Annotated in this window: 65 protein-coding genes, 1 pseudogene and 2 riboswitches (1 of these 68 cut by a window edge); of the genes and pseudogenes, 10 read left to right on the top strand and 56 right to left on the bottom strand. The window is 49.4% G+C overall.

The features are described from left to right. The 4 genes from ptsG to N179_RS14140 all read right to left on the bottom strand — a co-directional run. On the bottom strand, window positions 1-1,463 hold the 5' portion of the coding sequence (gene ptsG / locus N179_RS14155) for a glucose-specific PTS transporter subunit IIBC (protein WP_029342409.1). Its footprint begins 61 nt before the window's first position; only the first 1,463 of its 1,524 coding nucleotides appear in the window; its start codon is at window positions 1,461-1,463; its stop codon lies beyond the left edge, outside the window. Window positions 1,464-1,680: 217 nt separating this feature from the next. Continuing rightward, window positions 1,681-2,538, bottom strand: coding sequence for a glucose PTS transporter transcription antiterminator GlcT (gene glcT / locus N179_RS14150; RefSeq protein ID WP_023469132.1), 858 nt, complete (start codon window positions 2,536-2,538; stop codon window positions 1,681-1,683). A gap of 101 nt (window positions 2,539-2,639) precedes the next feature. Continuing rightward, window positions 2,640-2,957, bottom strand: a complete 318-nt coding sequence (locus N179_RS14145) for a YuiB family protein (protein WP_023469133.1) — start codon at window positions 2,955-2,957, stop codon at window positions 2,640-2,642. A gap of 81 nt (window positions 2,958-3,038) precedes the next feature. Then, window positions 3,039-4,250, bottom strand: a complete 1,212-nt coding sequence (locus N179_RS14140) for an NAD(P)/FAD-dependent oxidoreductase (protein WP_023469134.1) — start codon at window positions 4,248-4,250, stop codon at window positions 3,039-3,041. Between the two features lie 243 nt (window positions 4,251-4,493). Here N179_RS14140 and N179_RS14135 point away from each other — a divergent pair, with 243 nt between their 5' ends. Beyond that, a complete protein-coding gene (locus N179_RS14135) occupies window positions 4,494-5,492 on the top strand; it encodes an NAD(P)/FAD-dependent oxidoreductase (protein ID WP_023469135.1) in 999 nt (332 codons plus the stop codon). 242 nt (window positions 5,493-5,734) lie between these two features. On the opposite strand, the gene N179_RS14130 is transcribed toward N179_RS14135, so the two are convergent. From N179_RS14130 to N179_RS14115, 4 genes are all read right to left on the bottom strand, one after another. Then, complete coding sequence (locus N179_RS14130) at window positions 5,735-6,226, bottom strand: GNAT family N-acetyltransferase (protein WP_035396395.1); 492 nt, start codon at window positions 6,224-6,226, stop codon at window positions 5,735-5,737. Next, entirely contained in the window at window positions 6,223-6,726 is a 504-nt protein-coding gene (locus N179_RS14125) for a GNAT family N-acetyltransferase (protein ID WP_075643068.1), read from the bottom strand. Before N179_RS14125 ends, N179_RS14130 begins: the two co-directional genes overlap by 4 nt. Continuing rightward, the gene (locus tag N179_RS14120) at window positions 6,723-7,589 is read right to left on the bottom strand and encodes an NAD-dependent epimerase/dehydratase family protein (protein ID WP_035396393.1); all 867 of its coding nucleotides are present in this window, start codon (window positions 7,587-7,589) and stop codon (window positions 6,723-6,725) included. The genes N179_RS14125 and N179_RS14120 overlap by 4 nt, the downstream gene beginning before the upstream one ends. Window positions 7,590-7,706: 117 nt before the next feature. Further along, complete coding sequence (locus N179_RS14115; protein WP_029342414.1) at window positions 7,707-8,057, bottom strand: HesB/IscA family protein; 351 nt, start codon at window positions 8,055-8,057, stop codon at window positions 7,707-7,709. A gap of 111 nt (window positions 8,058-8,168) precedes the next feature. Next, a riboswitch (FMN riboswitch) is annotated at window positions 8,169-8,310 on the top strand. A 155-nt stretch (window positions 8,311-8,465) separates the two neighbouring features. On the opposite strand from N179_RS14115, the gene N179_RS14110 reads away from it, so the two are divergent. Continuing rightward, complete coding sequence (locus N179_RS14110) at window positions 8,466-9,032, top strand: ECF transporter S component (RefSeq protein ID WP_029342415.1); 567 nt, start codon at window positions 8,466-8,468, stop codon at window positions 9,030-9,032. Between the two features lie 76 nt (window positions 9,033-9,108). On the opposite strand, the gene N179_RS14105 is transcribed toward N179_RS14110, so the two are convergent. After that, window positions 9,109-9,342 carry a YuzB family protein gene (locus N179_RS14105; protein ID WP_023469141.1) on the bottom strand — a complete coding sequence of 78 codons (234 nt, stop codon included), beginning with the start codon at window positions 9,340-9,342 and terminating at the stop codon, window positions 9,109-9,111. A gap of 92 nt (window positions 9,343-9,434) precedes the next feature. Between N179_RS14105 and N179_RS14100 the strand changes: the two genes are divergently transcribed. After that, complete coding sequence (locus tag N179_RS14100) at window positions 9,435-10,487, top strand: NAD(P)/FAD-dependent oxidoreductase (RefSeq protein WP_055968842.1); 1,053 nt, start codon at window positions 9,435-9,437, stop codon at window positions 10,485-10,487. Between the two features lie 41 nt (window positions 10,488-10,528). Here N179_RS14100 and N179_RS14095 read toward each other — a convergent pair whose 3' ends face one another. Then, window positions 10,529-10,825, bottom strand: a complete 297-nt coding sequence (locus tag N179_RS14095) for a DUF1462 family protein (protein ID WP_023469143.1) — start codon at window positions 10,823-10,825, stop codon at window positions 10,529-10,531. A gap of 109 nt (window positions 10,826-10,934) precedes the next feature. On the opposite strand from N179_RS14095, the gene N179_RS14090 reads away from it, so the two are divergent. Continuing rightward, a complete protein-coding gene (locus N179_RS14090; protein WP_012371190.1) occupies window positions 10,935-11,162 on the top strand; it encodes a NifU family protein in 228 nt (75 codons plus the stop codon). 42 nt (window positions 11,163-11,204) lie between these two features. On the opposite strand, the gene N179_RS14085 is transcribed toward N179_RS14090, so the two are convergent. Further along, on the bottom strand, window positions 11,205-11,969 hold the full coding sequence (locus N179_RS14085) for a TIGR01457 family HAD-type hydrolase (protein WP_023469144.1): 765 nt from the start codon (window positions 11,967-11,969) through the stop codon (window positions 11,205-11,207). A 6-nt stretch (window positions 11,970-11,975) separates the two neighbouring features. Beyond that, window positions 11,976-12,419 carry a DUF86 domain-containing protein gene (locus N179_RS14080; protein WP_023469145.1) on the bottom strand — a complete coding sequence of 148 codons (444 nt, stop codon included), beginning with the start codon at window positions 12,417-12,419 and terminating at the stop codon, window positions 11,976-11,978. Window positions 12,420-12,570: 151 nt separating this feature from the next. On the opposite strand from N179_RS14080, the gene glpX reads away from it, so the two are divergent. Together glpX and N179_RS14070 are read left to right on the top strand one after the other, a co-directional pair. After that, the gene (gene glpX / locus N179_RS14075) at window positions 12,571-13,551 is read left to right on the top strand and encodes a class II fructose-bisphosphatase (protein WP_029342420.1); all 981 of its coding nucleotides are present in this window, start codon (window positions 12,571-12,573) and stop codon (window positions 13,549-13,551) included. Window positions 13,552-13,586: 35 nt separating this feature from the next. Then, window positions 13,587-13,862 carry a DUF3055 domain-containing protein gene (locus N179_RS14070; protein ID WP_075643067.1) on the top strand — a complete coding sequence of 92 codons (276 nt, stop codon included), beginning with the start codon at window positions 13,587-13,589 and terminating at the stop codon, window positions 13,860-13,862. A 33-nt stretch (window positions 13,863-13,895) separates the two neighbouring features. Here N179_RS14070 and N179_RS14065 read toward each other — a convergent pair whose 3' ends face one another. The 26 genes from N179_RS14065 to N179_RS13940 form a co-directional block, all read right to left on the bottom strand. Beyond that, window positions 13,896-14,342 (bottom strand): general stress protein, encoded by a 447-nt coding sequence (locus N179_RS14065; RefSeq protein ID WP_023469148.1) that lies wholly within the window; start codon window positions 14,340-14,342, stop codon window positions 13,896-13,898. Between the two features lie 85 nt (window positions 14,343-14,427). Beyond that, window positions 14,428-14,805 carry a YutD family protein gene (locus tag N179_RS14060; RefSeq protein WP_023469149.1) on the bottom strand — a complete coding sequence of 126 codons (378 nt, stop codon included), beginning with the start codon at window positions 14,803-14,805 and terminating at the stop codon, window positions 14,428-14,430. 94 nt (window positions 14,806-14,899) lie between these two features. Next, complete coding sequence (gene lipA, locus N179_RS14055) at window positions 14,900-15,799, bottom strand: lipoyl synthase (protein WP_023469150.1); 900 nt, start codon at window positions 15,797-15,799, stop codon at window positions 14,900-14,902. Between the two features lie 62 nt (window positions 15,800-15,861). Next, entirely contained in the window at window positions 15,862-17,163 is a 1,302-nt protein-coding gene (locus N179_RS14050; RefSeq protein WP_035396386.1) for a bifunctional metallophosphatase/5'-nucleotidase, read from the bottom strand. A gap of 21 nt (window positions 17,164-17,184) precedes the next feature. Further along, window positions 17,185-18,027: a DUF72 domain-containing protein gene (locus N179_RS14045; RefSeq protein WP_023469152.1), complete on the bottom strand. Its 843-nt coding sequence runs from the start codon at window positions 18,025-18,027 to the stop codon at window positions 17,185-17,187. A 77-nt stretch (window positions 18,028-18,104) separates the two neighbouring features. Next, window positions 18,105-18,659, bottom strand: a complete 555-nt coding sequence (locus N179_RS14040; RefSeq protein ID WP_023469153.1) for a dihydrofolate reductase family protein — start codon at window positions 18,657-18,659, stop codon at window positions 18,105-18,107. 84 nt (window positions 18,660-18,743) lie between these two features. Beyond that, window positions 18,744-20,141, bottom strand: coding sequence for a Fe-S cluster assembly protein SufB (gene sufB, locus N179_RS14035; protein WP_023469154.1), 1,398 nt, complete (start codon window positions 20,139-20,141; stop codon window positions 18,744-18,746). 36 nt (window positions 20,142-20,177) lie between these two features. Then, window positions 20,178-20,612: a Fe-S cluster assembly sulfur transfer protein SufU gene (gene sufU, locus N179_RS14030; protein WP_023469155.1), complete on the bottom strand. Its 435-nt coding sequence runs from the start codon at window positions 20,610-20,612 to the stop codon at window positions 20,178-20,180. Then, window positions 20,602-21,825 carry a cysteine desulfurase gene (locus N179_RS14025; protein WP_055968849.1) on the bottom strand — a complete coding sequence of 408 codons (1,224 nt, stop codon included), beginning with the start codon at window positions 21,823-21,825 and terminating at the stop codon, window positions 20,602-20,604. The genes sufU and N179_RS14025 overlap by 11 nt, the downstream gene beginning before the upstream one ends. Window position 21,826: 1 nt before the next feature. Further along, window positions 21,827-23,104: a Fe-S cluster assembly protein SufD gene (sufD, locus tag N179_RS14020; RefSeq protein ID WP_023469157.1), complete on the bottom strand. Its 1,278-nt coding sequence runs from the start codon at window positions 23,102-23,104 to the stop codon at window positions 21,827-21,829. Window positions 23,105-23,122: 18 nt separating this feature from the next. Continuing rightward, window positions 23,123-23,908: a Fe-S cluster assembly ATPase SufC gene (gene sufC, locus N179_RS14015; protein ID WP_023469158.1), complete on the bottom strand. Its 786-nt coding sequence runs from the start codon at window positions 23,906-23,908 to the stop codon at window positions 23,123-23,125. A gap of 133 nt (window positions 23,909-24,041) precedes the next feature. Further along, window positions 24,042-25,292, bottom strand: coding sequence for an MDR family MFS transporter (locus tag N179_RS14010; protein WP_075643066.1), 1,251 nt, complete (start codon window positions 25,290-25,292; stop codon window positions 24,042-24,044). 79 nt (window positions 25,293-25,371) lie between these two features. Next, window positions 25,372-26,205, bottom strand: coding sequence for a MetQ/NlpA family ABC transporter substrate-binding protein (locus N179_RS14005; protein WP_023469160.1), 834 nt, complete (start codon window positions 26,203-26,205; stop codon window positions 25,372-25,374). 32 nt (window positions 26,206-26,237) lie between these two features. Then, entirely contained in the window at window positions 26,238-26,903 is a 666-nt protein-coding gene (locus tag N179_RS14000) for a methionine ABC transporter permease (protein WP_023469161.1), read from the bottom strand. Then, a complete protein-coding gene (locus tag N179_RS13995) occupies window positions 26,900-27,922 on the bottom strand; it encodes a methionine ABC transporter ATP-binding protein (protein ID WP_023469162.1) in 1,023 nt (340 codons plus the stop codon). Before N179_RS13995 ends, N179_RS14000 begins: the two co-directional genes overlap by 4 nt. A 78-nt stretch (window positions 27,923-28,000) precedes the next feature. Then, a riboswitch (SAM riboswitch) is annotated at window positions 28,001-28,105 on the bottom strand. A 57-nt stretch (window positions 28,106-28,162) separates the two neighbouring features. Then, on the bottom strand, window positions 28,163-29,329 hold the full coding sequence (locus N179_RS13990) for a bifunctional cystathionine gamma-lyase/homocysteine desulfhydrase (RefSeq protein ID WP_023469163.1): 1,167 nt from the start codon (window positions 29,327-29,329) through the stop codon (window positions 28,163-28,165). After that, complete coding sequence (locus N179_RS13985; protein ID WP_023469164.1) at window positions 29,322-30,245, bottom strand: PLP-dependent cysteine synthase family protein; 924 nt, start codon at window positions 30,243-30,245, stop codon at window positions 29,322-29,324. Before N179_RS13985 ends, N179_RS13990 begins: the two co-directional genes overlap by 8 nt. Continuing rightward, window positions 30,242-30,706: an S-ribosylhomocysteine lyase gene (locus N179_RS13980; RefSeq protein ID WP_023469165.1), complete on the bottom strand. Its 465-nt coding sequence runs from the start codon at window positions 30,704-30,706 to the stop codon at window positions 30,242-30,244. The genes N179_RS13985 and N179_RS13980 overlap by 4 nt, the downstream gene beginning before the upstream one ends. Window positions 30,707-30,709: 3 nt before the next feature. Then, a complete protein-coding gene (locus N179_RS13975) occupies window positions 30,710-31,348 on the bottom strand; it encodes a class I SAM-dependent methyltransferase (protein WP_075643065.1) in 639 nt (212 codons plus the stop codon). 538 nt (window positions 31,349-31,886) lie between these two features. Beyond that, window positions 31,887-32,168 carry a thioredoxin family protein gene (locus N179_RS13970; RefSeq protein ID WP_023469167.1) on the bottom strand — a complete coding sequence of 94 codons (282 nt, stop codon included), beginning with the start codon at window positions 32,166-32,168 and terminating at the stop codon, window positions 31,887-31,889. Between the two features lie 98 nt (window positions 32,169-32,266). Next, a complete protein-coding gene (gene gcvH / locus N179_RS13965) occupies window positions 32,267-32,650 on the bottom strand; it encodes a glycine cleavage system protein GcvH (RefSeq protein WP_050678664.1) in 384 nt (127 codons plus the stop codon). 64 nt (window positions 32,651-32,714) lie between these two features. After that, window positions 32,715-33,077 (bottom strand): arsenate reductase family protein, encoded by a 363-nt coding sequence (locus tag N179_RS13960; RefSeq protein ID WP_023469169.1) that lies wholly within the window; start codon window positions 33,075-33,077, stop codon window positions 32,715-32,717. Between the two features lie 34 nt (window positions 33,078-33,111). Beyond that, window positions 33,112-33,564 carry a DinB family protein gene (locus tag N179_RS13955; RefSeq protein WP_023469170.1) on the bottom strand — a complete coding sequence of 151 codons (453 nt, stop codon included), beginning with the start codon at window positions 33,562-33,564 and terminating at the stop codon, window positions 33,112-33,114. 75 nt (window positions 33,565-33,639) lie between these two features. After that, a complete protein-coding gene (locus tag N179_RS13950) occupies window positions 33,640-35,424 on the bottom strand; it encodes an acyl-CoA dehydrogenase family protein (RefSeq protein ID WP_023469171.1) in 1,785 nt (594 codons plus the stop codon). Beyond that, on the bottom strand, window positions 35,421-36,611 hold the full coding sequence (locus tag N179_RS13945) for an acetyl-CoA C-acetyltransferase (protein WP_075643064.1): 1,191 nt from the start codon (window positions 36,609-36,611) through the stop codon (window positions 35,421-35,423). Before N179_RS13945 ends, N179_RS13950 begins: the two co-directional genes overlap by 4 nt. A gap of 17 nt (window positions 36,612-36,628) precedes the next feature. Then, window positions 36,629-39,046 carry a 3-hydroxyacyl-CoA dehydrogenase/enoyl-CoA hydratase family protein gene (locus N179_RS13940; protein WP_055968858.1) on the bottom strand — a complete coding sequence of 806 codons (2,418 nt, stop codon included), beginning with the start codon at window positions 39,044-39,046 and terminating at the stop codon, window positions 36,629-36,631. 183 nt (window positions 39,047-39,229) lie between these two features. On the opposite strand from N179_RS13940, the gene N179_RS13935 reads away from it, so the two are divergent. Together N179_RS13935 and N179_RS13930 are read left to right on the top strand one after the other, a co-directional pair. Continuing rightward, window positions 39,230-39,877: a class I SAM-dependent methyltransferase gene (locus N179_RS13935; RefSeq protein ID WP_055968860.1), complete on the top strand. Its 648-nt coding sequence runs from the start codon at window positions 39,230-39,232 to the stop codon at window positions 39,875-39,877. Between the two features lie 2 nt (window positions 39,878-39,879). Further along, window positions 39,880-40,140 carry a hypothetical protein gene (locus tag N179_RS13930; protein ID WP_055968862.1) on the top strand — a complete coding sequence of 87 codons (261 nt, stop codon included), beginning with the start codon at window positions 39,880-39,882 and terminating at the stop codon, window positions 40,138-40,140. Between the two features lie 418 nt (window positions 40,141-40,558). Here N179_RS13930 and N179_RS13925 read toward each other — a convergent pair whose 3' ends face one another. The 13 genes and pseudogenes from N179_RS13925 to N179_RS13860 form a co-directional block, all read right to left on the bottom strand. Further along, window positions 40,559-41,377 carry a DUF2785 domain-containing protein gene (locus N179_RS13925; protein ID WP_058264683.1) on the bottom strand — a complete coding sequence of 273 codons (819 nt, stop codon included), beginning with the start codon at window positions 41,375-41,377 and terminating at the stop codon, window positions 40,559-40,561. Between the two features lie 59 nt (window positions 41,378-41,436). Next, on the bottom strand, window positions 41,437-42,354 hold the full coding sequence (locus N179_RS13920) for a proline dehydrogenase family protein (RefSeq protein ID WP_023469178.1): 918 nt from the start codon (window positions 42,352-42,354) through the stop codon (window positions 41,437-41,439). Window positions 42,355-42,438: 84 nt separating this feature from the next. After that, on the bottom strand, window positions 42,439-43,113 hold the full coding sequence (locus tag N179_RS13915; protein WP_075643063.1) for a TVP38/TMEM64 family protein: 675 nt from the start codon (window positions 43,111-43,113) through the stop codon (window positions 42,439-42,441). After that, window positions 43,110-43,769: a PAQR family membrane homeostasis protein TrhA gene (trhA, locus tag N179_RS13910; protein ID WP_075643075.1), complete on the bottom strand. Its 660-nt coding sequence runs from the start codon at window positions 43,767-43,769 to the stop codon at window positions 43,110-43,112. Before trhA ends, N179_RS13915 begins: the two co-directional genes overlap by 4 nt. Before the next feature lie 218 nt (window positions 43,770-43,987). Next, window positions 43,988-44,603, bottom strand: a pseudogene (gene hisIE / locus N179_RS17175) (bifunctional phosphoribosyl-AMP cyclohydrolase/phosphoribosyl-ATP diphosphatase HisIE). Beyond that, the gene (gene hisF, locus N179_RS13895; RefSeq protein WP_075643062.1) at window positions 44,600-45,349 is read right to left on the bottom strand and encodes an imidazole glycerol phosphate synthase subunit HisF; all 750 of its coding nucleotides are present in this window, start codon (window positions 45,347-45,349) and stop codon (window positions 44,600-44,602) included. The pseudogene hisIE and the gene hisF overlap by 4 nt, the downstream one beginning before the upstream one ends. Further along, window positions 45,343-46,047, bottom strand: coding sequence for a 1-(5-phosphoribosyl)-5-[(5-phosphoribosylamino)methylideneamino]imidazole-4-carboxamide isomerase (hisA, locus tag N179_RS13890; protein WP_075643061.1), 705 nt, complete (start codon window positions 46,045-46,047; stop codon window positions 45,343-45,345). The genes hisF and hisA overlap by 7 nt, the downstream gene beginning before the upstream one ends. After that, window positions 46,020-46,607: an imidazole glycerol phosphate synthase subunit HisH gene (gene hisH, locus N179_RS13885; protein ID WP_029342451.1), complete on the bottom strand. Its 588-nt coding sequence runs from the start codon at window positions 46,605-46,607 to the stop codon at window positions 46,020-46,022. The genes hisA and hisH overlap by 28 nt, the downstream gene beginning before the upstream one ends. Then, window positions 46,604-47,185 (bottom strand): imidazoleglycerol-phosphate dehydratase HisB, encoded by a 582-nt coding sequence (gene hisB, locus N179_RS13880; protein WP_035396348.1) that lies wholly within the window; start codon window positions 47,183-47,185, stop codon window positions 46,604-46,606. Before hisB ends, hisH begins: the two co-directional genes overlap by 4 nt. Then, window positions 47,158-48,129, bottom strand: a complete 972-nt coding sequence (locus tag N179_RS13875) for a pyridoxal phosphate-dependent aminotransferase (RefSeq protein ID WP_075643060.1) — start codon at window positions 48,127-48,129, stop codon at window positions 47,158-47,160. The genes hisB and N179_RS13875 overlap by 28 nt, the downstream gene beginning before the upstream one ends. Next, window positions 48,129-49,346: a histidinol dehydrogenase gene (gene hisD, locus N179_RS13870; protein ID WP_035405944.1), complete on the bottom strand. Its 1,218-nt coding sequence runs from the start codon at window positions 49,344-49,346 to the stop codon at window positions 48,129-48,131. The genes N179_RS13875 and hisD overlap by 1 nt, the downstream gene beginning before the upstream one ends. Beyond that, entirely contained in the window at window positions 49,343-49,954 is a 612-nt protein-coding gene (gene hisG / locus N179_RS13865) for an ATP phosphoribosyltransferase (protein ID WP_023469189.1), read from the bottom strand. Before hisG ends, hisD begins: the two co-directional genes overlap by 4 nt. After that, window positions 49,955-50,776 (bottom strand): ATP phosphoribosyltransferase regulatory subunit, encoded by an 822-nt coding sequence (locus N179_RS13860; RefSeq protein WP_035396343.1) that lies wholly within the window; start codon window positions 50,774-50,776, stop codon window positions 49,955-49,957. Window positions 50,777-50,898: 122 nt separating this feature from the next. Between N179_RS13860 and hisJ the strand changes: the two genes are divergently transcribed. Continuing rightward, window positions 50,899-51,693 (top strand): histidinol-phosphatase HisJ, encoded by a 795-nt coding sequence (gene hisJ / locus N179_RS13855; RefSeq protein ID WP_055968870.1) that lies wholly within the window; start codon window positions 50,899-50,901, stop codon window positions 51,691-51,693. A 70-nt stretch (window positions 51,694-51,763) separates the two neighbouring features. Here the strand turns inward: hisJ and N179_RS13850 are convergent, their stop codons facing one another. From N179_RS13850 to hxlA, 3 genes are all read right to left on the bottom strand, one after another. Then, complete coding sequence (locus N179_RS13850) at window positions 51,764-52,531, bottom strand: hypothetical protein (RefSeq protein ID WP_075643059.1); 768 nt, start codon at window positions 52,529-52,531, stop codon at window positions 51,764-51,766. A 159-nt stretch (window positions 52,532-52,690) separates the two neighbouring features. Further along, on the bottom strand, window positions 52,691-53,239 hold the full coding sequence (gene hxlB / locus N179_RS13845) for a 6-phospho-3-hexuloisomerase (RefSeq protein ID WP_075643058.1): 549 nt from the start codon (window positions 53,237-53,239) through the stop codon (window positions 52,691-52,693). After that, on the bottom strand, window positions 53,240-53,875 hold the full coding sequence (gene hxlA / locus N179_RS13840) for a 3-hexulose-6-phosphate synthase (protein WP_023469194.1): 636 nt from the start codon (window positions 53,873-53,875) through the stop codon (window positions 53,240-53,242). Window positions 53,876-54,079: 204 nt separating this feature from the next. On the opposite strand from hxlA, the gene hxlR reads away from it, so the two are divergent. Next, the gene (gene hxlR, locus N179_RS13835) at window positions 54,080-54,445 is read left to right on the top strand and encodes a transcriptional activator HxlR (protein ID WP_075643057.1); all 366 of its coding nucleotides are present in this window, start codon (window positions 54,080-54,082) and stop codon (window positions 54,443-54,445) included. Between the two features lie 55 nt (window positions 54,446-54,500). Here hxlR and N179_RS13830 read toward each other — a convergent pair whose 3' ends face one another. Beyond that, complete coding sequence (locus N179_RS13830; RefSeq protein ID WP_075643056.1) at window positions 54,501-55,010, bottom strand: GNAT family N-acetyltransferase; 510 nt, start codon at window positions 55,008-55,010, stop codon at window positions 54,501-54,503. A gap of 40 nt (window positions 55,011-55,050) precedes the next feature. Then, a partial coding sequence (locus N179_RS13825) for a hypothetical protein (protein WP_158024768.1) occupies window positions 55,051-55,585 on the bottom strand: 535 nt, incomplete at its 5' end.

The raw sequence follows: 55,585 nt of genomic DNA, 5'->3' as shown, positions 1-55,585 counted from the left end.
TCTGATTTCGGTCCGTAGATCGCTTGAACGTTGTTACCAACTTCAAGGACACCAGCAGCACCTAATTTTTTCAACTCATCTTTGTTGACTTTTGATTTGTCGAGAACTTCGACACGAAGACGTGTGATACATGCATCCAAGTGTTTGATGTTCGACTCTGAACCGAGTGCATCAAGGATACCTTCAGCGAGTTCAGAACCTTGAGCAGATGAAGTCTCTTGCGCTGCATCTTCACGACCTGGAGTTTTCAGGTTGAACTTGCGGATTGCGAAACGGAATCCAACATAGTAGATGACAGAGAGTGCAAGACCGACGACGATGACGAGCCACCACTGCGTGCGTCCTGGAAGAACACCGAAGAGAAGGAAGTCAATCAAACCACCAGAGAATGTCATACCGATCTTAACGTTCAACAATTGCATCGTCATGAACGAGAGACCTGCGAAGACTGCGTGAACTGCGAACAAGATTGGAGCAACGAACAAGAATGCGAATTCGATTGGCTCTGTGATACCTGTCAAGAATGCTGTAAGTGCTGCTGATCCAAGAAGACCACCAACGACTGCACGGCGCTCAGGACGAGCTTCGTGGTACATAGCAAGAGCTGCTGCTGGAAGACCGAACATCATGAACGGGAATTTACCAGTCATGAACGTACCAGCAGTCAATTCAACGTTATCTTTCAATTGAGCGAAGAAGATCGCTTGGTCACCACGAACGACATCACCTGCTGCATTCGTGTACGAACCGAATTCGAACCAGAATGGTGCATAGAAGATGTGGTGAAGACCGAATGGAATCAACGAACGCTCGATGAGACCGAAGACGAATGCTGCGAGTGTTGGGTTTTTCTCCATCATGAAGTGGGAGAATGTGTTCAATCCGTCCTGTGCGAACGGCCAAACGAATACAAGTACAAGACCTGCGAACAATGAAACGACAGCAGTGACGATTGGAACGAAACGTTTACCAGCAAAGAATCCGAGGAACTGCGGCAATTCGAGATTATGGTACTTCCCATACGCCCAAGCTGCAATCAGACCGATGATGATACCACCGAATACCCCAGTTTGAAGTGTTGGGATACCGAGTACGTTTGCATACCCTTGACCGTTAGCAACCATTTCTGGTGTAACGCCGAGCCAAACGCTCATTGTTTTGTTCATGATCAAGAATCCGACGATTGCCGCAAGTCCGGCTGCGCCGTCCCCTGCAAGACCAATCGCGACACCGACCGCGAATAAGAGTGCTAAGTTACCGAAGATGATATCCCCGGCTGCTTCCATCAATTTTGCAACCTTGATGATTGCATCATTTTTCAAGAACTCGAGTTTTGACGTCAAGTTCGGATTTTGCATCGCATTACCGAATCCGAGTAGGATACCGGCAGCTGGCAAAATCGCTACAGGAAGCATCAACGCTTTACCGACACGTTGAAGAACAGCAAAAATCTGTTTGAACATGTGTGTTTCCTCCTTTTCCTGTTAAGAGCGAAGTATGATGAATAATGCCAATAATTGAGACGAAAAAAGTCAGACATCTGACCGTTTTTTTACAGAAAAAAATCAGGCACGAGCGGATTGTAGACAATAGACTTATCCCGTTGCATAACGGAAATAAAGCTTCTTGCCCGACATCCCACTCATGCCTGATCGTATCAGTAACACGTAGTCCGTGCGGTCATTTACCTGAATCGTACTGCACTAAGCGTTGCAGATGCATCGTAAGATACGTCGCCTCACCGCGCGGTACCGCTTTCTTCAACTGACGTTCCATGATGGACATCAGCTCCCAAGCAGTATCATAGCATAGCGGATATTCTTCACGCAATAGCTTTTCTACTTTTTCTGGAGCCTCTAGATACTCCCCATTGGAAACCCTTTCAATCGCTGAACGAAGGTGCCGAATCAGACGCTTGTAATCAAGCGATTTTCGATCGATTTTAATCTCCAGTCGCTGTTCGATATGACTAGCAATTAAACCGACGAGCTGATGATGGCGGTTGACTTCAAGTACGTCTTTGAAGTTCGTCGCCGAATGAATATGAAGTGCGATGAATCCTGTCTCCGCTGGAGGTAGGTAAAAATTCATCTCAGCACTGATGAACTCGACGATTTCTTCTGCAAGGGCGTACTCTTCCGGATACAAGGCTTCCGTTTCAGCAAGAAACGGATTCGTGACTTCCATTCCTTGTTCGAGTCGCTTGAACGTAAACGTCAAATGATCCGTCAATCCGATATGGATATGTTCGTCGACCTTTTTTCCGAAGCGTGTCTCGATCATCGAGACGATCTCGTTCATCAACGCGATGAAATTTTCATCGAGATGACCGACGAGCGCCTTATATTGATCCTGTTCTTCTTTATCCTTCAACGTGTAGACTTTTTCCAACTTGTCGAGATCTGTCAGTTGATCGCCTGGCTTCCGACCGAAGCCAATCCCTTTCGCGAGGATAATGACTTCCTGATTCGCACCAGTCGAACAAATGACGACATTATTATTCAATACCTTGATAACGTGGTACATTTGTTTATCCATTCGCTCTCAACCCAATCTGCTCTTACACATTTATTTAAAGACATTGTTTTTATTATAACGGTTTTTCAGACACGAAAAAAGCCTACTTACTCAAGTAGACTTTAAAACATTTGGTAACCGCTCTTACGCAAGAAGCGAATCGATAGACCAGCGATGATGATTCCGGCAAGACCAGCCGCGAACATCGTGATATCCGCTGTCTGTAGACCAGCAATCCGGTCCCCGAGATTCGGAATTGCTTCACGAGCATTCGTGAAGTATTCGAGCGTCGATTGGTTGTCGATCATCATGATGATGATGACCGGATAGAGTACGAGCATCACCCATGTACTCCGCAACAACATGTTTAAGATGAATCCGATACTAAAGAACATGACGAGATAAAGCACACTCCCGATCACGGCTTGAATGATATGCATATTGTTCCCCCTTTGAATCTCTTCTAGTATAACCGACAAAAAAGGCAAATGCACGAGTGTACATTTGCCTAAAACGTGAACTTAGAACTTCCCTTTTTTGATCGCAAGACCAAGCTTTTTCAGTTCGAAGAAGTGTTTGTTGTCGATGACTTTTTTCATGAACGATGCGTTACGGCCGTAAATCTTCTTACCAAAGACCATGCCGATGCCGTCTTTGTGACCAAGCGAAGCGACCGTTCCTTTGTTTTCGTACGTGAACGTCGATGTTTGACGACCCGCGATGAGTGCTGCGATGTTCTCAGCGACTTTGTGTGCTTGTTGTGTCGCGATTTGTGCAGTCGGTGGGTACGGACGGTTCGAACTTGGATCCATGACTGCTGAACAGTCACCGATCATGAAGACGTTGTCGTGTCCTGGAACACGGAGATCTTCTTCGACGACGACACGGTTACGCATCGCTTCGAAACCAGATGCTGCAACGACTGGGTTACCGCTGACGCCACCTGTCCAGATGATCGTGCTTGCTTCGATCGTCTCAGTCGTGTCACCTTGAAGCGGACCGAACGTGACGCTTCCTGGTCCACATTCCTTGATGCCGTTACCGAGTTTGAACTCGACGCCTTGGCGCTCAAGCCATTTGTGTGCGTAGTTGACGAGATCAGCATCGAATCCTGGAAGGACTGTTGGCGCTGCCTCGATGTTGACGACACGAACGAGTTCGCGTGGGATGTCATATTGTTTGCACAGTTCTGGAATACGGTTGACGAGCTCACCCATGAACTCGATTCCTGTGAATCCAGCACCACCAACAACGATCGTCAAGAGTGAACGATCTTGTGATCCTGTTGTTTTGTACTGTGCGAATGAGTAATCGATATGTTCCTTGATTTTACGGACGCTGTTCAACGAGCTGATTGTCAGCGCGTGTTCCTTCAATCCTTTGATACCGAATGTTTCAGGAACGCCACCGAGAGCAACGACGACGTAATCGTAAGGAACTGTTCCGCCATCTTGTAAGAGAACCGTTTTAGCAGCCGTGTCGACTTTCTCAACGATACCTTTGACAAGTTTGACGCGTGACGGGTTGATGACATCATTGATGTAGATGCGCGCTTGCTCCGCAGACATCGTACCTGCAGCTGGTTCATGCAACCAAGTTGTTTGGTAATGATAGTCGTGTTTGTTAATCAACGTGATGTTCGCTTGATCGACGCCGAGTTTCTTTTGAAGGTTGACTGCTGTGATCAATCCACCGTAGCCCGCTCCAAGAATAACAATGTTAGGTGTGTTCATGTTCTGATACTCCTTACGAATCGTAGTTTTGTTGTGATTTTCTTCACATTCAATTACAGACGAATGCTCAAAAATTTTGTTCAAATAATGTTCACATGTCTATAAGCCTATTGAAACACTTTTCAGGAATGATTGCAAAAGAAAAATGTAATTTCCCTTAAAAAAATGTGAGATGTTCCGTACTTGCACCTTCACCCCCTACTTCCTATATAATGGACCTATCCAACGCTAGGAGGGAATCAGATGCACCAACCATATGATGTCACGATCATCGGCGGCGGTCCGGTCGGACTGTTCACCGCGTTTTATTCAGGAATGCGCCAGATGAAGACGAAGGTCATCGAGAGTCTACCTCAATTAGGTGGTCAACTCGCTACGCTTTATCCTGAAAAATATATATACGATATTGCCGGTTTTCCGAAAGTAAAAGCACAGGAACTGGTCGATCGGTTGCTTGAACAAGCAAATGAATTCGATCCGACATACGTGCTCGGTGAGACCGTCATCGCTTACGAACGGATGGATGACGGAATCATCCGCCTCGTCACGAATAAAGGCGAGCATTATACAAAGACCGTCATCTTGACGGCAGGAAACGGCTCGTTCGCTGCGCGTCCACTCGGAGTAGCGGATGCAGAACGCTTCGAAGAAACAAACTTACACTATTTCGTCAACGACATGGAACGTTTCAAGGATCGCCAAGTCGTCTTACTGGGTGGCGGTGACTCAGCAGTTGACTGGTCATTGATGCTTGAGCCGATCGCAAAATCCGTCACGCTCGTCCACCGTCGTGACAAGTTCCGTGCCCATGAACATTCGGTCGAACTGTTACACGATTCGTCCGTCAACGTCATGACGCCGTATACACTTGAATCGGTTACAGGTGAGACGCACATCGAGACGCTGACGTTCAAACATGCTGAAAGTGGTGAAGTCGTCGTCGTCGCTGCGGACGATGTCGTCTGTAACTTCGGCTTCGTCTCGTCACTCGGACCGCTCAAAGAATGGGAAGTCGAATTCGAACGCAATTCGATTCGTGTCAATTCGAAGATGGAGACTGCGATTCCGGGCGTCTTCGCTTGTGGTGATATCGCGACTTACGAAGGACGCGTCAAACTGATCGCAACGGGCTTCGGTGAAGCACCGATCGCCGTTAACCAAGCGAAACTTCTCGTTGATCCATCTGCTCGTCACCCGCAACACTCGACGAGTCTGTTCGAAAAAGTAACAAATCATTCTTGAGATAACTGAATGGCTGTAAACAAATAAGAGGTCGAATTCCGGATGACATACCGGAGTCCGACCTCTTATTTTCATGGAATCACATCGAGGACGTGACCAAACATCTTCGACTCCCACAGGAAAAGAAAGCACGATGCGTGCTTCAGTCAGGGATAGGGAAGACCCGACAGATCACATGGAATGGGAACTGGCGCGGCTTACATCCCGCCTAAGGAAAGCGAAGATGTTGAAAACGTCCGATTTCATACGGATGATCTTTTAACAGGTATCCGGTAAACCCGTTGCACGAGTTCCACCCCACCTCGCTCAATCATCGATTCTTCGAAGACCTGACCACCGAATCGCTCGTAAAACTGGCACGCTGGATTATCTCGCAAGACAGAAACCTGCATCGTCTCATATTCCGCTAAGTCCTCAGCGATGCGTTGAAACAACGCTTTTCCGAGTCCTTGTCCTTGTGACGCTTGCAAGACATAAATCGCGTAGAGTTCCCCTTCACGCGCATCACTTCGATTCGCTCCACCTTGCGCAAAGCCAACGACTTCTTCTCCTGACACGGCAACATACACGCGCTGATTGACTAATGTCTGTTCCCATTGTTGCGTCCGTTTCACATGCGACAACTGTGCTAAATACAGATCTGGAATGATACCTTGATACGTCTCGCGCCAGGCATCAATATGAACGCGGGCGATAGCTGACGCATCTTCTAGACGTGCTTCACGGATTCTCATAACGGGATGATGAAGCGACGTGTCTCGCGTCCATTACGAACAGTCGGCTCAATTTCTCGTCCGCCGTTCGCTAAGATGACACGGCGAGATGCTAGATTATCAACGCCACACGTCAACAGCACTTGATCGAGTCCACGTTGCCGTGCTTCTTCTAGCGCTAAACGGAGCCCAGTCGTCGCATATCCTTTCTGACGCTCGGATGGTCGGATGCCGTATCCGATGTGTCCACCGTACAACTTCAAGTTCTCCGTCAAGTCATGCCGGAAGTTCAGCGCACCGACGATTCGTTGCCCGTCGACCATCCAGTACGTCGAATGGGTGACAAGACCCGGTCTGACTGTTGTCTCCATTTCCTTCAGTTCCGCAAAATAAGCGCCCAGTGGTTCATATGTGTCTCCGACTGCTTCCGGCACGATCGTTTCGCCCGACTCTCGCCAGTCTTCTAAAAAGGCGCGATACTCTGTCTCCCACGCAAGAGTTGGTTTCATCAACTGCATCATTGGTGATTGCGCACCTCCTCTTCAATCAAACGATCGAGCCAGTCATCGACATGTTGGAACAGATAGCCGGCTTGTTTCGCAGCTGTCGTATCCATATAGAAATCGCGTTCTGGCGCAAGAGGCGATTCATCCTCTCCTTTTGCGACGAGTTGACTTGTCGTCCCCGCAACGCGGTCGATTTTATCCACTAGGTCTTGAATGGATAAGACACCGTCACTTGCAGCGTTGATCGGTCCCGTCAGTTCGGAGCGACCACACCACTCCAGAAAGGCAGCGGCTTCGTAACTTGAGATATACCCCATCTTCGCGTATGTGTTTTCGGCAACAATCGGACGCCCGTCAAGCGCCCGCTTGATATGAAAGACGAGTCGCTCCGTGTAGTCATCTGGTCCGAGAACGACCGGGAAACGGACCGCAACGACTGGGAACGTCGCCCGTTGGAAGAAATAACTCTCCGCTTGGCGTTTCCCTTCACCATATCCATGTTCCTTCTCGAGATCATATTTCCCGGGAAACGGGTTATAGGCACGCTCGGTGATATTCGCACCACCGCCTTCATAGACAGACATCGTCGACGTCAACACGTAACGCCCGACTTTTCCTTCAAACGCGTCGATCGCGAGCTTTGCTTGATACGGTGTGAAACAGATATTGTCATAGATAACATCCCAGTGCTGTTGGCTTAAGTCCTTCATCGTACTACTTGACGTCCGGTCCCCTTTGAAAAATGTCAAGCCCTTCGCAACCGGTGGCGTATGCTCGCCGCGTGTGACGATTGTCACGTCATCCCCCGAATCGGCTAACCGAATCGCAAGCCGGCGTCCGAAGTAGCGTGTTCCCCCGAAGATCAATACTTTTCTCATCCTGAAGCCCTCCCTGTTCGTAGTAGCATTCACTCTCTTAATATTTCGAGTCAACGGAACAGGTCTCCTGTATGCGGACAATAAAAAAATCGTGGACGATGTCCACGATTGGATTCATTAACAGCCACCCGGTGTCCCGGCATTCGTTGCCGTCCGGAACGATGTCCCGCAACCGCATGTTGCGATGGCATTCGGATTCGTGATCGTGAATCCGCCGCCGAGCATCGACTGCTTATAATCGATTTCCAGTCCTTTGACGACCGGGTAATCTTTTTCGTCCACGATGACGGTCACGCCGTGCTGTTCGAAAACGAGATCCGTTTCTTTCTGTTGGTCGAATCCCATTCCGTACGACAGACCACTACATCCACCACCTTGGACGAGCATCCGAAGATTCCGTTCATCTGCTGGTGCCTGCGCCATCATGTCTTGGACTTGTAGCGCTGCTGCCTCCGTTAAATGGATCATGTCATCACCTTCCTTTTCTTTAGTATACGCAACTTCTGAGCGAATCGAAACCTAGTTGCTTGAAACTATCTTGAATTCGTTGTATAAATGGTATGTACAACAAAATAATCGTTCCATCTTCAGGGCAGGGTGAAATTCCCGACCGGCGGTAAACAACTATTATGAGTTGAAGCCCGCGAGCGAATAGGGCGCTATTTGCTGATTCTGTGTAATTCAGGAGCCGACAGTATAGTCTGGATGGGAGAAGATGGCGGCATGAGTTTGAATTTGATCGATTTTTGCAACAATCGATTAGGTTTATTTAATGCGGACTTCTCCCCTGTTGATCTCATCAATAGGGGTTTCTTTATGGACGCAGTCATGCCAATACTTCATCGAGAGGAACGAGCAAAAGGAGACAATACTCGTATGAAACGCACACAAAAAATGGTCACTCTGTCAATGTTAGGTTCAATCTCATTTGTTCTTATGCTTATCAATTTTCCACTGCCGTTCTTACCGAACTATCTGAAGATCGACTTCAGTGATGTTCCTGCTCTCGTCGCAGCGATCATGTTCTCACCGGTCGCAGGTGTCATCGTCGAAGCATTGAAGAACGTGTTATATTACATCTTCCGCGGAAGTGGTGTTCCGGTCGGAGAATTCGCGAACTTCGCTGCTGGTGTCGCATTCGTGCTTCCTGTCAGCTGGTTCTACCACAAAAAGAAATCAACACAAGGTCTCGCAACTGGCCTCGTCGCTGGTACAATCACGATGGCACTCGGTCTTGCGATTCTCAACTATATCTTGATCCTTCCAGCGTATGCATGGTTCCTCGGTATGGACTACATGGCGGATCCAGCTGTCAAATGGACAGCAATCACAGCCGGTATCTTACCGTTTAACGTCATCAAGGCATTGTTCATCTCGGCACTCTTCATTCCGTTGTTCTTGAAACTACGACCATGGATGATGCGCCGTCAACAATCTGCCTGATCCGAAAAGCTGCGCCCGCTGACGGACACGAATCCCCTCGTTCAGACGAACGAGGGGATTTTTTGGCTGTTCGGGCTCACAGCTCATTCTCTTCGATTTTTAGGTAAATCTTTTCAAGCAACTCTTCCGGCGTCTCGCCTACGACCGTCTCACCATCAACGAGACAAAAATGATCAAGCGAACAAATGCCGCAATAGCCAAGGCAACCGTATTCGACGACGTCGACGTTCGGGTCACGTTCGAGTTGCTCCATGACGACCTGTGTACCAGCCGCTAAGTTACTGATACAAAATTCAATAATCGGATTCATTTTTTTTCCTCCTTCAAGCAGGAAACGACCTGCCTCATGTCGTATTATACAAGGTCAGACTGATTTAGGGGAACTAAGGGGGATTTTACGTTATGAAGCAATTGGTCGTACTCGGCGGAGGATATGGTGGAATGCGGATTTGTGAGCGATTCAAGGACGAGGAAGTTGCCGTCACGCTCGTCGACCGTCTACCGTACCACGCACTCAAAACGGAATATTACGCACTCGCAGCAGGTACATTATCAGATCGAGATGTCCGGATTGAATTTCCGGAGGGGAAACATCTTACTTATAAATATGGACATGTCATTAAAATCTCACCAGAGACGAATACGGTCCACCTGCAGGACGGATCAGAATTATTCTATGATGACTTGATCATCGCCCTCGGTTGCGAGGATAAATACCACAACATTCCGGGTGCTCAAGAGTTTACATACAGCATCCAGACACTTGAAGAATCGCGCAAGACACAGCAAGCGATCTGTGGTCTGTCACCGGGGTCCGTCGTCTCGATCGTCGGTGCTGGTCTATCTGGTGTTGAACTTGCCAGTGAACTGCATGAAAGCCGGAAGGATTTAACGATTCGTCTGTTCGACCGCGGTCCATCCGTCTTGTCATTCTTATCCGACAAAGTCTCATCTTACGTCCAGGAATGGTTCGAGGAGCATGACGTGGAAGTCATCAACAATTCGAACGTCACGCTCGTCACAGCGGACGACGTGCGTAACGGCGACGATACGTACCCGTCGGACTTGACGATTTGGACGGCAGGTACGCAACCGGTCAAGGTCGTTCGTGATCTCGGCTTTGCTGCAGACAGTGGCGGTCGGATCAAATTGACGGAACATCACCATGTACCGGAATACGATAACGTCTTCGTCATCGGCGATTGTGCCAGCTTGCCGTATGCGCCAAGCGGTCAACTCGCAGAACATCAGGCAGAACAAGTCGTCGACGTCTTGCAAGCGAAGTGGCAAGGGAAAAAATTGCCGAAACTGCCAGAAATCAAACTGCGCGGAATGCTCGGATCGCTCGGGAAATCAGATGGTTTCGGGATCGTCATGGGCAAGCAAGCGCTGACGGGGAAAGTCCCACGTCTCTTGAAGTCCGGTGTCTTATGGAAACACAAAAAGATTAAATGAACAAAAGAGGTGTCCCAAGCTTTGGGATACCTCTTTGTCATTCATCCCGTCTGACTTAACTTTGCATCAATCGCCGCCGTGATCGTCTTCAGCTTGACGTACCCCTCGTCAATCATCTCATCATCAAGCACGATCAATGGATAAAAATAGATATCCTCTTTTAGCGCTTCCGTCCATCGATCCGATGTTGCTGTCTCGAAATCGACATAGCGAAGCGTCATCGCTTGCTCATATTTTCGCCCGAGGACAGCTTGTAGCCAACTGAACGTCTCTTCCGAGCTAGGTGCCCCGACACAACTCGGACAAGTGACCGCTGTTCCATAAACCGTGATTTCCATCTTGAAGTCCCCCTTTTCAATTCTCTCCTCTTTAGTATACAAGTTTTCCAGATTGAGAACATTTTTCAACCCTGTTACAATGAAACTATACGAAAGGATGTGTTTACGCATGGAAATGTTTGATCAAGTGAATGAAGTTCTTGAAAAATTGCGTCCGTTCCTTCTTCGTGATGGAGGAGACGTTGAACTCGTAGATGTAGAAGACGGAATCGTAAAACTCCGTTTGATGGGAGCTTGTGGTAGCTGCCCAAGTTCAACGATCACATTGAAGGCCGGTATCGAACGTGCCCTTCTTGAAGAAGTCGCTGGCGTCGTTGAAGTCGAACAAGTCTTCTAATACATGAAATCCCGAACGAATTTTCGTTCGGGATTTTGTGATTCATAGAATCCATTCTGCTAACGTATCGACCATGTATGTCGGTTGACGATCCTGACCTTGAATGAAGACGGGTGTATGGACGCCAGAATTGACGTGCATCGTCCGGATGCCTCCATTGATTCCGAATAGAATATCCGTATGGTAGTTATCCCCGACCATGATGACGTCTTCTTTTGACAGACCAATCATCTCCGTTGCGATATCGACCATGACCGGTTCCGGTTTACCGATGAAGAACGGTTCCTTCTCCGTCGTCACGCGCAGGACGGACGTCAAGGCACCGTTTCCTGGTAAGAATCCACGTTCTGTCGGAATGGCAATGTCTCCGTTCGTCGAGATGAAGCGAGCACCGGCACGAATCGCGAGGGCACCGACAGCGAGTTTTTCATACGTGATCTGACGGTCGAGACCGATGACGACGTAATCTGCCGCTTCGGTTGCGACGACGTCTAACCCTTCCCGTTCAAGCGCATCAATCAGTCCTGTCTCACCGATCGCATAGACGCGCGCTTTCGGTGATAGATCAGCGATATAACGACCGGTCGCCATCGCACTCGTCAAGACGTGTTTCGCATCGGAATGAACACCCATCCCGCGTAATTTCTCCGCCACGGCTTCTGCCGTCATCGACGCATTATTCGTCACGAACAAATACGGAATCCCTTCTGCTTGCAGACGATTGACGAAATCGACCGCTTCTTTTACCGGTTCCGTTCCGTTATACATCGTTCCATCTAAATCAAATAAATAGCCTTTTGCCTTCATCCTGACTCACTCCTCGTTTGGTAAAAATGCAGACACCGGTCCGAGTTCTGTCTCGATATACCGGCGAATCGCTTCCGGGAAACGACGTAGCTCTGCTTCCTCTGTCTCAAGTACCGCCCGAATCTCCGCCATACTCGACTGTGTGAATGACCGGACGATCAACGTACGTAACGCAACGAGCTTCTTCAGACTCGTCGCGAGCGGTCCATCGATGACCTTCTCATCTTCTAAAATGAGGATGATATCTTCATAACTTCCCGGATCCCGCATGATGAATCCATCAATCATACTGTTTCCGATGTCGATGACACTTTCGATGACTAAAAAACCGATCCGTTCCATAGCCAGTGCCGTCGTCACCGGATCCCCCGTAACTTCCTTACTTTGTCGAAGTGCCGTCTCATAACAAACGACCGTCTCTTCGATTTTTTGACGATTGACGAAATACATCTTCATTCCCCCTCACATCCTCCATTTTATCGTTATCCGGCAATCCTGAAAAGCAGAAAGGTCATTTGCATCACATTCTCCAATGTGTTATCCTCAATTTAGATTTTTGCTGAAAATAGTATGTCACATTGGTGACGTGGAGGTTATATACATGGAACGGGAACTCGCACTGGAAATCGTACGCGCTACGGAAGCAGCAGCACTAGCTTCTGCTCAATGGATTGGTCGCGGTAAGAAAAATGAAGCGGATGATGCAGCAACGACTGCGATGCGCGAAGTCTTGAACACGGTCAACATGAACGGAACGGTCGTCATCGGTGAAGGCGAACTCGACGAAGCACCGATGCTCTTCATCGGCGAACGTGTCGGAACAGCAAACGGTCCAATCGTTGACATCGCCGTCGACCCGCTCGAAGGTACGAATATCGTCGCCAAAGGTCTCGGTAATGCGATGGTCGTCATCGCCGTCGCCGATCAAGGTGCCCTGCTCCACGCACCGGATATGTATATGGATAAATTAACAGTTGGACCGAACTTAAAAGGACACGTCTCGCTCGACGATCCACTTGAAGTCATCATTGAAAAAGCAGCTCAATACAACAATAAACGGATTGAGGACGTCACGGTCATCATGCAGGATCGCCCACGTCACGATCACTTCCGCGAAGCCGCGATGCGGATGGGCGCACGGGTTCGTCTATTTGAAGACGGCGACGTCTCGGCTGGAATCGCACCACTCTCTCCTGCGACAGGAATCGATATCTTCATCGGTACAGGCGGTGCTCCTGAAGGTGTCATCACGGCTGCTGCCGTTAAAGCGATGGGCGGCGACATGCAGGCACGCTTACACCCGATGAACGAAGAAGAAACTGCTCGTGTCATCCGGATGGGGCTTGAAGATCCGCTTCAACTTTTAACGCTTGATGACCTCATCAAAAGCGACGACTGTATCTTTGCTGCGACCGGCGTCACGACGGGCGAAATGCTCGATGGCGTTAAGTTCTTGACGGATGATATCGTTGAGACGACATCCCTTGTCATGCGTTCAAAGACACGGACGATTCGAAAAGTCATCGCCGAGCATAGCTTATCGCGTAAACCATACTTGCAAAAAGTCCCCCAAACCCTTTAATCTGAAACAGATATTAGGGAAATGAGGGAAGCTGAATGATGGAAGAACGTGATTTTTTATATGATGATGTCGAACAAACGAAGACACGCTTTGTCAGTTGGATCGGAGAAGCTAGTCGGTTTGATCTCGCCATCACGCACTCGGAACATTTTTACGGTAAGATTCTCGTCTTGAATCTCTTATCGAATCTCTATGCGATCATCGGTGCGGACGATTTTGATGAACCTGGCTACATCGCGACGGCGTTTGACGTCGAAGACGATGCGGCAACGGAACTCGAGATGTATCTACGCGCTTATATCGGTCTATGAAAAAAGCCTTCGTCCGCGGACGAAGGCTTTTTCTTATAAGAGACGATCGTTTCGTTCATTTAATGTGTTCGGTCCGCTGAAGACGTTCGTATTGTCTGACTCGTCATGGGCACGACGCTCCGAATGCTGATCCGCTTCATCACCGACGAGTAATACGAATTGACCGCTTTCGACCGCATGATTCGCACGATCGACGTCTTCCTTCGTCAAGCCACTTCCACGAATAGCATCTCCGTGGGAAGCCGTGTCATCTTTTTTGAAGATGCTCTTGATTTCCTGCCAGAGATTACGATGATCTTCCTGTGACAGACGCGTAGATGTCTGTTGGTTGTTCAAATCCGCTAGTTCCTCGATTTGTTCGAGATCGTATTTGTCGTGTGCTAAGACTTTTAAATCAGTCGAGACGACACCGGCAACACGGAGATCGTGCACGGCACTAACAACTTCTGGTACGGATGAGTAAATTCCAACGATTCGCATGGATGGTTCCCCCTATAGGTACATGATACTTATAGTAATAGCCGAATTCCGTCCACTAGAAACGTTTTTCTGTATGACAGTTTGATTACTCGCTTTCCGTCTTCTCTGGTGCAGGTGCGAACTTCCGTTTCAACTTCAACGTATTGGATGAAGAACCGTCGAAGCGAGGTGGTGCTTCTTCTCCTTCTACCAATCCGATCTTCTTGACGATGAAGTAGGCACATCCGAAGTTACAGTATTCGTAGAGATAATCCGCCACATGCGAAATTTTCGTATCGAATGTCGCTTTCTCGTGTTGATCCTCATAGAAGCCACGTAGCCGTAATTGACCGTGCCCCCAGTCCCCCACGATATAATCATATTTCTCTAGGACATCGCTAAAACGACCGATGAAGGCTTCCTCATTAAAACCTTCCCGCTTCTCTTCGACGACCTCATAACGTTCCCGATTGACTTGTATCATTATTCCCACCTCCTGCTGTTCTTATCATAGCATATTCCATTTCGCCTGGCAGACGAAAAACCGTCCGAGCAACTGCTCGAACGGTTTTTGATCGTTAGTCGATCGGAAGTGCTGTTTTATTCTTTTTCGCTGCGTTGACTTGCTCATCCGCGTGATACGACGAACGAACGAGTGGACCTGCCTCACAGTGCGAGAATCCTTTGCTGAGCGCGATCTGCTTCAGTTCAGCGAACTCTTGTGGTGTATAGTATTTGATGACGTCGAGGTGTTTTTTCGTCGGTTGGAGATACTGACCGATTGTCATGATGTCGACGTTATTTGCGCGAAGATCATCCATCGTTTCAAGAATCTCTTCCCATGTCTCACCAAGACCAAGCATCAAGCTCGACTTCGTTGGAATTTCAGGTGCGAGTTCCTTCGAACGGCGAAGGAATTCAAGCGTCCGGTCGTATGTCGCTTTCGCACGAACGGTCGGTGTCAGACGGCGGACCGTCTCGATGTTGTGGTTCATGATGTCTGGTTGTGCATCAATCAGCGTTTTCAATGCCTCAAAGTTCCCACCCATATCTGAAGGCAAGACTTCGATTGATGTCTCTGGATTCATCCGACGAACTTCACGGACGGTTTCAGCGTAAACGCCTGCTCCGAAATCATTCAGATCGTCACGGGCAACCGCTGTGATGACCGCGTGCTTCAGGTTCATCAAACGAACGGATTCCGCGACACGTTTTGGTTCTTCAAGATCGAGTTCGTTTGGGCGTCCTGTCGTCACGGCGCAAAAACGGCACGCACGTGTGCAGATACTTCCGAGAATCATGAACGTCGCCGTCCGGCGTACCGCCCAACACTCGTGGATATTCGGACACTTTGCTTCCTCACAGACAGTATGTAGCTTTTTCTCGCGCATCATACTTTTTAATTCTGTGTAGGTTTCATTCGTATTCAGCTTGATTTTCAACCATTCCGGTTTACGTTGGATTTCTCCGCGTCCCATGGTTTCGCTTCCCCCTTCATCCCCAAAAAGTCAATTCATGTCTGCTTTAGTATAACAAACAATCAGGGTTTGCGAACATGTAATTCATTATATTCCGACTTCTCCGATAAGCGTTCGAACAACAAATCCCGTAACAATTCCGGCATGAAATATTCTTTTGGCATTTCTTTGATTGCTGGAAAGAGTGGACCGAACGTGAACATATCCGGCAAGACGACCGTATAGTTTCGCGTTGGCTCAAGCGGTTGATGTGCCGCCAAACCAGCATAATGCATCCGCCCCATCAACTTACCACGGAAACCGAGACCTCGAACCTTTAGTTGTTCGAACTGATCTGTTTTGACTTCGTCGAGGAAAGTTTGTAATTCCACTCCGGTCATCGTCACTTTACAAGGATTGATCGGGTGCGGACAGAGTCGATGTAAATCAAAGGCAGAGACAGGACCTGGTGGAAGTGACCCAAGCAGAATACCTGCCGGGACACAAGCGATATCCGCATCACACCAATCACGCATCGTCTCGACAAGCAATTGTGAGAACGGCGACTCGCTGAACCAATCATTGGCTAGACCCGATGTCTCGCCAATCGGCTCCTTCATCTGTTGTTCCGCCAGATACTGTTCGCGGTCGAGTAATTTCGCCGTCGCTTCGTCCTCGACGTAATCGTGTAAGGAATGAAGGACCGCTTCCTTCTCTCCGGTATCCGTATTCATATAAATTTCACCCGCATACTGCCCATGTTTACCGGCTTGGGTGATTAAGACACCGTTCTTAACGACACCGTCATCAAGGACATGGTGCGTATGCGCACCGATGATCAAATCCAGTTCTGGAAAACGCATCGCCAGTTCTTCGTCTTGATAGAAACCGAGGTGACTCAAACAAATCAAGACGTCGACTTCTTGACGCAAATGTTCGATTTCACGCGCCGCGACGTCAAACGGTTCTTCGATCGTCCAACCAAGTAAACCGTACAGTTCGATATACGGTGCCGTCAGACCAAAGACGCCGACTTTTCCGGTCGGTAATTCGTGAATGACTCCTTGCTTGGCAAACGGTGCTTCTAAATTCGAGACGAGGACCGGAAAGTCCGCTTCCGTGTAGAGGTTCGCTAACCAGTCGTGCGGAAACGTGATGCCTTCATTATTCCCGATCGTCACGGCAGTCGGCATCAACGCATTCAGTAGATGCGTATTGATTTTTCCTTTTGTTGCTTCCGTCGCTGGATCAACACGGTCAGCATGATCGCCGAGATCAAAAACGAGCGAATCATACGTCCGGTGTTCCTTGACGAAGGACATGTAGCGAGGCCACATGTCGAAGTGTGAATGCAGATCATTATAGTGAATGATGTGTAACTTCATGCAGAAGCCCCCCTTGATGATTTAAAACAATGAGATTTGTCGCGGCGCGAGTTCATAGTCGAGATCGAGAATCTCGATTAATCGTTTCGCATTCGGGGCAGCATCTCCTGCTGAGTTGTTATTGAAGAAGACATATACATCCTTTGCTTCCGCTGCTACATTTCGGACGTGGTTTGCGAGTTCCTGTAACTCGTCTTCTGAGTAGCGGTAGAGACAGCGGACTTTTCGCCAATCGTCGCTGCTTTGACCCGGTTTCTTTAACCAACCCGCTTTATTTCGTCCATGGAGGCGGATGAATGCCGTCTCCTGCGTCACGACCGGTACGAATGGTACGGAACCATCTTCGGTCTGGGGTTCGTCACAAATCGTATGAATAAACTGATGTTCCTTCAAAAATCGGAGCGTCCGCTCACGATAAGCTTCCGAATACCACGATGGATTTCGGAACTCAATCGCGACCGGCAGTCCAGCAAGTGATTTTCGGATCGTTTGCAAATACTCCAAGTGCATTTTGCTGACATCGAACCAGGGCGGTAACTGCACGAGGATCGCTGCAATCTTTCCACTCTTTCGCATCGGTTCGATCGACGCGATATATTGTTCAAAAATCGGACCGAGCGGATCTTTATTCTCCCGGTCATGTCCACTCATCGCCCGGTGGACCTTGACGATGAAGCGGAACCCGTCCGGTGTCTCGGATGTCCATTTTTCGTAGTTTCGTTCCGGTTGAATCGCATAGAACGTCGAGTCGACCTCGACTGCTGGAAAATGTCCCGCATAAGCGGCGAGCTTCTCCTTACGATCTTGCGGGGTCAAGTAGAGACTATCATGATCTCCCCAGCCCGTAACACCGATATATATCATGCGCTCCTCCCCCTTACGTGTTCTATTCTACCTATTCATCATAGCATAGCAGAATCCGGGATTTCTTCTTCAATGCTTCAATTTAAACGTTCATATTCAAGTATGATACATCCCGATTCGAAGTATTGTGTTTTGATCATCTTTAAGTGTTGCGGTTGATCGAACACCGGAAACATCCGTTTTCCACCGCCGAGCAGAACAGGATAAATCACGATATGATAACGGTCGACGAGTCCAAGTCGTATCGCTTCAGCAGCAAGCGTCGCCCCACCGATCGCAATCTGTTTTCCAGGCAAGGCTTTTAGTGCTTGAAGTTCCTCGGTAAGTGACTTGGTCGCTAGACGTGTCTTTCCTTCGACAGCGTCGAGCGTCCGCGAGAAGACGACCTTCTCAAGCGATTGCCAGGTTTTCGCATACTCAACGACAATCGGCTCGTCTTCCTGATCCGCTGTCTCCCAGTATTGCATCATCTCGTACAAACGACGTCCATAGACATGGGTATCGAACGCTTTTTCGTAGTCATTGAAATACTGATGTAATTCTGCGTCCGGTGAAGCGAAATCGATCCTACCTGACGCATCTTCGATATAACCGTCAAGCGAGACTTGAAAGGAATAGACGATGTCACGCATAGTAATCCCTCCTTTTTCACTCTTTACCCGAATAACCATTTCATGAAAAAACTCCCCCATCCGTAGATGAGAGAGTAAGACGAATTATCCGATTGAACCTTCCATCTCGAACTTGATGAGACGGTTCATTTCGACCGCATATTCCATTGGAAGTTCTTTCGTGAACGGCTCGATGAAGCCCATGACGATCATTTCCGTTGCTTCCTCTTGTGAAATCCCGCGGCTCATGAGGTAGAACAATTGCTCTTCCGAGACCTTCGAGACTTTCGCTTCGTGCTCGAGCGAAATGTTATCGTTGAGGATTTCGTTGTACGGAATCGTATCCGACGTCGATTGGTTATCCATGATGAGCGTATCACATTCGATGTTCGAACGTGCGCCTGTCGCTTTCCGTCCGAAGTGGACGATACCGCGGTACGTGACTTTACCACCGTGTTTTGAGATCGACTTCGAGACGATCGTCGACGATGTGTTCGGTGCTAAGTGAATCATTTTCGCACCCGCATCTTGGTGTTGACCTTTACCAGCGATTGCGATTGACAATGTCATACCACGTGAACCTTCACCTTTGAGGATGACGGCTGGGTATTTCATCGTCAGTTTCGAACCGATGTTACCATCGACCCATTCCATCGTTGCGCCAGCTTCACAGATCGCGCGCTTCGTAACGAGGTTGTAGACGTTGTTCGCCCAGTTTTGGATCGTCGTGTAACGGCAGTAAGCGTTTTTGTTGATGAAGATCTCAACGACCGCTGAGTGAAGCGAGTTCGTTGTGTAGACCGGTGCTGTACATCCTTCGACGTAGTGAACCGATGCTTCGTCATCAACGATGATCAACGTCCGCTCGAATTGACCCATGTTTTCCGAGTTGATGCGGAAGTAGGCTTGAAGCGGCGTGTCGACTTTAACACCTTTTGGTACGTAGATGAACGATCCACCTGACCAGACCGCTGTGTTCAAAGCTGCGAACTTGTTGTCTGTTGGCGGGATTAATTTTCCGAAGTACTCACGGAAGATATCTTCGTTCTCTTTTAACGCTGTATCTGTATCTTTGAAGACGACACCGATTTCTTCGAGGTCTTCCTTCATGTTGTGGTAGACGACCTCTGACTCGTACTGAGCCGAGACACCTGCCAAGTATTTTTGCTCTGCTTCAGGGATACCGAGCTTGTCAAACGTACGTTTGATCTCTTCTGGTACTTCATCCCACGATTTCTCTGCCCGTTCAGACGGCTTGACGTAGTACGTGATGTCGTCGAAGTTCAATTCTGAGAGATCGCCACCCCATGCTGGCATTGCTTGTTCGTTGAAGATCTTGAGTGATTTCAAACGGAAATCAAGCATCCATTGTGGTTCTTCCTTCATTTTCGAGATCGTTTCGACGACTTCAGTCGTCAAGCCGCGTCCAGAACGGAAGATCGAGATATCGCGATCGTGGAAACCATATTTATAATCGCCAATTTCCGGCATGTTCTTTGCCATGTTCATTTCCTCCTCTTACTTGCTTGTGACCGAAGTTTACTTCCCTTCTTCTACGCCGCGTTCGAGCGCCTTCCAGGCAAGTGTCGCACATTTGATCCGTGCCGGGAATTTCGTGACACCCGAGAGTGCCTCGACGTCCCCGAGGTCGAACGATTCGTCGTCATAGTCTTTTCCTTGGACCATGTCCGAAAAGATATCCGCGAGTCGTAAGGCTTCTTCGATAGTCTTACCTTTGACGAGTTGCGTCATCATTGAAGCAGACGCCATGCTGATCGAACAGCCCTCCCCGTCAAATTTCGCATCACGGACGACATCGTCTTCAATCGCGAGCTGGAGACGAATCGTATCGCCGCACGTCGGATTGTTCATGTCGATCGTGACGCCCCCCTCGATCGCACCGCGATTTCGGGGAGTTTTATAGTGATCCATGATCACTTGACGATACAAGTGATCGAGATTGTTAAAATCCATGACTGAAATACTCCTTCGTTTGGCGAAGTCCTGTCACGAGTGCGTCAACCTCTTCTTTCGTGTTGTAGAGATAGAAGCTAGCGCGAGCCGTCGAGCTCGCTCCGAGCCAACGCATCAAGGGCTGTGCACAGTGATGACCGGCGCGAACCGCGATTCCCTGCATATCAAGGACGGTTGCGACGTCATGTGCATGGACATCACCGAGATTGAACGTGACGAGTCCAACGCGTTCTTCCGGACCGTAGATCGTTAGTCCGTCGATGTCACGCATTTGTGCCATCGCGTACTGCGCGAGTTCACGTTCGTGTGCTTCGACGTTCTCTAAACCAATCTCTTCTAAGAAATTAATCGCTGCCGATAAACCAACGGCACCTGCGATAATCGGTGTACCCGCTTCGAAACGATATGGAGACGGTTTGAACGTCGACTCTTCAAGACCAACGTAATCAATCATCTCACCACCGAATTCGACTGGTTCCATCGCATTGAGTAATGCCTTTTTCCCGTAAAGAACACCAACGCCTGTCGGACCACACATCTTGTGTGCGGAGAAAGCGAGGAAGTCACAGTCGAGATCCGTGACATTAATCCGTTGATGCGGTGCACTTTGCGCGGCATCAACGACCATGACGGCACCTCGAGCGTGAGCAAGACGCGCGACTTCTTTGATCGGATTGATCGTACCGAGAACGTTCGAGACATGTGCCATCGCGACGATCTTCGTCCGGTCGGACAGTTGTGCTTCGACCGCTTCGACCGTCACGCGACCATCCGCTGTCAAATCGACGTATTTCAACTTCGCTTTTTTGCGTTTAGCGACTTGTTGCCACGGAATGAGATTCGCATGGTGTTCGAGGTATGTGACGACGATCTCGTCGCCTTCTTCGACATGCTCCATACCGTAGCTTGACGCGACGATGTTGATCGCCGTCGTCGTGCCGCGGGTAAAGATAATTTCTTCATGGTGTTGCGCCTGGATGAAACGACGAACGTTCTCACGCGCACCTTCGTACGCATCCGTCGCTCGTGTTCCGAGCGTATGGACGCCACGGTGCACATTCGAATGAATCGTCTTATAGTAGTCGTCAATCGCGTTGATGACGACGAGCGGCTTCTGCGAAGAGGCCGCACTATCGAGATAGACGAGTTTCCGGTCGTTGACCTGTTGGTCGAGGATCGGAAACTGATTGCGGATGGATGCATCGATTCCCATATTAGTTTACTTTCCCTTCGATGACTTGAACGAGACGTTCTTTCACCGAGTCAATCGCAAGTTCCGAGACGACTGGCTGGAGGAATCCGTGAACGACGAGGCGTTCTGCTTCCTTCCGTGAAAGGCCACGGCTCATCAAGTAGTAGAGTTGTAGTTCATCGACACGACCGACAGATGCCGCGTGTCCTGCCATGACGTCATCCTCATCGATCAAGAGGATTGGGTTCGCATCACCACGTGCCTTTTCAGACAACATGAGGACACGTTCCGTTTGAACGCCGTTTGATTTCGAAGCGCCGTGATGGATCATCGACGTTCCGTTGAAGATTGATGTTGCTGCGTCTTTTTGGACACCGTGGATCAAGATGAAACCTTCTGATCCTTTACCGAAGTGGTCCGTCCGGACGTTGAAGTTTTGTTTTTGCTCTCCACGACCGACCGTAACGGCTTTCGTATCTGAGAACGAATCGTTTCCGACGAGGTGTGTTTTTGTTTCTGTAACCGTGTGACCGTCATTCATGTGACCGAGTGCCCATTCGAGCTTCGCGCCTTGTTTGACGACACCACGACGGTTCATATACGTGATGGCACCTTTCGATAACGTGTCGACACCACCGAAGAGGACTTTTGCGTTGTCTTCAACGAAGACTTCTGTGACGACGTTGACGTTATGCGCTTCGTCACCGTAAGAGACGAAGTTCTCGATATACGTCAATTCGCTGTCAGCGTCTGCGACGATGATCGCGTGATGGTAAAGTGCTGCGCCTGATTGCTCAAGCGTGTAAATCGCTTGCATCGGTACAGAAAGCTTAACGCCTTTTGGTACATAAAGGAACGTACCGCCGTTACGAAGTGCTGCGTTTAATGCCGCAAGACGATCTTCGTTGACTTGAACGCCTTCCGTCATGAAGTACTTCTCGACGAGTTCCGGGTGTTGTTTTAAAGCGTCTTCGAGCGTCGTGAAGATGACGCCGTTCGCCGCTTCACTGTTTTGCGCGTGAACGAGTTGTCCGTTACGCGTGACGAGCATGTGATCACGGTTTTCGCCGATCAATGCTTCGATATCTGAAGAAAGACCAGTGACGGTTTCGAGTTCCGTCGTACCTTCTGTGAAGTTCCAGCCTTCAATCTTGATTTTTTCTACTTTTGGCAATGCGAGCGTTGGGGCAAGATCAAGCGCGTCTTGACGCTTTGCGACCATCCAAGATGGTTCCCCTAAGCGAGTCGCACGTTCTGCCACTGCCTCGCGATTTACTGCAAGATTCAGTTCTACAGTCATCATGCTTCCTCCCTCGTCTTACGCTTTTGTTTCGATTTCGACGTCTTCGATGCCGAGTTCTTTTTTAACCCAGTCATAACCTTCTGCTTCGAGACGGTGTGCGAGTTCTTTACCACCAGACATGACGATTTTTCCGCCCATCATGATGTGGATGAAGTCTGGCTCGATATAGTTCAAGAGACGTTGGTAGTGCGTGATGATCAAGCAGCCGAATTCAGGTGAACGCATTTCGTTGACACCTTTTGCGACGACTTTCAATGCATCGATATCAAGACCTGAATCGATTTCATCAAGAATCGCGATCGCTGGTTTAAGCATCATCATCTGAAGAATTTCGTTACGTTTCTTTTCTCCACCAGAGAAACCTTCGTTGAGGTAACGGTGTGCCATTTCTGAAGGCATCTCGAGAAGACCCATTTGTGAATCAAGCTCACGGATGAACTTCATGAGTGAGATTTCATCGCCTTCTTCACGACGCGAGTTGATCGCTGAACGAAGGAAGTCGGAGTTCGTGACACCACTGATTTCGCTTGGGTACTGCATTGCGAGGAACATACCCGCTTGTGCGCGCTCATCGACTTCCATGTCGAGGACGTCTTCGCCGTCGAGTGTGACTGAACCAGATGTCACTTCGTACGATGGGTGACCCATCAATGCTGATGCGAGTGTTGATTTACCTGTCCCGTTTGGTCCCATGACCGCGTGGATTTCCCCGCCTTTGATTTCCAAGTTGACGCCTTTCAAGATTTCCTTGCCGTCGATCGCGACGTGTAGATCTTCAATCTTCAAGTGTGAAGCCTTCATGTTAGAATCCCTCCATCTATTCATTTCGTGACTGACGATTCAGAACACGAGCGTTACTAATTTAGTATCATTCTAATCTTAAAGAAACATCGCGTATTATTCAAGCGTCATCGCTCGTTGATTTTTCTCAAAATCATGCGTTTTGTTGAGAATCATTCGAAAGTTTCACCGGTTCCTCCAGTTCCTCGATCGTCGAAGCCCGATGAATCCGTTGTGACAGTAAGAGCAGTGGTATTCCGAACAATGTCAAGCCCGCTAATATCCCGAAAATCGGTAATGGGCGGTCCGCTCCATATAAACTTAACAAATGTCCTCCGGCGATCGGACCGATTGATTGTCCGATCGACGTCAAGCCCATCGCCCCGAAATAACTGCCCCGTAATTCTGGCTTCGCGAACCGATCGGTCAAGATATCAGTCATCGTGAACATCATGACTTCGCCGCACGTGAAGATGACCATCGCAACAACCATCAGCCAAATTGAACTCACATTACCGATGATGAACAATCCGACAGCAACTGTCGCAATCCCGGTCGTGATCGAGACGAGCGGTGACGTCTTCATACCAAACTTCATGATCGGATACTGCACGATCAAGACGGTGATCGCATTGATCGTGATCAAAATCGCATAGAGTGTCTTCCCGCCTTCAAGGAGTGACGTCTCCGTCAAGAACTGTGGCAAAGTCGAGTTGAACTGACTGTAGCCGAAGACCCCGAAGATGATGCCGGCGAGTGCCAGCGTAAAGGCGATATCCGTCCGCAACAGACGAACCGTTGCTCCGAATGACACCTTTTTCCCACCATGCGTCTCGGTGATCGGATGACGTTTGAATAAGATACCAATCATCACCCCGTACACGATATAGACGAACGCCGTGATGTAAAACGTCGCGGACGTGTTCCCCGCACTCAGCAGTAAAGCGATTCCCGGTCCGATCGCTGCTGCGATGTTGATCATCGCGTAACGGATATTGAAGACGAACAATCGGTTCGCTTCGTCCGTCGTATCACTGATCAAGGCACGGGCGGATGGTTCAAAAATCGAACGACAGACCCCGTTCAAGGCACTGAGCGTAAAGAATGCCCAGAATGTCTCGACTTGTGCCAGCGCAATGAAGACGATCGCGAATCCGATCGTTCCGGCAAGCATCATCGCCCGGCGACCATACCGGTCCGACAAGGTGCCGCCGATGAAACTCATGACGAGACTGGCGATCGCCGAGATACTGAGTACCCAGCCAACATCGACAGGATCAAACTTCAGGACGGTCGTCATGTAGATGGCGAAGAACGGCATCGTGATGAACGTTCCGAGACGCGAGAAAAACGTCCCGAACAAGACCCCGAGTGTCAACGGATGCAGTTGACGTATGCGTTGCATATGATTCCCCCTAACCCCTGTTTCAGACAAATGAAAAGCATCCTTCCATTATATAGGAAGGATGCCGGCTTCGGTGAACTTATTTGCTGACTGGAACGACCGCACCTTTGTACTTGTCGAGGATCCAATCTTGGTTTTTCTTTTCGTGCAGAACGTCAAGAAGTGCTGTGACACGCTTGTCTTTTTCATCGCCATCACGTGTAACGATGATGTTGACGTATGGTGAAGACTCATCTTCTGAAGCGATCGCGTCTTTCAATGGGTTCAGACCGTTATCGATCGCATAGTTCGTGTTGATGAGGACGGCGTCGCCTTCATTGTTTTTGTAAGCTTGCGGAAGAAGTGATGCTTCGATGTTCGTCTTGAACTTGAGTTTCTTCGGGTTCTCCGCGATATCACCGAGTTGTGCATCTGTCGTTTTACCGTCTTTAAGCTTGATCAATCCTTCATTTTGAAGGAACGTCAAGACACGACCGCGTTCCGCGACGTTTGAGCTCGTTAAGATCGTTGCACCGTTTGGTAACTTATCGAGTGACTTGTATTTCTTCGAGTAAATACCGAGTGGTTCAACGTGGACGCCACCTGCGTTCGCGAACTTATATGATTTGTTTTCTTTCTCTTGTTGCTCGAGATACGGCACGTGCTGGAAGTAGTTCGCATCGATTTCTTTTGAAGCGAGCGCTTTGTTCGGAAGTACGTAATCTTGGAACTTCTTGATTTCAAGCTTGTACCCTTTTGCTTCGTATTCTTTTTTAACGTGCTCAAGAATCTCAGCATGCGGTACGTTCGAAGCACCAACGACGAGTGTCTTATCGTCGCTACCTGATCCTGATGATTTTTCGCCACATGCAGCAAGGCTGATTGCTAAGACGGATACAGCAGCAGTACCTACGAATTTTTTCCAAGTTTTCATGAATGATTCCTCCAATATGATTAAGTTTCGAATTAACGTTTATCGATCGCGCGGATCAGCAAGTCACCAATGATTTGGATGACGAAGACAATCGCTAAGATTAAGAGTGTCGCAATGACGATGACATCGTTTTGAGAACGCTGGAATCCTTCGATGAAGGCCATGTCCCCAAGTCCACCTCCGCCGACTACTCCGGCCATTGCCGTATAACCGACAAGTGAGACGAGTGTGACCGTGATACCAGAAACGATGGCAGGCAACGCTTCCGGGATTAAGACTTTATAGATGATCTGGAACTTCGTCGCGCCCATCGATTCGGCTGCCTCGATGACACCTTTATCGACTTCGCGTAACGCGAGTTCAACCATCCGACCGTAAAATGGTGCAGCACCGAAGATCAGTGCCGGTAATGCTGCCGTTGGTCCGAGGAACGAACCGACGATTGCTGTCGTAAATGGAATCAATAAGATCAGTAAGATGATGAACGGAATCGAACGGAAGACGTTGACGACCAAGCTCAACACTGAATAGAACGCCCGATTCTTGAACAATAACTCTTCGTTTGTCGCATACAATAGTAAACCAATGATCAAACCGAGGACGAATGTCGAAACACCAGCGATTGCCGTCATATAGACGGTACTGCCTGTAGCTTCCCACACCATGTCCCAATCTAGATTGTCAAAGAATGAAATCATCGGTGATCCACCTCCACTTCAACATCACTGGCTTGAAGCTTCGTGATGACCGCTTGTGTTGCTTCTGTTTCCCCGATCAACTGAATGAACAGTGTACCGAGTGCCCCTTCCTGTGATTGACCGACGTTTCCGCCGATGATATTGAACAGGACCGGCGAATCCTTCATGACTTCCGCGAGGATCGGGCTTTCTGCTGTCGATCCGACGAACGTCAACTGAACGATTTTTCCGGTTGGGTACCGTTCGCGTAGTTTCGCGAACGTTAACTCGTTCTCCGACGGCGACGTCAATTGTTTGACGAATTCCTTCGTCATCGCTTGCTTCGGATGACGGAAGACTTCTGCGACCGGTCCTTGCTCGACGATTTTACCGGCTTCCATGACGGCGACCCGGTGACAGATTTTTTGAATGACGTGCATCTCGTGTGTGATCAAGACGATCGTCAGTTTCAGTTTTTCATTGATGTCGACGAGTAACTCAAGGATTGAGTCCGTCGTCTTCGGATCGAGTGCACTTGTTGCCTCGTCACATAAGAGAACGTCCGGGTTCGATGCCAGTGCCCGAGCGATACCGACACGTTGTTTTTGACCACCGGATAATTGTGACGGATAGGCTTTTTCGCGTCCGTCCAAACCAACGAGTTGGATCAGTTCCGCTACCCGTTCCTTGCGGTGTGCTTTCGGGAAGCCACCGAGCTCGAGTGGGAACATGATGTTCTCTTCAACCGTCCGTGACCATAGTAAGTTGAAGTGTTGGAAGACCATCGAGACATTCTTGCGGACGCCTCGTAATTCCTTAGGTTTTAGTGATGTCATTTCAACACCATCGATTTGGATCGAACCACTCGTTGGTGCTTCGAGCATATTCAGTAATCGGATCAGGGTGGATTTCCCTGCTCCGGAATAACCGATTATTCCAAAAATTTCACCGCGCTCGATTGTCAGATCGACATTCGCGACGGCTTCGACCGCTCCGCGCTTTGAGCGATAAATCTTTCCTACGTCTTGTAAACGAATCACAACTGTCCCTCCTAAAATAAAAAAAGTGCGCGCGTTTTAGAGCAAACGCGCGCACTTTTCAGTACACAAAACCATTTGCTCTCATCTCCCAGACTTTTGTCTGCTGGAATTAGCACCACTTCGGATTAGATCCGCGGTTGCCGGGTTTCATCGGGCCAGTCCCTCCACCACTCTCGATAAGAGTTTCGGTATTAAGTTTGTAGAATATATTCTGAATATTAGCAGGGGTTATTTTTGTTGTCAAACAGTTTTTTCAGAAACTTTTTCGAGGAACGTGAAAGCACGTGTTAAGTCTTCTTTCAAATCTTCCGCATCCTCAAGTCCAACTGAAATCCGAACGAGACCGTCCGTGATGCCGAGTTCTGCCCGACGTTCTGCTGGGATTGACGCGTGTGTCATCCGTGCCGGCACCGAAATCAGACTCTCGACGGCACCAAGACTCTCAGCGAGTGTGAAGAAGTGTGTCGCCTCGACGAGTTTTTCTGCGTTCGCTGCTGAACCGACATCAAAGCTGATCATCCCACCAAATCCAGTCGCTTGTTTCGCTTGGATGTCGTGACCAGGATGCGATGCAAGTCCTGGGTAGAAAATGTTCGAGACGATGTCTTGCGCTTGTAGGAACGCAACGAGATCATGTGCTGTCTCTTCGATCGCATCCATCCGGATACCGAGTGTACGAAGACCACGGACGAGCAAGAAGCTGTCTTGCGGTCCAAGCACGCCGCCTGTCGAGTTTTGGATGAAGTGCAGCTCTTCGCCGAGCGCATCATCTTTGACGACGACAAGTCCAGCGACGACGTCCGAATGTCCGCCGATGTATTTCGTCGCACTGTGCAAGACGATGTCTGCACCAAGTGCGAGTGGTTGTTGATGGTATGGTGTCGCGAACGTGTTGTCGACGACGAGTTTAAGATCGTGACGTTTTGCGATTGTTGCGATTGCTTCAATGTCCGTAACTTTCAATAACGGGTTCGTCGGTGTTTCGACGTAGACGATCTTCGTGTTGTCTTGAATCGCTGCTTCCGTTGCCGCAAGATCCGTCGTATCGACGAATGTCACTTGGATGTTGAACTTCGGTAAAACGCGTTGCATCAAGCGGAACGTACCACCGTAGACGTCATCCGTCATGACGATGTGGTCGCCAGACTCAAGCAAGTGGAAGACGGCATGGATCGCTGCCATCCCAGAACCGAAGGCAAAACCACGTGCGCCACCCTCGAGATCCGCAATCAATCGTTCGATGCTCGTCCGTGTAGGGTTCGCTGTCCGTGAATATTCATATCCGTCCTTGAGTTGACCGATTTTATCCTGCTTGTATGTGCTTGTTTGATAGATCGGAGGTGTGACGGCTCCTGTTGCCCGATCGACACCTGTTCCTCCATGAATCAATGCTGTCTTCTTACGCATGAGTTTCGTCCACCTTTTCAAAGATTTGTTGGCTCAAGTAGCGTTCGGCACTGTCTGCGAAGACGGTGACGATCGTACTGCCGGGGTGACGCTTTGCGATATCAAGCGCAGCAACAAGCGCTGCACCTGCTGAACTACCAACGAGTAATCCTTCGCGAGCAGCGAGTGTATGAACTGCGTCAAATGCATCACGGTCAGAAATCGTATGAATCTCGTCGACGAGTTCGCGCGGCACGAGACTTGGCCATTTTGCTGTACCGATACCTTCTGTCTTATGCGGACCGGCTGGACCACCATTTAAGACGGAGCCTTCCGGTTCGACGATTGCTGCTTTTGTACCGAGACGTTGTTTTAAGAAGTCCGCTGTTCCGGCGAACGTACCACCTGAACCACAACCGGCAACGAACCAGTCGATATGCGGTAAGTCCGCAATCAGCTCAGGACCGAGTGTCCGCTGATACGTGACTGGGTTCTCTTCGTTTTCGAATTGTAACGGAACGTAACTATTCGGAATTTCCTGACCGAGTTCTTTTGCCCGGTCGATGGCCCCTTGCATATCGAGTTCAGTCGGCGTGTTGACGACGGTTGCGCCGAGTGCCCGCATCAACGTCTGCTTTTCCTGACTGAATTTTTCCGGAACGACACAGATGACTTGGAGATCGTATTTTTTAGCGGCGAGCGCCAAGCCGATGCCGGTATTCCCGGCTGTCGGCTCGATGATCGTACCGCCTGGTGTCACATGTCCGTTTTCGATTGCTGCATCAACGAGTTGAATGCCAAGGCGGTCTTTGACGCTGCCCCCAGGGTTCATCCATTCGAGCTTCGCCAAAATGCGCGTACCAGCAGGCAAATCGAATGAAGTGATCTCGTAGAGTGGTGTGTTTCCGACGAGGTCGCGGACGTTGTTCGCGATCATCCGAAGACGATGTCCCATTCATCACGACCGGCAAGCATTTTCTCGGCATAGTGCTTCGCTCCTTTGAGGTCATGTGCGCTCGCAAATCCACATTGGACTTCGTTTTGCGCTGGAATCTCTTCTGCTGCGAGGACGTCTTTCAACGTCTTCTCAACGAGTTCGCTCATTTTTTCGACCGAGTCGAAGTTCATCATCGCCATGTAGAAACCTGTTTGGCATCCCATCGGCGAGACATCGATGACATCATCCGAGTAGTTACGGATGTTTTCAGCAAGTAAGTGCTCGAGTGTGTGCATCGCACGCATCGGCATTTGCTCAACGTTTGGTTGCGTGAAACGGATATCGTATTTGACGACTTGGTCGACTTTACCTTCTTTATAACCCGCGACGCGGATATAAGGTGCTTTGACTTTCGTATGATCCAGGTTAAAGCTTTCGACGTTCATTTTTTGAAGTGCCATGATTTATTCCCCCATTTTCTCGGCTTCTACGAGCCAGACGAAGTGATTGTATTGTATAAATTTAACAGTGAATCCTCGTGCTGTAAACAATTCTTCCATAACTGGAATCAACGGGTAGAACTCGCGTTCGAGATCTTCCGCTAACGCGTCGAACCCTTGAGCACGTGCTTCACGAATCGTTTGCAGGCGTGCCTCTTCTGAGACGAACATCGTATCCGCGTAGACGATTTTTCCGTCTGCCGGTAAATGTGATGCCATCAGTTCGATCGCTTCTCCCTTTTCCTCATCTGTTAGATGATGAAACGCATACGTCGAAACAAAACTGCGTGCTTCCTGCGCTTCGAACGAGAGGAAGTGACCGTCTTGTACCTCAAGTGACGGAATCTTTTCCGTCAGGATTGCCCGCATCTCCGGACTTGGTTCGACGGCGAGTAGGGCGTCGTGACGTGCCAGAAGACGTTGTGTCAGGTTCCCTGTGCCTGCTCCGAATTCAATGACCGGCGACTGCGCTTTATCCGCTACTGTATCCAAAATCTCATCGTATCGACGAAAAACCTCTTTATACTCCGGATCGTGTCCGGTTACTGTCTCGTCATACGTCGATGCCCATTCTGTGAAAACATCCATAAAACGTACTGTCATGCCTTGTCGTCCTCCATCTCACCAGTTAATTCCGAGTAATCGGATATGAATTAAAGTAATTTTCCTTATTCGCATTGTAGCAAGGAGATTCTATCCTGGCAAGCGACCGGCTCAAAAAACTTCCAGAAAACAAAAAAAGGCGTTGCCGGCGAACCGACAACACGAATAATGTGGTTAGAAATGCTACGAAGGAAAACCCAGCTCCATTCGGAATTGTTCGCTCTTCCGCGTGGAGGACGGCGCCTGTTCGACATGATTGCCAGCTTACGTTCACTTCCTGATCGGTCCTTTCGATCCACCACCCGTTCATTGCACCGCTTCGTCTTTGGGGGACGACTTAAGGGGAAACAATACACCGGCTTAGGATGGGAGAAAGGGTTCAGGACTTGAATCGTATTGAACAATCATCTCTGCTAGACTTCCTATAATGCATTTCTAGAAGTTGTTATGAATATACCATTCATATTTCTGCGTTGTCAACGGATTATTGTAAATATTCCGACAATTTAACAAAAAGAAAAATCCAATCGGACTTTTCTTACCGTTCTTGACAGAAAGCAAAGACGTTTTGAACGGACTGGAAAGCATAAAGTCGCTCTACGACTTGATTTTCTTCAATTCGCAACAACGCAGGAACACTCATGACACGGGCTTCTTCTAAGAAATCCGGAATGAAATTCCCGTTCGCCTTCTGAATCGATTGACCTGATTCCGTCGCTTCGACGATATCGAGCATACGTTCCGCGATGGCGCATGTCCCGCACATCGGTGCATAGACATACAATAGCCCGTTTTCCGGGACGGTCGTGACCTCTTGCATGACGGTCGCTCCTTTCTTCGTGGTATCTGTCGTCAGTATACAAAAAAAAGAGAGCGGACGAAACGCAAGCGCCTCGTTCACTCTCTTTTCGTTAAGTATTACTCGTTGATCATCGATTTGTATGCTGCAGCATCCATCAATGCTTCGACTTGTGAAGCATCTTCGATTTCGATGTCGACCATCCAAGCGCCTTCGAATGGTGACTCGTTGACGAGTTCTGGGGAATCTGAAAGATTTTCGTTGATGGCAACGACTTTACCAGTGATCGGTGCATATAGTTCCGAGACTGTCTTGACCGACTCGACTGAACCGAATGGCTCGTTTGCTGTGATCGTATCACCGACTTCAGGCAATTCGACGAAGACGATATCCCCGAGTTCGTGTTGCGCGAAATCCGTGATTCCGATGCGCGCCTTGTTTCCTGATACTTCGACCCATTCATGTTCTTCCGAATAGCGTAAGTTGTCTTTTACTTGACTCATTTCCGATTCCCCCTGTGGACTAATTTGGACTAACGTGTTCAGTATACCAAAATCGACTCTGAACTTAATACCATTTTCCTTGATACATTTCTTCCTTGAAGCCGATCGTGACGTCTTTCCCGTCTGTAACGATCGGACGCTTCAACAACATACCATCACTTGCGAGCAACTTGTATTGCTCGTCTTCCGATAACTCTGGAAGTTTGTCCTTGATCCCTTGCGAACGATACGATTGACCGCTCGTGTTGAAGAATTTCTTCAACGGCTCTCCACTCTTTTGATGAAGTTCCTGGATCGTCGTTGCAGATGGTGTTTCCTCGACGATATGTTTGTAATCCACTTCGACACCGTGCTGTTCGAGTGCTTTTTTCGCTTTGACGCACGTACTACATTTCGGATAGCCGTACATCGTGACTGTTTTTGTCATATTCCTCACCTCACCTTCAAGAGTAGCAGATGGATCACTTCTGCTTCAAGCGTGCGAGCGCCCCGTCAATCTGATCTTGATGATGGGCGTCATGGGCAACGAACGACTCGACGAAGGCTTGCGGTCGAAAATCCTCATAGGTCGCTTCAAATTGCTCGTCAGACAAACGATCGAGGTGATTGACGATGTCACGCCGGACGCTGATTGCTTTCTTCAATAAGGCGAGCGGATCAATATGATGCGCATATTCGACCGCTAGTCGATTGAACTGATCAAAATCCGTCTCGACGAGCGTCAACGGTTCATCCGGTAATTTCGAGATGGCATGATCGTAATAAAACCGGTCCCATAAATACAGATGACTGACGCACTCAAGGACGGTCCACTTGTTAAGCGCAAGCGGCAGATCCCATTCTTCCGGCGACAAACGTTCAAGGGATTGATAGTAGGCAATCGCAAATTGCAGTTCAACCAATTCTTGGCGCATCTCGTTTTCCTCCTCCAACCAAAAACTTCGCCTTTACAGAGATTTTCCCTGCAAAGGCGAAGCGGTAAACCTGACTTAGACCGTATATTTGTTTGACTCGATGAGGCGTTTTGCGATGTCGCGTTTCGTACCGATGACGTTGATCGGCTGGTAACGGCTGAATTTTTTCAGCGCTGAGAGCAACATCCGGAGCTCGTCGCCGCTTGCTGCCGCGTAGAGCGTCTCTTTCGCGTCACGCTCGACAGCTTCGAACGCTTGTTGTGCGAAGACTTCCGTGTAACGGACTTTCAGTTCGCTCTTCTCGATCCCTTTGTCGGCAATCGCTTTGTCCGTCCGAACGATCGCTGACTCAAGCGCATAGATCGCACTCATGATGTCAGCTGTGTTCGCTAAGATCTCTTGTTCGCCTTGGAGTTTGTCCTGGTATTTCTGGACCGCTGTTCCGGCAGTCAACAAGAAGATTTTCTTCATCATCGCGAGTAAATGACGTTCGCGATCAAGTGGTGCTGTTCCGATTTCGGTCGGCATGAAGCTCATCACTTCTTGTTGCAGACGCTGTGCTTCCGCAAGCAACGGCAACTCGCCTTTCATCGCTTTCTTCAGCAATGTTCCTGGGACGAGGAGACGGTTGATCTCGTTCGTTCCTTCGAAGATCCGGTTGATCCGCGAATCTCGGTACATGTTCTCGACTTCATATTCTGCCATGAAGCCGTAACCACCGTGAATCTGGACCGCTTCATCGATGACGTAATCAAATGTTTCCGAAGCAAAGACTTTGTTCATCGAGCATTCAATCGCGTACTCCGCGATTGCATCGGCGATTTTCTTACCGTCCTTGCTCTCTTCTTCTGACAACTGATCGAGACTGTCTTGGAACAGACCACCCGTCCGGTAGACTGAACTTTCCATCGCATACGTCTGTGCTGCCATCGTCGCGAGTTTTTCTTGAATCAATGGGAACGAGCTGATCGGTGTCTTGAACTGTTTCCGTTCATTCGAGTACTGGACTGCAAGATCAATCGCTCGTTTTGACGAACCGACAGCACCAACAGCTAATTTATAACGACCGACGTTCAAGATGTTGAAGGCGATGACGTGACCGCGTCCGATCTCACCGAGGACGTTATCGACTGGTACTTCTGCATCTTGTAAGATCAACGTCCGTGTCGATGATCCTTTGATTCCCATCTTTTGTTCCTCGACGCCTGTCGAGACGCCTGGATACGATCCTTCGACGAGGAAGGCGGTGAACTTGTCACCGTCAATTTTTGCGTAGACAACGAACAAGCTTGCAAAACCAGCGTTCGTGATCCATTGTTTTTCACCGTTCAAGATGTAGTGCGTACCAGCTTCGTTCAAGACAGCCGTCGTTTTAGCACCAAGAGCATCCGAACCAGAGCCTGGTTCCGTCAACGCGTACGAAGCGATCCACTCCCCTGAAGCGAGTTTCGGCAAGTATTTATGCTTTTGCTCTTCGTTACCGAAGAAGACGATCGGCAACGAACCGATTCCGACGTGTGCGCCGTAGCTGAGGGCAAATGAACGACCCCGTGCGAACTTTTCCGTAATGATCGAAGACGAAATCTTATCCATCTGATAGCCGCCGTATGCTTCCGGAACGTCTGCACCGAGTAGACCAAGCTCGCCTGCTTCACGGAGGAGACCGACTGATAATTCGAACTCGTGTTTTTCGATTCGGTCAAGGACAGGAACGACACGATCTTCGACGAACTTCGCTGTCATGTCACCGACCATTTTGTGTTCTTCCGAGAAATCCTCTGGTGTGAAGAGACGTTCTGGTGCTAACTCATCTAATACGAAACTGCCACCTTTGATTAATTCGTTTGTCGTTTGGCTCATTGTCCTGTTCCTCCTTCAACTAATTCGAATACACCTGCTGCGCCCATTCCGCCACCGATACACATCGAGACGACACCATACTGGACATTCCGACGTTTCATTTCATGCAAGAGCGTCAATGTGAGTTTTGTTCCTGTACAACCGAGTGGGTGACCGAGGGCGATCGCTCCACCGTTGACGTTGACGATGTCTTCGTTTAATCCAAGCTCGCGGATGACACCGAGCGACTGCGATGCGAACGCTTCGTTCAACTCGATCAATCCGACGTCTTCAAGCGTGATGCCTGCGAGTTCAAGTGCTTTCGGAATCGCGACGACCGGTCCGATTCCCATCACTTCCGGACGGACACCACCGACCGCGAACGATTTGAACTTTCCGAGAATCGGTAACCCTTGGCGTTCTGCTTCTTCCCGTTCCATGACGAGGACAGCTGCCGCACCGTCTGACGTCTGCGAAGAGTTCCCTGCTGTGACGCTACCGCCAAGGCGGAACGCTGGGCGAAGTTTCGCAAGACCTTCCGGTGACGAATCCGGACGAACGCCTTCATCGTGTTCGACGATGAATGTCTTCTCTTCGATTTTCAGTTCATCATTGACGAATTGTTCCGTCACCGTTACCGGGATGATCTCTTCTGCGAACTTACCAGCCGCGATTGCGGCCGCTGCTTTTTGATGGCTCTTCAAGGCAAACGCATCTTGATCTTCCCGTGAGACATTGTAGGTCGCAGCGACTTGCTCCGCTGTGTGCCCCATGCTCATGTAGTATTCCGGTGCCGTGTCGACGATCGACGGATTAGGTCGGACGACGTGACCTGGCATCGGGACTTGGCTCATCGATTCAAGTCCACCAGCGACGACAGCGGTTGCTTGCCCCGTCATGATCTTCATCGCTGCGTCAGCGATCGATTGTAGTCCACTTGAGCAATACCGGTTGATCGTGATCGCCGGTACCTCGTGTGATAATCCACCGAGGACCGAAGCGTAACGGGCGATGTTCATGCCTTGTTCCGCTTCCGGCAAGGCACATCCGAGAATGACGTCATCGACCGCTCCCGTGTAACCGGACCGTTTCAACGTTTCCTGGATGGCGATGCCTGCTAATTCATCCGAGCGCATCGATTTGAATGCGCCCTTTTTTGCTTTTCCGACCGGTGTTCGTGCACCGGCGACGATTACTGCTTCCTTCATCCGAATCCCCCCAGTCCTCAGTTACGAAGCGGCTTGCCTTTGACGAGCATGTGCTGCATCCGTTGTTGTGTCTTCATCTCACCGATCAGGCTCAAGAATGCTTCCCGTTCGATGTCGAGCATATATTGTTCATCGACGTGGCTACCGAAGGCGACGTTTCCGCCGGCGATGACGTGTGCGAGTTTACTTGCGATTTTCAAATCGTGTTCCGAGATATAACCGCCGTAGAACATTTCGCGTGTTGCGAGTTCAAGCGTCGCTTTCCCCGCACGACCGACGACTGGAATCTTCGCTTTCGCTGGTGCCGTGTAGCCGGTCCGGTCCAGTTCAAGGACGAGTTGTTTCGCATCATACGTCAAGTGATCCCGGTTCATCGAGATTTGATCAACGGAGCGGACATATCCGAGTTCGCGTGCTTCAAAGGCTGATTTTGAGACTTTTGCCATCGCGACGTTCTCGAACGTCTTTTGCGCTGCTTTCTCGATATTGACGAGTCCGTCCGGTGTGTTTTCTAACAGTCGACGGTACGTGTTGACGTTTCCGCCGCCTCCCGGAATTAGACCGACACCGACTTCGACGAGACCCATATACGTTTCAAGACCAGCTTGCAGACGAGCCGCCGGAAGCGAGATCTCCGTACCGCCACCAAGCGTCATTCCTTGTGGGGCAGCGACGATCGGACGTGATGCGTAACGAATCTTTTGAATCGATTGTTGGAACTTGTTGATGATCCAGTCGAGTTCGAACCAGTTTTCATCTTCCGCTTCCATCAGCATCATCGCTAGGTTCGCACCGACACAGAAGTTCTTGCCATCGTTCGCGATGACGAGACCACGGTGGTTTTTCTCAACGAGATCGACCGACTGTTCGATCATCTGCATGATGTCGACACCGATCGCATTGCTCTTCGATGTGAACTCGAGCACCGCAACATCGTCGCCGATATCAAGCAGGCGTGCCCCGTTGTTCTCTAGTAAAACACCGTTTGACTTCCGGACGTCGCGGAGGCGGATTTCCTTCGGATTGACCGTTGCTCCAACGTAGTCTTTCGTTGCAACGTCATAATGACGACCGGACGCATCATAGAAGCTCGTTTTTCCTGCTGCGAGCATCTCATCGACCCATGCCGGTACTGCGTAACCGTCTTGTTTCATCTTCGCGACCGTTTTCTCGACACCAAGTGCGTCCCATGTCTCGAACGGTCCCATCTTCCAGCCGAAGCCCCATTTCATTGCTTCGTCGATCGCTTTGATGTCGTCTGCGATCTCACCAGTCAGCTGAGCTGAGTAGAGCAATGTTTTCGCATGGATCGGCCAGAGTAAAGCACCGACACGATCTTGCGCGAAGACAACGGCTTTCAGCTTGTTTTTTGCGCCCGGAAGTGCTTTAGCTTGTCCGATTGACGGCTCGGTAAGCGCTTTCTTTTCAACGTACTCAAATGTCTCTAAATCGAGTTCAAGGATCTGTTTTCCGACTTTCTTATAGAAGCCTTGACCCGTCTTCGCACCGAGTGCCCCTTGTTCGACAAGGCGACGCATTTCAGCCGGAACCGCGAACGTCTCCTTCTCCTCGCCTTCTGGCAACAAGTCATAGACGTTGTTCGCGACGTGAACGAACGTGTCGATGCCGACGACGTCGAGTGTCCGGAACGTCGCTGACCCTGGGCGACCAAGCAGTGGACCTGTGACCGAATCGACCTCCCCGATCGAATAGCCACCTTTTTTCATCTCATCCATCGTCACGAGAAGACCGTATGTCCCGATTCGGTTGCCGATGAAGTTCGGTGTATCCTTCGCAATGACAACACCTTTCCCGAGTCGTTCCTCTGCGAATTGCTTCATAAAGTCGACGACACTCGGATCCGTGTCTGACGTTGGAATCAACTCAAGTAACTTCAGATAACGTGGTGGATTAAAGAAGTGTGTCCCGAGGAAACGACGATTGAACGACTCCGAACGCCCTTCGCGCATCGCTTCGATCGAAATGCCTGATGTGTTCGAGCTGACGATCGCGTCTTCCCGAATGAACGGTTCGATCGTTTTAAACAATTGCTGTTTGACGTCGAGTCGTTCAACGACGACTTCGACGATCCAGTCTGCTTCCTTCAGACGTTCTAAGTCGTCTTCTAAGTTTCCGACCTCGATGAAGTCAATCAATTTTTTCGACGCGAGTGGTGCTGGATTTTGTTTCAAGAGTTTTTCGCGGTTATCGCGCGCGATGCGGGAACGGACGCGCGGATCACTCAGCGTCAAGCCCTGCTTCTCTTCTTGTGCCGTAAGTTCTTTTGGTACGATATCAAGCATCAATGTCCGTATGCCAGCATTCGCAAGATGTGCCGCGATGCCTGCACCCATCACCCCTGAACCGATGATGACGGCGAATTGGATGTGTTTCGTCAACTGGATTGTGGTCGGCTGACCGATTTGACTCGCCATGATATACCCCCTGATTTTAAATTGAATGAACAACCATTCATTATACTGACAAAAAAAGAAGCCGAACGACTTTGGTGTGCTTCTTCTACATCTTCATCATAAATGAATAATGATTCAGTAGCAATAAAAAATCAGTCAATGGACAAATTTTCCTGTTAGACTGATAAAAAGGAGTGGTTGAAAATGAGTCAAACCGAGCATGTATGGAATCAAAAAGCCGCTGACTGGGCGGATCGCGCTGACGATATGTGGACGAACGGCAGTCGGAAAACTGTTTTGCCGTTCTTACGAAAAACAATCACCGGTGGTCGCTTGCTTGATCTCGGTTGCGGTGATGGAGCAGCCTGTCGCTTACTGACACCGGACTTTCAGACAGTCGGACTTGATGTCTCAGACGAGATGATCCGGATCGCCCGTGAGAAGTCACCCGAGCAGACGTTCATCGTTGGAACGGGTGAAGCATTGCCGTTCGCCGATCATGCGTTTGATGTCGTCCTCGCCGTCAACTCACTCGAATGGTCGACACGTCCCGTTCAAGTACTGCAAGAAATCGAACGTGTCGCCCCGCTTGTCGTCATCAGTCTACTCGGTCCGACAGCAGCACCACGGCAACTTGCTTACCGTCGTCTCTACGGTGAGGAAGTCGCGATGGGGAATACGATGATGCCGTGGGAACTGTTGCAGCTAGCAAAAGAACGAGGCTGGACGTTACTCGATGAAGCGGTCATCCAAAAAGAAGGTGCCGTCATGACGGGGCATCGGTTACTGGATCAAGCCCATGCTTTCTCGTGTTTGTTTGCTTTTCAGACGACAGCTGCGAGGGAGAGATAAGTATGTCATATAGTCGTTTTTTCACTTCAATTTTAGGTGTGATTTCCATCTTCTTTTTATTTTACGTACAAGAGCTTGGTATTTTCGGAAAGTGGCAATTCTATATTTTCTTCATGGTTGTATTCGTTGGTACACAGGCCTTAGGAGAACGGGTATTATTTCGTCGATTCGAAGAAAAACGATTCCATCCACAGACGGCTGTTTTATTAGTTGCACTATTATTTGTTGGAATTTTTATTGCGGCGAATGTTTTGTATCCTTGATATAAATCGAGTCTTACTACAACGTTGCTAACCTCACTGTCCTTTCACCCGCTTTCCTCAAGCTAGACACAAGCCAGTCTTCCTCATCCTTCGGATGACGAATCCGGGTCTTGATTGTCTCTGACAGCGCGATAAAACGTCGCGCTTTTTCTTGTAGGAGTCGGGTGAAGACATGTGAGGAGGTTGAACGTATTCAATACTAAAAGCGATCGATTCCATTGACGGAAATCGATTGCTTTTGAGTTTAGTTCATTCAGGACGAACCGGGCATCTTCGACTCCTACAGGAAAAGGAAGCATGAACCATGCTTCCGTCAGGGAAGAGGAAGACCCGGCAAATCACATGGAATGTGAGATGCCGCGGCTTACTTCCCGCCTGAGGAAAGCGAAGATGATAGGGACGTCCGGTATACTATGCTTTATCCTCCGTGCGTTCGCTGATGTACCTGTCGCAACCACTCTTCAATTAAGACAAGATCCGATTGTTCTTCCCATTTCAGTCGGAAATAGAGTGTCTGTAGCATCTGTTTAACGTTACGATACGTCGTCCACTCCGCATCTCCCCATGTCACGTCACTCTCAAGCCACTCCTTAATATTACGTTCGATTCGTTGCAATAGGACATCTTCCGACAGTCCATGACGACAAGCTTGCAACCACGCCGTCACCATCCGGTCCGCTTCTTCATCGACATAGAGATAATCGGATCGGATCAACTGACGAATCATCGCATCAATCGCTCCGAGCTCCTCCTGCGGACGACTCGCTGGGTGCGTAAACCAAACCGCATAGACATCTGCGATATGTGCCATGCTGTGTGCCCACCCCATTCCGTCAATGAATCCACGGACATCCTTTTCTTGCTCCAAATAGGTTTGTAAGTAAGTGGACAGCCGATCCAACTGACTTTGCGTCAATAAGTGTCGGGTTTTGTCCATCACTAACAATTCAGCGAGTGCTAATGCTGAAAATGATCGCGTCAGAACAGCTGTTGTGTCCGCTGTTCCCATTCTATACATCAATCCATGCCCGCTTAAAATGAAATCGAAAATTCGATTGGTGTCTTCTATCGTAAAGGACTCTGATGCGATGTAGGTCGCTAACTGCGGATAGATCAATCCATCCCGTAACTCAGAATCCGTCGAACCGATATGTAGAAGTAACTCATCGAGTAATGCAGGCGTTACACTCGCGTCTTGTTGTAGCAGTTCCTTTAATTCTTGTTCTGTGCATGCCATTCTGTCCTCTCCTCTCTGAATCAAAAAAAGACGATGCAACGTTGCATCGCCTTCTCTTCTTATCCTTTGACCATTCCTTTGAGAACGAAGGCAACGTTTGCCGGTCGTTCTGCTAAGCGGCGCATGAAGTAACCGTACCAGTCACGTCCATAAGGAACGTAGACACGGACTTTATAGCCTTGTTTGACGAGTTCGAGTTGACGCTCGACCCGGATACCAAATAACATCTGGAATTCGAACTGGTCTTTTTCGATCCCATTTTCTTTAGCGTGACGGATGACTTGCTCGATCATCGCATCGTCATGTGTTGCGACGGCAGCATAGTTTCCGAGTGATAATTGTAACTTCACGAGCTTGATGTAGTTATGGTCGACGTCTTCCTTCTCTGGGAACGCAACCGTTGCCGGTTCTTTGTATGCCCCTTTGACGATCCGGAGATTCGTCTCGAAGCGTCCGACGCGTTTGATATCATCTTCCGACCGGTAGAGGTACGACTGGATGACCGTCCCGATGTTATCGAAAGATTGGCGCAATTCTTCAAACAATTGAATCGTCTTTTCACAACGTGGCTCATCTTCCATATCAATCGTGACGAAGACACCGAGTTCTTTCGCCCGTGTTAAGATCCGTTCCATGTTCGAGCGAATCAAGTCGTCCGAGATATCGAGTCCGAGTGATGTCAGTTTCAACGAGAGTTGCGAGTCTAATTTTTCTTCCGCAATCATCTCAACCGCACGAATACATTCTTGTGTCATCATCTCTGCTTCCGCTACCGTCGAGATGAACTCCCCTAAATGGTCCATCGTGACGCATAACCCTTTTGCGTTCAATTCCTGGATCGCCCGTTTCGATGCTTCCAATGAATCCCCTGCCACGAAGCGACTTGCTCCGAATTTAAGCCCGTATCGCTTGGCGAGACCGTTCAATGTCTTGTTTTGCGATAAGAAGATAAAACCATCCCGTAGTACTTTTTCCATCACTCATGATTCCCCCTAAATAAATGCTAGGCTGTTTTACCGTGTCGGTTCACATCTCTGCCTTTATATTATGCCATAAAGCGCTTACATGCGCTCTTTCTTTTGTTTATTTTTGAGAATCTGATGGGCAACGATACCAACAGCGAAAAACAAGACATACAGACCAATCGCCACAAAGAACTGCCAAGAGAATGGATCGCGAAGGCTTGAGCCGATATTATTGTAAACGAACGCACCGGGAATGATCCCGATGTAGTTGGCGATGGCGAACTGTTTAAAGCGGATTTTTGATAGACCGGACGCATAGCTGATCGCGTCAAATGGAAACAGTGGAATCAATCGGACGATCAAGACGACGAGAAAACCGTTTGTCGCGATGCGGTCGTCGAGCACGTTCAGCTTCCCTTTCCCGATCAATTTCTCGACGCCACGGCGACCGAGCAATCGGGCGATCCAAAAGCTGAGTAGCCCGCCGGTACCGGCACCAATGACGTCGAGTAGCGTTCCGAGCCATGGACCGTATGTGTAACCGCCAAAGACGGTCAACAGACTTGCTGGGAAAAAGACGAGTGGTCGAATCGTGTAAGCGAGTACGTAAAGCAACATCCCGGTCAGACCTTGATCCCGTACCCAATCTGATAATGCTTGAATGTCGAATTGCTCCAGCATTCCAGACATCCGGAAGTACAGGAGCAACCCAAGACCAAACATAAAATACAGCGTAAGCGGGAGCCAGTCCCGGAGCCGTAATTTCTTCATGACATCGTCGCTGGAGCAACATAGTAGAAAATCGAGAGGAAAATCAGGACACTGCCCGCAAGGACGAACAGATGCCAAATCGCGTGGTTATACGGCAAGCGTGACCAGACGTAGAAGATGACGCCGAGCGAGTATGCAAGGCCACCACCAAGGAGCAGTAAGAATCCTTGTAATCCAAGTGCTTCATAGATCGGCTTGATTGCAAACAGACAACACCAGCCAAGAATCAGATAAGACGCATTCGAGATCCAGACGTATTTACCGGTTGAATAGAGTTTCCAGATGATGCCGAGCGTTCCGACACCCCAGACGATGCCAAGCAACGTCCAGCCGAGCGGACCACGGAGTGTGATCAAAGCGAACGGTGTATAACTACCAGCAATCAAGAGATAGATGCCAGCATGATCTAAAATTTGTAGAACCTTGTTTGCTTTCGTATGCATCAGCGAATGCATCAAGGTCGAGAACAGATAAAGGAGAATCATCGTTGCCCCGAAGATACTGACAGCCGTGACGTTCCAAGCGCTGCCGGATTTCGTCGCCTGCAGGATCAACATCACGAGCGCGACGATACTGAAAATGACACCCAAGCCGTGTGTAATGGCACTGGCGATCTCCTCTTTCAAGGAATCACCTTTTGCGAGCAGCTCTTCGATCGTTTCCTTGGATTGTTGCTTGATCGTTTGCTTGATTTCTTTTTTCGTAACCAATCGAACACCTACTTTCTAAAAACAAAGGACTATGCTTTTGATTATACGCTCTCATGCGACAGCGTGCCTATCGAAACATTCTGTCGATTTGATGACAACTGTCATCTGTTTGTCTTTTCCCGCCCATACAAAAATCCACACCGCCTAGGCGATGTGGATATGCCTTACCACTGTTCAATATCCGGACGATCCTTGAACGTCGATTTTGTTCCGTGACGTTCGTTCAGGACCGCTTCGACTTCTTTGAAGGAGACACCGCGCTCAGCGAGCAAGACCGTTAGGTGGTACAACAAGTCTGCTGTCTCTTCTGCTAACGTATCGTTACCGGCGAGGACAACTTCAAACGCCTCTTCACCGAACTTCTTCGCGATCTTCTCGTACCCGGAAGCAATCAAATAATTCGTATAGGATTCTGCTTCCTTTGCCTCAATCTTCGCTTTGACGGTCTGTTCCAGTTCGTATAACATTTGGCACCTCCACTTCCGTATAGAAACAACTGCGATTTCCGGTATGGCATGTCGGACCGTTCGCTTTGACTGCGATCAAAAGACTATCTTGATCACAATCGATCCACATCCGTTTGAGTTCAAGTGTGTTCCCGCTTGTCTCCCCTTTCGTCCAAAGACGATTCTTCGTTCGTGAGAAGAAGGTGACGAGACCGGTAGCAAGCGTCTTATCATAAGCGGCTTGGTCCATGAAGCCGACCATCAAGACATCGTTCGTCTGTTCGTCGACGACGACGGCAGCGACGAGTCCTTTTGAAAAATTCAATGTCGTCATCGGACTTCGACTCCCCGTTCTTTGAGGTAGGCTTTCGTTTCCGGCATCGTGTACGTCGCTTCATGGAAGATCGAAGCAGCTAAGGCTGCGTCAGCGCCTGCTTCCAATCCTTCCGCCAAGTGATTGAGTGTCCCGACACCGCCGGAAGCGATAATCGGCACGTTGACGACTTCACGCAGACGACGGATCAAGGCGAGATCATACCCGTCTTTTGTTCCGTCAGCGTCCATCGACGTGACGAGTAACTCGCCGGCACCGAGGGCGACAGCTTCCTGTGCCCACTCGATCGCGTCACGTCCGACGGGTTGTGTTCCACCGTGAGAGAAGACACCCCATGAGTCACCGGTCTGCTTCGCATCGATTGCGACGACCGTCGCTTGGACACCGAACAGGCGGCTGACTTCTTGAATCAGTTGTGGATTTTGAAGCGCTGATGAGTTGAGTGAGACTTTGTCAGCACCGGCACGAATCAAGCGTTTCGCGTCTTCGATCGTCTTGATTCCGCCACCGACCGTAAACGGCATATAGATGACTTCTGCGACGCGTTCGACGATATCAAGCATCGTCTCGCGCCCTTCTTGCGTTGCTGAGATATCGAGCAGGACGAGTTCGTCCGCCCCTTGTTCGTAATAATACTTTGCGACGGCAACCGGGTCACCGAGATCACGTAGATTCTGGAATTTGACCCCTTTGACGACACGTCCTTCCTTGACGTCAAGACAGGGAATGATTCGTTTCATCAGCATACGCGCAACACCTCTTTTAAGGCAAGTGATCCGTCGAGTAACGCCCGACCGACGACCGCTCCGTCCATCCCGATTTCTTTGAGGCGCGCGACGTCATCGACTGTCGTCACACCACCGGAAGCAATCAATTCGACCCCTTCCCGCTTTAGACGATCGAGTCCATCAACGTCCGGTCCCATCATCATTCCGTCACGCGAAATGTCTGTATAAAGGAACGTCTTGATGCCTTTGCCGATCAGGTGTGTCATTGCCTCTTCAAGCGTCCAACCGCTCGCTTCGAGCCAGCCGCGTGTTTGAACGATACCTTCTTTTGCATCTAACGCAACAGCCAGTTTATCACCAGCGAGAGCAATCATCTGCTCGAGCAACACTTCGTCTTCTAGGGCGACCGTGCCGACGAGAATCCGGTCGATCCCGGCACCGACGTATGCTTCGACGGTCTCGATGTTACGGACACCACCACCAGCTTCGACGAACAAACCGGTCTCCTTTTTGATGTCGGCGATCAAGCTCAAGTGCAACGGTTCGCCGGCTTTCGCACCATCAAGATCGATCAAGTGGATCGCTGTCGCTCCATCTTCCTTGAAGCGCTTCGCGATCGTCAACGCATCGCCGAAGAATGTCTGTTGGTCAAAATCTCCTTGCTTCAGGCGTACGGCCTGTCCGCTCATTAAATCGATTGCTGGGTAGAGTTGCATGTCGTCTCTCTCCATTCCTTCAGTAGTTTCAGTCCGACTTCGCCACTCTTCTCCGGGTGGAACTGCATCCCGGTGACTTGTCCTTTTTGAACGATTGCCGGAACAAGACGTCCGTATTCAACCGCGTCGACGATCCATTCTGGGTCACAAACAGCGCCGTACGAGTGGACGAAATAGACCGCTTCGCCGTGGTTCGTCAGTTGGTGCCAGCCCATATGTGGCAAGCGGACGTCGCTCGGTAGTTTTTCGATCGTTCCCGGTAAAATCCCGAGTCCTTCTGTCAGTCCATCTTCGTCACTTGATTCAAAGAGCAGTTGCATCCCGAGGCAAATTCCGAGGAACGGCTTCTTTTCGGCTTGCTCTTTTAAGAAGTCGACCAGTCCCGTTTCCTTCAAGCGCTCCATTGCCGGTGCATAGGCACCGACACCCGGTAAGACAAGTGCTTCTGCTTGGTCGAGCAACTCCGTGTCACTCGTGACGATGACTGCTTCGCCGAGCTCCTTTAACGCCCGCTCGACATTCGCGATATTCCCGACGCCATAATCGACGATTGCTATCATTGATCAATCAACCCTTTCGTAGACGGTACGCCTTCGCTCGTCACGGCAACTGCCTGACGGACGGCCCGACCGAGTGCTTTGAACAACCCTTCGATCATGTGGTGCGTGTTCGAACCATACAAGACTTCGGCATGAATCGTCATCCGGGCACTGCGCGATAAGCCTTGGAAGAACTCTTCTGCGAGTTCCGTATCAAAGTCACCGAGCTTCGGATTCTTGAAACTAGCACGGAAGACGGTGAACGGACGACCGCTGAAATCAAGGACGACGGACGCAAGGGTCTCGTCCATCGGCACACGCGATTCGCCGTAGCGTTCAATCCCGGCTTTATCGCCGAGCGCTTCCGTCAACGCTGCCCCGAGAACGATCGCGGTATCTTCGACCGTGTGATGGGCATCGATCCACGTATCACCTTTTGCGGTTACCTTCAGACCGATCCGGGCCTGGAAGGCGAATAACGTCAACATATGATCAAAGAAGCCGACACCCGTCTTAATCTCAACCGGACCTCCTGCGAGATCGACCTCGACCTTGATGTCTGACTCTGCACTTACTCGTTCGCTTGCGCCACGCCGCATCGTAATTCCTCCTCTACACACGTTTCTAATACTTGCATTGCTTCTGGTGATCCACAACTGACACGGAAGGCTTGGTTAAACAAACGAATCCGTAATCCGGCGTCAGCACAACGTTGCGTAAAGCGTTCGGCTTCCGGATACTCGACGTAGACGAAGTTCGCTGCACTTGGATACGTCTTGCCGATTGGGGCGAGAATCCGTTCGATCGCCTCGCGGCTCGCATACGTTTCTTCTAAGACTCGATCGAGTTCCGGTTCTGCCATGATGGCGATGCCGACAGCTGCTGATAGACCAGAGACGTTATACGGTGATTTGATCTGTTCGATTTCTTCGATGATTTGTTCGCTCGCGATGACAAAACCAAGTCGGAGCGATGCGAGTCCGAACGCTTTCGAGAGCGTCCGTAAGATGATCGCTTTCGGATATTCTTCGAGTAAGTGAAGCATCGACTGTTCGAGCGCGAAGTCGATATAGGCCTCATCGATGACGACGTATTTGCCACTGTCGAGCAAGCGACGGATGTCCGCTTCCTTGCGGAGGACACCGGACGGATTGTGCGGGTGACTCAAGAAGATGATCTCACCCGGAGCTGCGATCAATCCCTCGACGTCAAGCGCCATTTCGTCAAGTAACGGCACGCGTTCAAACGGTGCCCGTGCCCGGTCAGCGTAGAACTGATACATGACGAAGTCCGGTTCCGAGGCGATGACTGGCATCCCGGGTCCGCCGTAGCGGGCACATAAGTAGCCGATCAACTCATCCGAGCCGTTTCCGGCGACGAGTTGCGTCGGACGGACACCGGCGTACGTCGCGTATGATGCCTTGACTTGATCGATGATTTCGACAGGATATTCATTTAAAGGGAACGTTGCGATCAATTCCTGGATCGCTTCGATCCCGACTGGACTATGGGTCGTGAATCGTTCGTTTTGGTGTAATCGCATTAGTCTTCCCTCACTTCGATGGCTTGTGCGTGTGCTTCGAGTCCTTCGACCCGGGCAACGGTCTTCGCTGCATTCGCGAGACGTTGTACGCCTGCGCGTGTGGCTTCGAGCATCGTCTGATGACGCAGGAATGTCCGCGCTGATAATCCAGACGCAAAACGAGCTGTACCGGACGTTGGTAAGACGTGGTTCGTTCCAGCGACGTAATCACCGAGCGTTTCTGGTGTCTCGTGACCGAGGAAAATCATCCCGGCGTGACGGATCGATTTGACGACCTCTTGCGGATTGGCAACGGCAAGTTCCAAGTGTTCCGCTGCGAGACGGTTCGCTTCTTCGATCGCTGTTTCGAGTGGAGCAACGAACACGCCACCGTTTTCCATCGCACGACGGGCAATCTCTTGACGCGGCAATTGCTGTAAGCGCCGTTCGATTTCTGCATCAACCGCTTGTTTCATCTCTTCCGTTGGCACGAAGGCGATCGCGACAGCGTCCCGGTCGTGTTCGGCTTGCGCAAGTAAGTCTGCAGCGATCCGGTCTGGATGCGCCGTCTCGTCCGCGATGACGACGACTTCCGATGGACCAGCGACCGAGTCGATGCCAACGATGCCGTAAACTTGGCGTTTTGCTTCAGCAACGAAGCGGTTCCCAGGTCCGACAATCAAATCGACGGCTTGGATGCTTTCTGTTCCGAATGTTAGCGCGGCAACAGCTTGCGCTCCACCGATCGTATAGATTTCTGTCACACCAGCGATCCGTGCCGCGACAAGAACCTCGTCACTTAAGTTCGTCATCGGTGTCACCATGACGACGCGTTCAACACCAGCAACTTTTGCTGGAATGGCGTTCATCAAGACGGTCGATGGATAACTTGCCGCACCACCTGGAACGTAAATCCCGACCGAATCGACGGGAACGAAACGTTGACGTCGTGTCACGTCTGCTTCGACGAGTTCGATGTCCGATGGCAGTTCCTGTTCGTGCCATTCGACGAGTCGTGTCGCCATCAACTTCAACGAGTCGATCAAGTTAGCGTCTGCCTGTTCGAACGCTTGTGTGATCCGTGTTTCACTGAGGCGGAAATCCTCGAGATCGACCTGATCGAATTGGTTCGTGTAATCGCGGACAGCAGCGTCACCGTCTGTTGCGACGCGTTCGAGAATCGCGCGGACCGCGAGCTCCGTGTCGCGATCGATGCTGAAAGGTTTTGTCGGTGTCATGATCGTGTCACTCCTTCTGTCAATTGCTCCAGCAAGCGGATGACTTCCACCCGCTTCCGTTTTAACGTCCATTCGCTCGTAAAGAACCGAGCGCTGATATCGATGATTTTTTCATATTCGTTTAGTCCGTTCGCCCGTAACGTCTCACCTGTCTCGACGATATCGACGATTGCGTCAGCAAGTCCGAGTAACGGTGCCAACTCAACGGAACCGTTCAGCGGTACGATGTCGACGTCGACACCGAGTTCGCTGAAGTAGCGTTTTGCGATGACCGGATACTTCGTCGCAATCCGGACGCGGCGCCCACCTTCAAATTGCAAAGGTTCCTTCGCACAGACCGACATTCGGCAGACGCCGAACGGCAATTCTGCCAGTTCCGATAATTCTTGATCCGATTCAAGTAAGATGTCACTGCCGGTGATCGCGACGTCAAGAACACCTTGAGCGACGTATGGGATCAAGTCTGATCCTTTCATGAAGACGAATTCGTGCTCGCCCCGTTTGACGATTAGTTCGCGTTCAATGGCTCCCCATGTCTCGACGCCAGCTTCTTTTAGATAACGTTCTGTCGCTTTCGACAGCCGTCCTTTCGTAATTCCGATTCGCATTTAGAGCACCTCCGCCAACCGTTCGACCGAGAAACCGATGCCGAACGCCTGTTGTTCTTGTCCGAATTGTTCATAGAGCCGGTCGTAGCGTCCACCGACGAGGACGGGTTCCGTCACGCCTTCGATGAAACCGTGGATCGTGATCCCGTCGTAGTACGTCTGTAAGCCCATTTGACCGAAGTCGAGATCGGCATTGACGGCTTCCGCGAGATCAAGCACGGCATTGAGTCGTGTTTCGTCGACGTAAGGTAGGATTGTCTCCGCCCCTTCACGTCCGAATAATAGAGGAAGTTTTGCGAGTAAGGCATCATCGAGTTGACCCGCGATTCGCTTCAGTTCGATGACGTTACGTAAACGGAGCATCTGCGTCACTTGGTCGCGTAAGTGGTGATCACCGACACGCGTCTCGATCAAATGCTCGATTAAACCGGCATCACCGATCGAGAGTGTGACTTCTTTTCCCGTCAGTTCCTCGACGAGTCGGACCGCAAGTTGAATTGCTTCGACTTCTGCGATTTGTCCTCGTTCCTCAAATCCAACCTGGAACTTCTCTTCCGGTTGAAAGACCGAGCCACTGTAGAAGACACGTTTATATTGTTCGCGACCCCGTTCGCTAAGTGCACGCGCGACACTAGTCGTAAAATCCATTCGAATCTGTTCCCGTCCACCGATTTCCTCAATTAAGGGGGTGATTAATCGGGTATAGTTAGATTGTTCGAGTCCATCTTCGAGCTGACGGATGACCTGCTGGAGCCGCGTTGCCGAGGCACCGACATAGTCTGTCGCTCCATCCTTGAGTCGAATCGTAGAAAATGATTGCATACTCCCACTCCTTTATCTTATTATCACTGTACCACGCTAAATTATTTAACGATAAGATACCGCGTTTCGGGCACATTGTCAATCGCTTTGCTTGCCAATTCTAAAAAATCGGAGGGTTACTCATGCAATTATTGAAATGGGACGGTCACGTCCACAGTCCATATTGTCCACACGGTACGAAGGATCCACTCGAAGCCTACATCGAGCGCGCCTTAGAGCAAGGCTTAGAACGGATCAGCTTCACGGAACATGCCCCTTTACCTGAAGGTGTGACGGATCCTGCGCCAGATAACGATTCCGGAATGTCGTTCGCGACAGCCGATGCCTACCTGAAGGAATTAACGCAACTCCGCGAGACATACAAGAATCAGATCGACATTCGGATCGGGATGGAGTTCGACTACTGGGAAGGACATGTCGACGGCACGCGTGACATCATCGCCCGCTACGCTGACGTCTTGACTGACGGCATTCTCTCATTGCATTACTTATACATCGATGAGCAATATTACGGCGTCGACTTCAGCAAGGAAAGCTTCGGTGAGATCGTCACGAAACTCGGAAGCGTCACGGCGGTCCACGAACGCTATTATGAAGGCATCCAAGCCCTCGTCATGACGGACCTCGGTGCACACCAGCCGAAGCGCCTCGGTCACTTAACGTTACCGACGAAATTCATCCAAGCCTATCCGCTTGAGTCGAACCCAACGAACCTCGACGACACGTTACGGAAAATCCGTCAGGCGAACTTCACACTCGACGTCAACACGGCAGGACTCCGAAAGCCGTTATGTGGTCTTTCCTATCCTTACCCGGAACTCCTGCAAGTCACGCAGTCGTTATCGATTCCGCTCGTCTATGGATCAGATGCCCATCTCGCAAAAGATGTCGGTGCTGATTTTGATTTCAAATGGTAAGAACGTAAATAGATAAAAGATCGCGCGCTTCACTTACTCTGACAGGAGTTGTGTAAAGCGCGCGATTTTTTTATTCTGTTTCGCTATACGGAAACGATCCTGACGTGACAGGTGGCAGTGATGCCGCAAGTATTTTAAGACGATCAACTGATACGTTACCGGCTAACAAAACCGTCTGTTCGCCGTCTTGATAAAACAAGCTAGTTTCTCGTTTCGTCTCATGGACGTAAGCTTCTATTCCATTCGCCAATGTCACGACCTCCGACGGTTTGCTGTCCATCGGTTGCTGCGAGAGCTTCGAAACCGTAAGGATTGATTCTTTTCCAGCAAACGTCCATGTGATTGGCGCGTCTTCCGCATCACTCCAACTCATTTCGTTCGTTGTGAATGTCGAAAATGGGAGCTTCAAGCCACGTGATTCCGAGCGTTCCGTTGTAACAGGTCCTGTCGCAGGAAGAACACCAGTTAATATCCAGCGATCAGACTGTTCATAAAACAAAACGATGTAATGATGTGGTCCTTCCGGAGACTGCAGCGTGACAATCGCTTTTTGACCAAGAATCGCTTCCGACAAGATATTATCATTAGTCGGTACGGCGGTTTGTCCGTTTTTATAGGTCAGCTGTATTTGCTCGACGCTCGCTTTGCCTGGTGTATCTGCATCGACGGATGGCTCTTTAATTAAAATTTCTTCGATTTCATCTTGTCCTTTAGTTGGTTTCACGGATGTAACTTCTGCAGATGGTTTTACAGCATGATCTTTTGTCTCCGTTGCACACCCCGATAAGACACAACTACTGATCAATACGACAGTTGTCATCGACTTCATAAAACGCATTGCTCCTCCCCCTTACCATACCTTTACTTCTTTTAGTATGGCAGGTCGATTCCTGCTAGTATCCGAATAATTTCTCACAAACAGGAAACGTTTTATTAAAAATCAAGTCAAAAAAGACCGGTAAACGTATCGCATACGTCTACCGGTCTTCTGGTTTATCTATTCTAAGTTGGCATGTTTCCCGTACATCGTTTGCGAATCGAGCTGTTTGTCTTCCATGATTTGCAGAATCAAGGCATCATAGAACAACAACATCGTCTGTTCGAACAACGATCCCATCGGTTGAACCGTCTCGTCCGCTGATGCCGTTTGTTCTTTCGGAACTCCAGGCAATTGGACGACCAAGTCGGCTAATCGTGCTAACGTCGACGTCGGATTGATCGTGACGACGGCAACCGTTCCACCAAGTTCCTGTGCTTTCTCGACGATTGGTACCAACGTTTTCGTCTCTCCCGATCCGGAACCGACGATCAACAAGTCACCGTCACGCAAGTTCGCTGTGACTGTCTCGCCGACGACATAAGCGTCGAGTCCCATGTGCATCAGCCGCATGACGAACGCTTTCCCCATCAAGCCGGAACGACCGGCTCCTGCGAGAAAGATCCGGTTCGATTCAAGAACAGCGTCTGCCAGTACTTTCGTCTCCGTCGCATCAATCGCTTCGACCGTCGCGGTTAGTTCTTCGATAATCGTTTGGATGTGTGTCATTTACGCCTCTTGGAGCATCCGGTGCATCGTTGACGCTGTCTCTTGTTTATCATCTTGTCCCGTAATCCCGCCACCGACGATGATAAGATCAGGACGTGCAGCGATGACTTCCGGTAACGTCTCCATCTTGATGCCACCTGCAACAGCTGTTTTTGCGTTCGTCACAACTGATTTGATCGTTGCGAGATCTTCGAATGAGTTTTGACCGACTGCTTGGAGATCGTAACCTGTGTGGACACAGATATAGTCGACACCTAGCGCATCCAGTTCTTTCGCACGTGTTGCGATATCTTTCACAGCAATCATGTCGACGAGAATCTGTTTGCCTGATTTTTTTGCTTCTTCGACTGCCCCTTTGATTGACATGTCTTCCGCCGCACCAAGGATCGTCACGATGTCAGCGCCGTGTGCGACAGCTTGGCTGACTTCGTAGCCGGCAGCATCCATGATTTTCAAATCAGCGAGGACCGTTAAGTTCGGGAACGCCGCTTTCATTTCTTTGACGGCGCGGAGTCCTTCGTTGATGACGACCGGTGTGCCGATCTCGACGATATCTAAATTGTCTTCCCCGATTTCTTTGACTAAAGCAATCGCACCTGCTGTATCGACTAAATCAATCGCGAGTTGTAATTTCATTTTGTATCTCTCCCATTCTTCTCTATATTGTCGTACCTGACACTTCCTTCAAACGTTCATGAAGGAACAGGACTAAATATAATCCGCAGGAGCATTCTTGAGAAGTACGCACTTTTAATTTACATAGTGCGGTTTTTCATACATAGTGCAGAAAAGTATACTGTCGATCGAAAGAAAGACTATACTGGAACAGGAGGTGGGACGATGCCACATTTTGAAGACCGTCAGTTTAACTGTGAGAAGGAATTGACCCTCTCGATCATCGGTGGGAAATGGAAGATGCTCATTCTATGGCACTTAGGCAAAGAAGGGACGAAACGCTTCGGGGAACTAAAAAGTCTGATGCCCGGCATCACGCAACGGATGCTCGTCAATCAACTGCGCGAACTCGAAGATCACCACATCATTCACCGGGAAGTCTATCCGGTCGTACCACCGAAGGTCGAATACTCGTTGACACCACACGGTCATAGCTTAATGCCGATTTTAGATGCGATGTATGACTGGGGTAAGGATTATGCGAAAAATGTCTTGGAGATTGATTTTGAACAACAAAAAGTATCACCATAAAAAAGATGCTCATGGTCTCGTCTCTTTTCAGAGATAAGTCCACGGAGCATCTTTTTTAGGATTCTTCGGTCGTATAGATTTTCGACATCGCCAGTTCATCAACGTATTCCCCATCGATGAAGAGCGACGCAATCCGTGTCCCTTCGATGTTAAAGCCAAACTTATGATAGAGCTCGATTGCCCGCAAGTTATCCTTGCGAACCGTCAACTCGAGTCGGATGAGCTCTGCTTCAATGGCAAACGCATCGACTGCCTCAAGTAGACCCGCACCAAGACCACGACCTGTGTAGGCGTCAAGCAAGCCAATGACAAGATTCGCGCGATGACGAATCCGACTCGGTTCACCACCAACGACGAGCACGTATCCGACGAGTTGATCATCGACATCGACGACGAAAATGTCCGAGTTGGCAGCCTGACCAAACTTCTCAATGAACGCTTCTGCCTGTTCCGTCGAGAGGACACGTTCCTCTGGCTCATACAACATATATTTCGTTTCCCGATCAATTCGTCGCATCAAGTCCGATAAGGCTTTTCCATCCATCAACGTGGCACGTCGTATCATAGTTGTCAGCTCCGTTTATAAAGACATAGTCAAGAAGAAGTTACCCAGATGTGTAATTGAGTTTTTTTAATATCTCTCCAAGTTTTTTAGTACAAAAAGTCAATAACTTTTTACTTTCAGAATTTTTTCTGTAAATATCGATTGGTAATGAACTGTATATTTCTTCAACCACTCCAAATTTTTCTTTTTCAATATCATCTTCAGTCATAAGATAATGTTCTAATTCTAAAAGAAGAAATCTAAAATTTTCAAGATAATCTACAGCATCGCTATCAATAATCAAATTATCTTTAGAGATAAATTCATACATGTAACTTAAGTCTCCAAAGAGTTCATCTTTATTTGTGTACATAATCCTATTTTCGAATCTACTACCATAAGTAATTCTCATATTCCTTAATTCTTTTTTTATATCTTCACTTAATGTATAGATATTAATAAATTTTCTTACATTTTCCTCATAATCTTTGCTTGCTAAAATAATATATATGTTATCTTTATTTTCAGATTCTACTTCATTCATTATCTCTTCTATCAATTCTTTAAAAAATTCCAAAGATGAATCCGAAGTATTT

The sequence above is a fragment of the Exiguobacterium indicum HHS 31 genome, assembly GCF_001939065.1.
Lineage (GTDB): Bacteria > Bacillota > Bacilli > Exiguobacteriales > Exiguobacteriaceae > Exiguobacterium_A > Exiguobacterium_A indicum.
Note: the sequence above shows the minus strand (reverse complement) of the source record. Positions and strands in the feature narration are given on the sequence as shown.

Excerpts from the sequence above, each read along its gene's own strand:
- glcT (WP_023469132.1), bottom strand. The coding sequence starts at position 2,538 with ATGGATAAACAAATGTACCACGTTATCAAGGTATTGAATAATAATGTC.
- N179_RS14145 (WP_023469133.1), bottom strand. The coding sequence starts at position 2,957 with ATGCATATCATTCAAGCCGTGATCGGGAGTGTGCTTTATCTCGTCATG.
- N179_RS14140 (WP_023469134.1), bottom strand. The coding sequence starts at position 4,250 with ATGAACACACCTAACATTGTTATTCTTGGAGCGGGCTACGGTGGATTG.
- N179_RS14135 (WP_023469135.1), top strand. The coding sequence starts at position 4,494 with ATGCACCAACCATATGATGTCACGATCATCGGCGGCGGTCCGGTCGGA.
- N179_RS14130 (WP_035396395.1), bottom strand. The coding sequence starts at position 6,226 with ATGAGAATCCGTGAAGCACGTCTAGAAGATGCGTCAGCTATCGCCCGC.
- N179_RS14125 (WP_075643068.1), bottom strand. The coding sequence starts at position 6,726 with ATGATGCAGTTGATGAAACCAACTCTTGCGTGGGAGACAGAGTATCGC.
- N179_RS14120 (WP_035396393.1), bottom strand. The coding sequence starts at position 7,589 with ATGAGAAAAGTATTGATCTTCGGGGGAACACGCTACTTCGGACGCCGG.
- N179_RS14115 (WP_029342414.1), bottom strand. The coding sequence starts at position 8,057 with ATGATCCATTTAACGGAGGCAGCAGCGCTACAAGTCCAAGACATGATG.
- N179_RS14110 (WP_029342415.1), top strand. The coding sequence starts at position 8,466 with ATGAAACGCACACAAAAAATGGTCACTCTGTCAATGTTAGGTTCAATC.
- N179_RS14105 (WP_023469141.1), bottom strand. The coding sequence starts at position 9,342 with ATGAATCCGATTATTGAATTTTGTATCAGTAACTTAGCGGCTGGTACA.
- N179_RS14100 (WP_055968842.1), top strand. The coding sequence starts at position 9,435 with ATGAAGCAATTGGTCGTACTCGGCGGAGGATATGGTGGAATGCGGATT.
- N179_RS14095 (WP_023469143.1), bottom strand. The coding sequence starts at position 10,825 with ATGGAAATCACGGTTTATGGAACAGCGGTCACTTGTCCGAGTTGTGTC.
- N179_RS14090 (WP_012371190.1), top strand. The coding sequence starts at position 10,935 with ATGGAAATGTTTGATCAAGTGAATGAAGTTCTTGAAAAATTGCGTCCG.
- N179_RS14085 (WP_023469144.1), bottom strand. The coding sequence starts at position 11,969 with ATGAAGGCAAAAGGCTATTTATTTGATTTAGATGGAACGATGTATAAC.
- N179_RS14080 (WP_023469145.1), bottom strand. The coding sequence starts at position 12,419 with ATGTATTTCGTCAATCGTCAAAAAATCGAAGAGACGGTCGTTTGTTAT.
- glpX (WP_029342420.1), top strand. The coding sequence starts at position 12,571 with ATGGAACGGGAACTCGCACTGGAAATCGTACGCGCTACGGAAGCAGCA.
- N179_RS14070 (WP_075643067.1), top strand. The coding sequence starts at position 13,587 with ATGATGGAAGAACGTGATTTTTTATATGATGATGTCGAACAAACGAAG.
- N179_RS14065 (WP_023469148.1), bottom strand. The coding sequence starts at position 14,342 with ATGCGAATCGTTGGAATTTACTCATCCGTACCAGAAGTTGTTAGTGCC.
- N179_RS14060 (WP_023469149.1), bottom strand. The coding sequence starts at position 14,805 with ATGATACAAGTCAATCGGGAACGTTATGAGGTCGTCGAAGAGAAGCGG.
- lipA (WP_023469150.1), bottom strand. The coding sequence starts at position 15,799 with ATGGGACGCGGAGAAATCCAACGTAAACCGGAATGGTTGAAAATCAAG.
- N179_RS14050 (WP_035396386.1), bottom strand. The coding sequence starts at position 17,163 with ATGAAGTTACACATCATTCACTATAATGATCTGCATTCACACTTCGAC.
- N179_RS14045 (WP_023469152.1), bottom strand. The coding sequence starts at position 18,027 with ATGATATATATCGGTGTTACGGGCTGGGGAGATCATGATAGTCTCTAC.
- N179_RS14040 (WP_023469153.1), bottom strand. The coding sequence starts at position 18,659 with ATGCGTGACATCGTCTATTCCTTTCAAGTCTCGCTTGACGGTTATATC.
- sufB (WP_023469154.1), bottom strand. The coding sequence starts at position 20,141 with ATGGCAAAGAACATGCCGGAAATTGGCGATTATAAATATGGTTTCCAC.
- sufU (WP_023469155.1), bottom strand. The coding sequence starts at position 20,612 with ATGGATTTTAACAATCTCGATCACTTGTATCGTCAAGTGATCATGGAT.
- N179_RS14025 (WP_055968849.1), bottom strand. The coding sequence starts at position 21,825 with ATGGGAATCGATGCATCCATCCGCAATCAGTTTCCGATCCTCGACCAA.
- sufD (WP_023469157.1), bottom strand. The coding sequence starts at position 23,104 with ATGACTGTAGAACTGAATCTTGCAGTAAATCGCGAGGCAGTGGCAGAA.
- sufC (WP_023469158.1), bottom strand. The coding sequence starts at position 23,908 with ATGAAGGCTTCACACTTGAAGATTGAAGATCTACACGTCGCGATCGAC.
- N179_RS14010 (WP_075643066.1), bottom strand. The coding sequence starts at position 25,292 with ATGCAACGCATACGTCAACTGCATCCGTTGACACTCGGGGTCTTGTTC.
- N179_RS14005 (WP_023469160.1), bottom strand. The coding sequence starts at position 26,205 with ATGAAAACTTGGAAAAAATTCGTAGGTACTGCTGCTGTATCCGTCTTA.
- N179_RS14000 (WP_023469161.1), bottom strand. The coding sequence starts at position 26,903 with ATGATTTCATTCTTTGACAATCTAGATTGGGACATGGTGTGGGAAGCT.
- N179_RS13990 (WP_023469163.1), bottom strand. The coding sequence starts at position 29,329 with ATGCGTAAGAAGACAGCATTGATTCATGGAGGAACAGGTGTCGATCGG.
- N179_RS13985 (WP_023469164.1), bottom strand. The coding sequence starts at position 30,245 with ATGATCGCGAACAACGTCCGCGACCTCGTCGGAAACACACCACTCTAC.
- N179_RS13980 (WP_023469165.1), bottom strand. The coding sequence starts at position 30,706 with ATGGCACTTCAAAAAATGAACGTCGAAAGCTTTAACCTGGATCATACG.
- N179_RS13975 (WP_075643065.1), bottom strand. The coding sequence starts at position 31,348 with ATGACAGTACGTTTTATGGATGTTTTCACAGAATGGGCATCGACGTAT.
- N179_RS13970 (WP_023469167.1), bottom strand. The coding sequence starts at position 32,168 with ATGCAAGAGGTCACGACCGTCCCGGAAAACGGGCTATTGTATGTCTAT.
- gcvH (WP_050678664.1), bottom strand. The coding sequence starts at position 32,650 with ATGAGTCAAGTAAAAGACAACTTACGCTATTCGGAAGAACATGAATGG.
- N179_RS13960 (WP_023469169.1), bottom strand. The coding sequence starts at position 33,077 with ATGACAAAAACAGTCACGATGTACGGCTATCCGAAATGTAGTACGTGC.
- N179_RS13955 (WP_023469170.1), bottom strand. The coding sequence starts at position 33,564 with ATGCGCCAAGAATTGGTTGAACTGCAATTTGCGATTGCCTACTATCAA.
- N179_RS13950 (WP_023469171.1), bottom strand. The coding sequence starts at position 35,424 with ATGAGCCAAACGACAAACGAATTAATCAAAGGTGGCAGTTTCGTATTA.
- N179_RS13945 (WP_075643064.1), bottom strand. The coding sequence starts at position 36,611 with ATGAAGGAAGCAGTAATCGTCGCCGGTGCACGAACACCGGTCGGAAAA.
- N179_RS13940 (WP_055968858.1), bottom strand. The coding sequence starts at position 39,046 with ATGGCGAGTCAAATCGGTCAGCCGACCACAATCCAGTTGACGAAACAC.
- N179_RS13935 (WP_055968860.1), top strand. The coding sequence starts at position 39,230 with ATGAGTCAAACCGAGCATGTATGGAATCAAAAAGCCGCTGACTGGGCG.
- N179_RS13930 (WP_055968862.1), top strand. The coding sequence starts at position 39,880 with ATGTCATATAGTCGTTTTTTCACTTCAATTTTAGGTGTGATTTCCATC.
- N179_RS13925 (WP_058264683.1), bottom strand. The coding sequence starts at position 41,377 with ATGGCATGCACAGAACAAGAATTAAAGGAACTGCTACAACAAGACGCG.
- N179_RS13920 (WP_023469178.1), bottom strand. The coding sequence starts at position 42,354 with ATGGAAAAAGTACTACGGGATGGTTTTATCTTCTTATCGCAAAACAAG.
- N179_RS13915 (WP_075643063.1), bottom strand. The coding sequence starts at position 43,113 with ATGAAGAAATTACGGCTCCGGGACTGGCTCCCGCTTACGCTGTATTTT.
- hisF (WP_075643062.1), bottom strand. The coding sequence starts at position 45,349 with ATGCTGATGAAACGAATCATTCCCTGTCTTGACGTCAAGGAAGGACGT.
- hisA (WP_075643061.1), bottom strand. The coding sequence starts at position 46,047 with ATGCAACTCTACCCAGCAATCGATTTAATGAGCGGACAGGCCGTACGC.
- hisH (WP_029342451.1), bottom strand. The coding sequence starts at position 46,607 with ATGATAGCAATCGTCGATTATGGCGTCGGGAATATCGCGAATGTCGAG.
- hisB (WP_035396348.1), bottom strand. The coding sequence starts at position 47,185 with ATGCGGCGTGGCGCAAGCGAACGAGTAAGTGCAGAGTCAGACATCAAG.
- N179_RS13875 (WP_075643060.1), bottom strand. The coding sequence starts at position 48,129 with ATGCGATTACACCAAAACGAACGATTCACGACCCATAGTCCAGTCGGG.
- hisD (WP_035405944.1), bottom strand. The coding sequence starts at position 49,346 with ATGACACCGACAAAACCTTTCAGCATCGATCGCGACACGGAGCTCGCG.
- hisG (WP_023469189.1), bottom strand. The coding sequence starts at position 49,954 with ATGCGAATCGGAATTACGAAAGGACGGCTGTCGAAAGCGACAGAACGT.
- N179_RS13860 (WP_035396343.1), bottom strand. The coding sequence starts at position 50,776 with ATGCAATCATTTTCTACGATTCGACTCAAGGATGGAGCGACAGACTAT.
- hisJ (WP_055968870.1), top strand. The coding sequence starts at position 50,899 with ATGCAATTATTGAAATGGGACGGTCACGTCCACAGTCCATATTGTCCA.
- N179_RS13850 (WP_075643059.1), bottom strand. The coding sequence starts at position 52,531 with ATGCGTTTTATGAAGTCGATGACAACTGTCGTATTGATCAGTAGTTGT.
- hxlB (WP_075643058.1), bottom strand. The coding sequence starts at position 53,239 with ATGACACACATCCAAACGATTATCGAAGAACTAACCGCGACGGTCGAA.
- hxlA (WP_023469194.1), bottom strand. The coding sequence starts at position 53,875 with ATGAAATTACAACTCGCGATTGATTTAGTCGATACAGCAGGTGCGATT.
- hxlR (WP_075643057.1), top strand. The coding sequence starts at position 54,080 with ATGCCACATTTTGAAGACCGTCAGTTTAACTGTGAGAAGGAATTGACC.
- N179_RS13830 (WP_075643056.1), bottom strand. The coding sequence starts at position 55,010 with ATGATACGACGTGCCACGTTGATGGATGGAAAAGCCTTATCGGACTTG.